Origin of the sequence: uncultured Amaricoccus sp. (assembly GCF_937891315.1) — a bacterium.
Classification (GTDB): Bacteria; Pseudomonadota; Alphaproteobacteria; order Rhodobacterales; family Rhodobacteraceae; genus Amaricoccus.
Genome location: NZ_CALAGI010000015.1, coordinates 1 through 47,105 on the forward strand (window position 1 = coordinate 1; position 47,105 = coordinate 47,105).

The window sequence follows — 47,105 nt, forward strand, 5'->3', positions numbered from 1 at the left end:
CGAGATACATTGGCGTGACTGGAGTTCAGACGTGTGCTCTTCCGATCTGCTGTCGTTGCTTCAACGCGCGCGGGTGCCATCGGTCGCGGCGCCCGGGCGGGGGCGTCACACCGCCCGAAGCCAATATAGGGCTTCACCTCCGCGCCGCAACGGGCCCTTGCGCGACCCGTCCGGCCGTTATGCGGTGGCGGTCGGAGGCCGGGAGCCTTAGTCTGGCGCGTCGCGGCGAGTCAGGAGCCCGCCTTTTCTCCCGTTGTCAGAAGGTACGCAGATGCAGATCAGACTGGGTTGCGAGCTGGACTTCGATTTCCCGAAGCCGACACCGATGATCGTTCTGCTCAACGTCCATTACACGCGGTTCGCGGATCTTCGCAGTCCCGATCACCTGCGGACCGATCCGGCGGTGCCGATCCAGAGCTATCGCGACTCCTTTGGCAACTGGTGCTGCCGTCTGGTGGCGCCGCGAGGGTCTTTCAGGCTCGGCACGGATGCGACCCTGCGCGACAATGGACAGCCCGATCCGGTCGGCCTCGACGCCGAACAGCACGCGGTCGAGGATCTGCCGTCCGATGCGTTGCAGTTCCTGCTCGGCTCCCGCTATTGCGAGACCGACCGGCTGTCGGCCGAAGCCTGGCGGCTGTTCGAGCATACCCCGCCGGGCTGGGCACGGGTGCAGGCGATCTGCGATTTCGTCAATGGCCACATCACTTTCGGCTACGAAAATTCCCGGCCGACGCGCACCGCCTTCGAGGCCTACAACGAGCGGGTCGGGGTATGCCGCGATTTCGCGCATCTGGCGGTGACGTTCTGCCGCTGCATGAATATCCCGACGCGCTACTGCACCGGCTACATCAGCGACATCAATCTGCCGCCGCCCCATGCCGAGATGGATTTCGCCGCCTGGATGGAGGTCTATCTCGGCGGGCGCTGGTGGACCTTCGATCCGCGCAACAACGCGCCGCGTTGGGGGCGGGTGCTGATCGCGCAGGGCCGCGACGCGGCGGATGTTCCCCTGACCCACACCTTCGGCCCCGGCACCCTCACCGGCTTCAAGGTCTGGACGGATGAAGTCGCTCCCGCGTAGGGTCGCCAAGCAATTGATGCTCGCAACGCGGATGCCGCCTATGCGGTCCTAGACGTTGCACGACAAGACCGTGGCGCGAATCGGGCCTCTCAAGTAATATTCTCGACGTTTCATTGTTCACGTTCCGCGTCCGTTTGGCCGCATCGCATTCATTGATCACGGTGTGTGCCATTTTCGGCAAACCCATTGTCATGCCCGCGCGACTCCCTCTTCGCCGCGGGCCGAGGGAGGTTACATATGCCTGTTAGCAGAGCCCTTACGGAGACCGACTACCAGGAGGCCGCGCGTGATCTCGGGGTCGAGGTCGCTGTCCTGCGCGCTGTGACCTCGGTCGAGGCGCGCGGCCGCGGCTTCATCGAGGGCGGCGACCTGCCGATCATCCTGTTCGAAGGCCACCATTTCCACCGGCTGACCGGCGGGCGCTATGACAAGGATTTTCCGAGCATCTCCTATCCCCGCTGGGACCGGAGCAAGTACAAGGGCGGGCGCGGCGAATACGATCGCCTGTGCCAGGCGATCAAGATCCATGACTCGAAACCCGAGCCGGCGCTGATGTCGACGTCATGGGGCCTGTTCCAGATCATGGGCTTCAACCATGCCAAGGTCGGCTACGGTTCGGTCGTCGATTTCGTCAATGCCATGGCCGACAGCGAGCGCGCCCAGCTGCGGGCCTTCGTCGCCTTCATCCGCGCCATTGGCCTCGCCGACGAGTTGCGCAAGCAGGACTGGGCGGCCTTCGCCCACGCCTACAATGGCGCTGGCTACCGCGCCAACAAGTACGACACCAAGCTCGCCGCCGCCTTCGCCCGCGAGCGGTCCCGGCGTCAGGATGACATGGCCGGCCTCGCGCCCGACACCGAACGCGGCGAGGCCGTGGCGCTTCAGGTCGCGCTCAACGCGGCGCTGGGCGACGCCCTGCCCGAGAAGCTCACCACGGATGGCTGGATCGGCGAGAAGACCGCCTTCGCGACCCGCCTGTTCCAGCGGACGAATGGCCTCAACGAGACCGGCGAGGCGGATCCCCTCACCCGTGCCGCCCTCGGTCTCGGTCTCGAGGTTCCGGACATACAGAACGCCGACAGGAAGGATGCAGCCTGACATGCCCGTGCCCCTCTTGATGTCCGCCGCCCTCGCCATCGCCGGCGAGTTCTTTCCTGACCTCGTCGGCGCGCTGCGCCGTCCCGGCGGCCGGGCGCTCGCCGCGACGGTGGTCGAGGCGGCCGCCACGGCGGCCGGCGTCTCGCCGTCCAGCGACCCCGGGCAGATCATCGCCCGGGTCAAGGAGAACCCGAAGGCCGCCGACGATCTGCGGCTGGAGCTGGAGCAGATCAACACCGACAAGGAGATCTATCTCGCCGAGATCGGCGACCGCGACCATGCGCGCGCCAACGAGATCGCCCGCGGCGAGGACGGCCGCCGACGCGGCGACTGGATGATCGCCGCCGTGGCGATCGGCCTCGCCTTCTGCATCTACGCGGCGATCCGGGGCATGACCCCAGGCCCGCAGGGTCAGCAGACGCTCGATGCGGGCGTCCTCGCCCTCATCACCACCGTCGCCGGCGCGCTGCTCAAGATGTTGAGCGACGCTTTCTCCTACGAGTTCGGCAGCTCACGTGGCTCCAAGGACAAGACCGACGACATCCTCGCCATCGGCCGGACGAACCAGCAGGCGACCGCCCGCGCCGTGCAGAGCGCCCAGACTCAGGCGACGGCCGCCGCGGCGCGCGTGTTTCACGCCACGACCAACGCGGTTACGACCGGCGCCGCGGCGGCCACCGTCGCGGCGGAGGCGGTCGCAGCCAAGCCCCGCGATTTCGTCGGTCAACTGGTGCGCGGCGAAATCTGACCGACAACGGCCGGTCCGGGCGTTCCGGGCCGGTCCTATTTCTTGGTGACGTCCATCGTCTGGCGGTCGATGACCCAATGCGCGCTGCCGGTCGGACAGCAGCGCGGATCGTCGGGACGCGGCATGGTGGTGACGAGCTCGATCCGATCGGCGAGGAAGCGCGCCTCGCGCGGCTCGGTTCCGAAGAGGATGGGCTGACCCTCCAGCGTCGTCTTTCCGCCCGAGACGGCGAAAAGCCCGCTCGCGCTGTCGAAATTGCCGGCCGCGCCGGGGATCGGGAAGAACACGACCGCCAGCGCCTCGTCACCCTTCGGGCTCGGCAGCCAGACGAAGTCGAAATAGTCGGTGGCGCCCAATTCCTCCGCGATGCGCGCCTCGGTTTCCGGCGGCAATCCTTCCGCGAGCCCGGCGAGCGGCGCGAGACCCAAGGCCGCGACGAGGGCCGCCGCGCGAACCGACACGCTCACGCGGCGGCCCGGCCGGCGCCGCCGACCAGTGCGACGATGTCGAGCATGATCCGGTTCAGGTCGAAGTCCTTCGGCGTATAGATCCGTGCCACGCCGAAGCCCTTCAACTGCTCGGCGTCGGCGTCGGGAATGATGCCGCCCACCACCACCGGCACGTCGTCCAGGCCGGCGGCGCGCATCCGCTCCAGTACCTCCTCGACCAGCGGCAGGTGGCTGCCCGACAGGATCGACAGACCGATCACATGCGCCGATTCCTCAAGCGCGGCGTTGACGATCTGGGCCGGGGTGAGGCGGATGCCCTCGTAGACCACCTCCATGCCGCAGTCGCGGGCACGGACGGCGATCTGCTCGGCGCCGTTGGAATGGCCGTCGAGGCCGGGCTTGCCGACCAGGAACTTGATGCGCCGCCCGAGGCCGCCGCTCGCGGCTTCGACCGCCGCGCGGATCTCGGCGAGATTGCCGGTGGCGGCGGAGGCGGCCTTGCCGACTCCGGTGGGTGCGCGATATTCGCCGAAGACCTCGCGCATCACTCCGCACCATTCGCCGGTAGTGGCGCCGGCCTTGGCCGCGGCGATGGAGGCCGGCATGATGTTCTCGCCCGCCCGCGCGCTGGCCCGCAATGCGTCGAGCGCGGCGGTGACCTCGGCCGCGCCGCGGCTGTCCCGCCAGGCGCGGAGGCGGCCGATCTGCTCGGCCTCGACCGCCGGATCGACCACCATGATGCCGCCGTCGCCAGCGGTCAGCGGGCTCGCTTCGGCCTCGACATAGCGATTCACGCCGACGACGACCATCTCGCCCGCCTCGATGCGCCGCAGCCGGGCGGAGTTCGCGGTGACGAGCTGTGACTTCATGTAGTCGATGGCGGCGACGGCGCCGCCCATCTCGTCGATGCGCGCGAGCTCGGCCCGGGCGCCGTCCTTCAGCGCCTCGACCTTGGCATCGACCGCCGGGTTGCCGTCGAAGAGATCGTCGAACTCCAGCAGGTCCGTCTCGTAGGCCATGATCTGCTGCATCCTGAGCGACCATTGCTGGTCCCAGGGCCGGGGCAGACCCAGCGCCTCGTTCCAGGCGGGAAGCTGCACCGCGCGGGCACGGGCCTTCTTCGAGAGCGTCACCGCCAGCATCTCGATCAGGATGCGATAGACATTGTTCTCCGGCTGCTGCTCGGTCAGGCCGAGGCTGTTTACCTGAACGCCATACCGGAAGCGGCGGAGTGTCGGGTCGGCGACGCCGTAGCGGTCGCGGGCGATCTCGTCCCAGAGATCGACGAAGGCGCGCATCTTGCACATCTCGGTGACGAAGCGGATGCCGGCGTTGACGAAGAACGAGATCCGGCTGACGACTTCGGGGAAATCCTCGGCCGGAACCTGCGCCCGCACCTGATCGAGGACGGCGCAGGCGGTGGCGAGGGCGAAGGCCAGTTCCTGCTCCGGCGTCGCGCCCGCTTCCTGCAGGTGATAGGAACAGACGTTCATCGGGTTCCATTTCGGAACCGACGCGAAGCAATATTCCGCGACGTCGGCGATCAGCTTCAGGCTGGGGGCCGGCGGGAAGACATAGGTGCCGCGGCTGAGATATTCCTTGATGATGTCGTTCTGCACGGTGCCCTGCAGTTTCGCGACATCGGCGCCCTGTTCCTCGGCGACGGCGACATAGAGCGCCAGCAGCCAGGCGGCGGTGGCATTGATCGTCATGGAGGTGTTCATCGCCTCGAGCGGGATGTCGGCGAACAGGGCGCGCATGTCGCCGATATGGCTGACCGGGACGCCGACCTTGCCGACCTCGCCGCGGGCGAGCACATGGTCGCTGTCATAGCCGGTCTGGGTGGGCAGGTCGAAGGCGACGGAGAGGCCGGTCTGGCCGCGGGCGAGATTCTGGCGATAGAGCGCGTTCGACTTCTCGGCGGTGGAATGCCCGGCATAGGTCCTGAACAGCCATGGCTTGTCGCGTTTCGTCTCGCTCATCGTTTGTCGCCTGTTCGAATCATCCAAAATCGGGGATGAGGGTAGGAGCTTTTGCGCCGCGGCGCAAACGCCCGAAACATTGTTGCGCGTTCCTTTGGCCGCGAGCCTATAAACTTGCGCCAAGACCGGACCTTCCGAGGATTGGGAAACCGGTTGCACGGGCCTGTGGATAATGTAAAGGATCATCCGCGGCGAAAATCGTAATATTGTTGCGCGGCCATTTCGATGGACGCGGTCCAAACGAAAGGAATGCCTCCATGGCCCCTCTGGACGCCCCCGCCACGGCACCGACCTATGACGCGCCGCAAAAGGACCTCTACGAGGTCGGGGAGATCCCGCCCCTCGGCTTCGTGCCACCCAAGATGTACGCTTGGGCGATCCGCCGCGAACGCCACGGTGAGCCGGACCAGTCGTTCAAGATCGAGGTGGTGGACACGCCGAAGATCGACAGCCACGAGGTCCTGGTCTTCGTCATGGCCGCGGGCGTCAACTACAACGGCGTCTGGGCCGGTCTCGGCATTCCGATCTCGCCCTTCGACGTCCACAAGCAACCCTATCACATCGCCGGCTCCGACGCCGCGGGCATCGTCTGGGCGGTCGGCGACAAGGTGAAGCGGTGGAAGGTCGGCGACGAAGTCGTGATCCATTGCAACCAGGACGATGGCGACGACGAGCATTGCAACGGCGGCGATCCGATGTATTCGCCGAGCCAGCGCATCTGGGGCTACGAGACGCCGAACGGCAGCTTCGCGCAGTTCACCAATGTTCAGAGCCAGCAGGTCATGGCGCGACCGCGCCATCTGACCTGGGAAGAGGCCGCCTGCTACACGCTGACGCTGGCGACCGCGTACCGGATGCTGTTCGGCCATGCGCCACACGAGCTGCGGCCGGGGCAGAACGTGCTGGTCTGGGGTGCGTCGGGCGGGCTCGGGTCGTTTGCGATCCAGCTGATCAATACCGCGGGCGCCAATGCGATCGGCGTCATCTCGGAGGAGAACAAGCGGGACTTTGTCCTCAGCCTCGGTGCCAAGGGGGTCATAAACCGCAAGGACTTCAAATGCTGGGGCCAGATGCCCACGGTCAACAGCGCGGAGTACAAGGACTGGCTGAACGAGGCGCGCAAGTTCGGCAAGGCGATCTGGGACATCACCGGCAAGGGCGTCAGCGTCGACATGGTGTTCGAGCATCCGGGGGAATCCACCTTCCCGGTCTCGGTCCTCGTCGTGAAGAAGGGCGGCATGGTGGTGATCTGCGCCGGCACCACGGGCTATAATCTGACCATGGACGCGCGCTATCTCTGGATGAACCAGAAGCGCGTGCAGGGCAGCCATTTCGCCAACCTGCGGCAGGCCAGCGCCGCGAACCAGCTGATGCTGGAGCGCCGGCTCGATCCCTGCATGTCCGAGGTATTCCCCTGGGCCGAGATTCCCGGAGCCCATGTGAAGATGCGGAAGAACGAGCACAAGCCCGGCAACATGGCGGTGCTGGTCAGCGCGCCGCGCACCGGGCTCCGCACTTTCGCCGACACGATCGAGGCGAGCCTCTCCTGAGGTCCGATCTCCCTTGGCGATTCTGGCGGGAATCCTTCTCAACCATAGGAGGATTCCCGCCTAGGTTGCATCAAGTCCAGCATTTTCAATACTTTGAGGATGACGACCCTCACCATTTCTGGGGTATCAATATTAGCGAATTCACCGAGATAGCCTTGCATGCTATTAACCCTGTACGGAATTCATTCGTGCAGAGGGTTATTGAAATGAAGGCCTACTGGGTGATTGATATTCTGAAAGATATCAGGCAGTTTTCCGAGAAGAACGGAATGTTGGAGCTTGCTGAGCAGCTTGACGACGCGATCTTCATCGCGGCGAGTGAGATCGGCACGCACCTCAGGGTTGCGGGATTGACGGAAGGTGTCGCGGGACAATCTGGAACTCGTACTCGAGCGATTGCAGACAGCGACGTCTATTGACGCGCTTCAGGTCTGGGCGCACGAGCTGCGCGACCACCTGAAGGTTTCCCATATCGTCTACCACACGGTGAAGCAGAACGGCGAAAACGTTGGCGCCTTCACCTACGACATCGACTGGGTCCGGCGGTACATCGAGAAGAACTACAAGGCCATCGACCCGGTCGTGCTCGGCGCGGTGCGGCGCTTCCACCCGATCGACTGGAAGACGCTGGATTGGTCGAGCCAGCATGCACGCGCCTTCCTGCGCGAGGCGATCGCCGCCGGGGTCGGAAATCAAGGCTGGTCGATCCCGCTCTGGGGGCCGAACGGCGAATTCGCGATGTTCACGGTGAACCACAGGTGCGACGATACGGAATGGGCGCGGATCACGGCGGAGCGGGCGAAGGACTTCCTGCTGATCTCGCATCTCGTTCATCAGCAGGCGAAGCGGATCATCCAGCGCGAGGTGGCCGAACCGACGGCCGAACTCTCGCCTCGGGAACGCGAGGCGCTGACGCTGCTCAGTATCGGGCTCAGTCGGGCCGAAGTCGCGGATTCGCTGAAGATTTCCGAGAACACGCTGCGGGCCTATGTCGACTCCGCGCGGCACAAGCTCGGGGCGATGAACATCACCCACGCGGTCGCCGTGGCGCTTGCCCGCGGGGTGATCGGCCCTTCCGAGGCGTTGCCTAAATATTAATCGAGCGCACGGTCGGACATCGTTAACTGCGATTCCCTAATAAAGTACTCCTGACATAGAGACAGGAGCACTGAATGATCCGTTTTATTTACGCTGACAACCTTCGGAGCTTCCCCGTCCTTGCAGAAAGCATGTTTCGTGATCGGGCTGAGCAATTCAAGCATCGGCTTGGTTGGGACGTTACTGTAAATGAATACGGTTGGGAACGCGACGAATACGATGCGCTGAACCCGCTCTACGTCATTTGGGAAGGTCCGGACGGGCGCCACATGGGTTCGATGCGCACGCTGCCCACCCTCGGCCGCAACATGGTCGCAGAACATTTCCTGGATCTTACCGACGGCGTGACCATTGCCAGCCCCTTCATCTGGGAATGCACCCGCTTCTGCCTGTCGCCGAATGCCAAGCCTGGCGTGGCCGCCGGCCTGCTGCTCGCCGGCTGCGAAATGGGCCTGCGGTTCGGCCTCGAACAGTCGATCGGCGTGTTCGATGCGCGCATGCCGCGGATCTATGGCCGGATCGGCTGGATGCCCGATGTGATCGGCACGGCCGGCGAGGGCCGCGACGCGATCAGCGTCGGTATCTGGCACATCACCGAGGAAGCCCGCGCCGAGATCTCGGAACGCAGCGGCATCCCGCTCGATGTCGTCGCCGGCTGGTTCGACGCCTCCTTCAACTCGCGGCTGCCCGAGCAGCAGGTCGCCTGACCCCTCCGCCACGCTGGTCTCCGTCGCGCGCAGCCGCTACCAAAGGGCGGCGAGCGCGGGCGACGAAGGGGCCAGATGGAGTTTTCGGCGGATCAGGCGCGGGCGCGGGACAGGATCGCCGCCCTTCTGCGGGCGGCGGGCGTCGATCTCGACGAGGGCACGCTGCTGCCCGAGGGCACGGAGCCACGGGCGACGCTCGCGGTGCTCGGCAAGGCCGGATCGGGCAAGACCATGCTGCTGGCCGCCTTGGTGCGCGGCCTGATCGCCGCCGGGGTCGAGCCGATCTCGGCCGACTACGAAAGCCGGCGGAACCGGTCGCGGCGGACGCTCGCGGTGCTGGCCCCGACCAACAAGGCGGCGAGCGTGCTGCGCCAGCGCGGTGTTCCGGCGACCACGATCCACCGCATCCTCTATACCCCGCTCTACCATCCCGACTACGAGGCGATCGCCGAATGGCTGACCGGCAAGGCCGAGCGGCCGGCGGTCGAGGGCCTGACCGAGGCCGCGCTCGACCGGGCGCTCGCCTTCTATGCCACCCACGCCTCGATTCCGGGCGCGCTGGCGAGCGCGGGCCTGCGGGGCTCGGACTTCATCAAGGGCTGGAAGCGCCGCGACGAGCCGCTCGACATCGGCCTCGTCGATGAAGCCTCGATGCTTGATGCCAAGCAGTTCGCCGATCTTCGCGAGCTGTTCGGCACGCTGGTCATCTTTGGCGATCCGGCGCAGCTCGCACCGGTAGGCGGCTCGGACGGCATGGTGTTCGACGCCATGCCCGAGGAGGCGAAGCTTCATCTCGCGCGGGTGCATCGGCAGGCGGCGGACAATCCGATCCTCGATCTCGCCCACGCGCTCGGCGACCCCGACCTCGACTTTCCCGGCTTCGAGCGCCTGCTGCGCGAGGCGGCGGCGCGCGACGATCGGGTGGTGGTCGCGCAGCGGGCGGACGCGGATGCGATGGCGCGCGCTCCGGCGCTGGTCTGGCGCAACGCGACGCGGGTGCGGTTGATCCAGGGGTTCCGCTCGGTGCATGGCGCGCCGGAGGACGCGCTGCTGCCGGGAGAGCCGCTGGTCTGCGACGGGATCGAGCTGCCGCTGAAGCATCGCAAGAAGCGGATGGATCTGGAGGCGCGCGGGCTCATCAAGGGCACGCAAGCGATCTATCTCGGCCCGGGGCGGCGTCCCGGCTTCAGTCGCCTGCATCTGCCGGGCGCGGAGGATCCCGATCTGAGCGTCGCCAGCATCATCCAGATCGAGGCGCCGGGGCGCGAGGAGCCCTTCATCCCGACGGCGGCCAGCATGGGCGTGGTGTTCCTGCATGGCGCGGCGGTGACGATCCACAAGGCCCAAGGCTCGCAATGGCCGGAGACGCAGGTCTTCGCGCCCGATCTCTACGCGGCGGCGCATTCGGGCCGGGTAGAGTCGGGCGTACCGCTCTGGAAGCGGCTCGCCTACGTCGCGATCACCCGCGCCGAGGAACGGCTGATCTGGGTGACGCGCTACGCGATCTCCCGACCCATCGCCCCGCTCGGCACCGCCGATCTGGAGCGCCCCGCGCCGACGCTGCGGCTGGAGGCCGAGGTCGCCGAATGACGCCCTACCGCTTGGCGAGGCGGAAGGCGGTATTGGCGGTCCAGCCGGCGAAGAGGGCGAGGGCGACGGCGAGCAGACCATAGAGAAACGGCTCATGCCGCGAGAGGTTGAACAGCCAGCGCTCGATCCCGGCCTTGTAGACCCGCACGGTCGTTCCGCCGGTGCTGATCACCGTCCGGTCGCGCACCAGGAAGAACTCGGCGGCGTAGTCGCCCTCGACAAGATTCGACGGCATGTTGAACCGGGCCTGGAACAGCGTCTCCTCGGCGAGATCGACGCCCTCGTCATCCTCGGAATAGAGGCCGCGTTCCTTGCGCAAGCGCACCACCGCCTGGGTAAAGCTGTCCGTATCCGGGATCAGCAGATTGCCCTCGACCCGCCGGACAGCCTGGTCCATGCCGATCCCGTGGCGCAGTTGCTCGGTCTCGGTCAGCAGTTCGTCGATCGGGCCGGTGCTGGCGATGGCGTAGAAGCTCGGCGCGTCGCGGATGCGCACGGTTTCGGTATTGAGCCAGATTCCGAGGCGGCGGTCCTTGCGCCGTACGGTCACCAGCCGCTCCGGCCCTTTCAGCGTGATGACGATGCCGAGCGGCGGCATGTCTTCGGGGATTGGCGCGTCGCGGCGCACGGCGCCGAAGACGAAGATCTCCGACCCGTCGTAGTTCGCGGTCAGCGCGATGCTCTCGGTGCTGATGCCGGTGACGACGCTTTCCTGCGCCCGCGCGAGGGACGCGAGAAACAGCGCGAGAAGCAGGATGAGGACCGGCCGCACCTCAGCCCGCCGCGATGGAATAGAGCTCGGACGGCTCGATCACGAGATCGAGGAACAGCCGCAGGCAGACGAGCAGCACGACGCTTGCGAGCAGGATCCGCAATTGCTCCGCCCGCAGCCGCGCCGCGAAGGCGACACCGATCTGCGCGCCGATCACGCCGCCGATCAGCAGGATGAGCGCCAGCACGATATCGACGGACTTGTTCTCGACCGCCTGCAGGATGGTGGTGAAGCTGGTGACGAACAGGAACTGGAAGACCGAGGTTCCGACGACGACCTTGGTCGGCATGCCGATGATATAGATCATCGCCGGCACCATGACGAAGCCGCCGCCGACCCCCATCACGGCGGCGAGGACGCCGACGATCGCGCCGATGGCGAAGGGCGGGATGGCGCTGACATAGAGGTTCGAGGTGCGGAACCGCATCTTGAGCGGCAATCCGTGCGCCCAGGTATGGCGACGCCGGGGTGCCAGCGCGGCGTTCGGATCCTTGGCCCGGCGCAGGGCGCGCAGGCTCTCGTTGAACATCAGGCTGCCGATCACCCCGAGCATCAGCACATAGAGCAGGCTGATCACCAGTTCGAACTGCCCGGCCTTGCGCAGGGCGGTGAAGACGGCGACCCCGATCCAGGAGCCGATGACGCCGCCGACCAGCAGCACGAAGCCCATCTTGAAATCGACGGTCTTGCGTTTCACATGCGCGAGCAGGGCGGAGAAGGAAGATCCGGCGATCTGGTTCGCCGCCGAAGCCACCGCCACCGCGGGCGGGATGCCGATGAAGAAGAGGAGCGGCGTCAGGATGAAGCCGCCGCCCACGCCGAACATGCCGGACAACACCCCCACCATCGCTCCGATGCCGAGGAGCAGGAACGCGTCCACGGACACCTCGGCGATGGGAAGATAGATCTGCATGATGAACCTGAGCCGGCCTCAGGGTCAGGCTTAGCGGTTCCCGCCGCGGGTTTCACCTGCAAAGTCGGTCAACCGCCCGGTTCGCGGCGCGTTCCCGCGGCGGATCAGGTCGCGGCCGACCCGAGCGCGCGCAGATAGCCGCGCAGCACCCGCTCGAGCTTGGCCGCGCCGAGCGGGGCCATGGCCTTGGTATGTTCGTGGCTCAGCACCTCGGCGCTCATGCCGGCGGCCATGTTGGTGATCGTCGAGATCGCGGCGCAGCGCATCCCGAGGAAGCGGGCGAGGATCACCTCCGGTACCGTCGACATGCCGACCGCGTCGGAGCCGAGCAGATGGAGCGCCCGGATCTCGGCCGGCGTCTCGAAGCTGGGCCCCGAGTACCAGGCATAGACCCCGTCGAGGAGCGGAACACCCGCCGCCGCCGCCGCCGCGCCCAGCGCGACGCGCATCGCGGGATCGTAGGCATCGACCATATTCACGAATCGCGCGTCCGTCGGCTCGCCGATCAGCGGATTGCGCCCCGAGAAATTGATATGGTCGCGGATCAGCATCAGCTCGCCCGGCGGGATGTCGGGCCGGAAGGATCCCGCCGCGTTGGTCAGGATCAGCTCTTTCGCCCCGAGATCGCGCAGCGCCTCCAATGGCGCGCGCATCACCCCGGCGTCGCCCTTCTCGTAGTAGTGCGCGCGGCCGCCGAGCACGGCGACGCGCACGCCTTCGAGATCGCCGACCACGAGCTTCGGATTGTGGCCCGAGACGCCCGCGTGCGGAAAGCCGGGCAGGTCGGCATAGTCGATGGCGACGCCGTCCACCGCCTCGGCGAGATGGCCGAGGCCGGAGCCGAGGATCAGGCCGATCCTGACCGGCGCGTCGCCCACCCGGGCGCGGATGCTCTCGGCCAATCCCATTTCAGCGTTCCTTGACATAGGGTCGGCCTCCGGCCTTCGGCGGGATCGCCTTGCCGACAAAGCCGGCGAGGATGACCACGGTCAGGATATAGGGCAGGGCCTGCATGAACTGCACCGGGACGGTAAAGTCGCCGATGGATATGCCCTGGTAGCGGATGCCCACGGCCTCGAGCAGGCCGAACAGCAGGCAGGCGCCGAGCGCCGGCCAGGGGCGCCATTTGGCGAAGATGAGCGCGGCCAGCGCGATGAAGCCCTTGCCGGCCGTCATGTCGCGGACAAAGCCGGCCGACATGCCGGTCGAGAGATAGGCGCCGGCGATGCCGCAGAGCACGCCGCAGATGATCACGGCGGCGTAGCGCTGGCGCGTCACCGAGACGCCGGCGGTATCGACCGCGCCCGGATTTTCGCCCACCGCGCGCAGGCGCAGGCCGAAGCGGGTGCGGAACAGCACCCACCAGGTCAGCGGCACCGTGAGGAGCGCGACATAGACGAGGATATTGTTGCCGGAAATCAGGTGCTGATAGATCGGGCCGATCACCGGCACGCGGCCGATGCTTTCGGCGAAGGGCAGGGTGACTGGATTGAACCGCTGCGCTCCGGAGAGCTGCGGGGTCTGGCCGCCCATCTTGAACCAGTTCTGGCCGACGAGCGCGGTGAGGCCGGAGGCGAGGAAATTGATCGCGACGCCCGAGATGAGCTGGTTGCCCTTCAGCGTGATCGAGGCGAGGCCATGGATCGCCGCCAGCGCCAGTGAGGCGCCGATCCCGGCGACGAGCCCGATCCAGGCCGAGCCGCTGACCGCCGATACCGCCCCGGCGAGGAAGGCCGCGGCCAGCATCTTGCCCTCGAGCCCGATGTCGAATACGCCCGCCCGCTCGGAATAGAGCCCGGCGAGGCAGGCGAGCAGTAGCGGCGTCGCCAGGCGCAGGCTCGATCCCGCGATCTGAAGGATTGTGGCGAAATCCATCAGCCGCCTCCGCCCAGCCGCGCGAACATCCGCTCCACCGGCACCCGCGTCAGGTTTTCCAGCGCGCCGGTGAACAGGATGACCAGTGCCTGGATCACCACGATCATCTCGCGGCTGATGCTCGGCATCTCGAAGGCTAGCTCGGCGCCGCCCTGGTAGAGGATGCCGAACAGGATCGCGGCGAGCACGACCCCCACCGGATGCGACCGTCCCATCAGCGCGACGGCGATGCCGACGAAACCGGCGCCGCCCACATAGTCGAGCACCAGCCGGTGCTGGTAGCCCATCACCACGTTCAGGGCCATCATCCCCGACATGGCGCCGGAGATCAGCATGACGACGATGGTGATCCGCACCGGGTCGATGCCGGCATAGACCGCCGCCGGCTCGGAAAAGCCGAAGGCGCGCAACTCGTAGCCGAGCCGGGTCCGCCAGATCAGCGCCCAGGTCAGGAACGCCGCCAGCAGAGCGAGCAGCGAGGTCAGGTTCATTGGCGTGCGCGATACCTTGATCCCGACCGCCGCCAGCATTTCATGCACGAAGGGCAGATGCGCGCCCGCCGCGAAGTTGCGGGATTCGGGCGCCATCGACCCCGGCACCTTCAGCACATTGACCAGCAGATAGACGACCAGCGCCGAGGCGATGAAATTGAACATGATCGTGGTGATGACCACGTGGCTGCCGCGTTTCGCCTGCAGATAGCCGGGAACGAAGGCCCAGGCGGCGCCGAACAGGCCGGCGCCGAGGATCGCCAGCGGCAGCGTCAGCAGCCAGTGCGTGTGGTCGAGCGTCAGGCAGACCAGCGTCACGCCGATGCCGCCGAGCGCGGCCTGCCCCTCGCCGCCGATATTGAACAGGCTCGCGTGAAAGGCGATGGCGACCGCCAGTCCGGTGAAGACGAAGGTGGTCGCGTAATAGAGCGTGAAGCCGATGCCGTAGGATGAGCCGAGCGAACCGGTGATCAGGATTCGCACCGCCCGGATCGGATCCTCGCCGATGAACAGCACGACCAGCCCGGCGAAGAAGAAGGCGAGCAGCAGGTTGATCGCCGGGATCAGCGCGAGGTCGGCCCAGCGGGGCAGCGTCGCCTTCACGCCGCGCCCCGCGCCGTCGGGTCGATGCCGGCCATCAGCAGTCCAAGCTCCCGTTCGTCCGTGGTGCCGGCCGCGCGCTCGCCCGAGATGCGGCCGTCGAACATGACGAGGATCCGGTCGCTGAGCGCCTGAATCTCGTCGAGTTCCACCGAAACGAGGATCAGCGCCTTGCGCCGGTCGCGCAGCGCGACGAGCTGCTGGTGGATGAACTCGATCGCACCGATATCGACGCCCCGGGTCGGCTGGCCGACGAGCAGCACATGCGGGTCACGCTCGATCTCGCGTGCCAGCACGATCTTCTGCTGGTTGCCGCCGGAGAAATTCGCGGTCTTCAGATCGCAGCTCGGCGGACGGATGTCGAACCGCTCGATCCCTTCGCGGGCGAGGTCGCGGATCGCGGCGCGGTTGAGCGTGGTCAACGGCCCGCCGAACCGCGCCTCGTACTGATAGCCGAAGAAGGAATTTTCCCATTGCGCGAACGGCATGACGAGGCCGCGGCGATGGCGGTCCTCCGGCACATGGGCGATGCCCAGCACGCGGCGGTCGTCGGCATTGGTCGTGTGGCGGAGGTCGAGCGGCCTGCCCTTGAACAGCACTTCGCCGCTTGTCGCGGCGCGCATGCCGGCCAGAATTTCCAGCAGCTCGGACTGGCCGTTGCCGGCCACGCCGGCGATGCCGAGGATCTCGCCCTCGCGCACCGAGAAGCTGACCGAGCGCAGCCGCTCCACGCCCTGCGCGTCGACGAGGCGCAGGTTCCGCACGTCGAGCGTCACCGGCCCGGGAGTCGCCGCCGCCTTTTCCACGCGCAGCAGAACGCGCCGGCCGACCATGAGTTCGGCGAGCTCGGCCGGGCTGGTCTCGGCGGTGGTCAGCGTGCGGACCATCTCGCCCCGGCGCATGACGCTGACCGCGTCGGTGATCGCCATGATCTCGCGGAGCTTGTGGGTGATGAGGATGATCGTCTTGCCCTGCTCGCGCAGGAAGCCGAGGATCCGGAACAGATGATCCGCCTCGGCCGGGGTCAGCACGCCGGTCGGCTCGTCGAGGATCAGGATATCGGCCTGGCGATAGAGCGCCTTCAGGATCTCCACCCGCTGCTGCAATCCGACCGACAGATCGCCGACCACCGCGTCGGGATCGACCTCGAGCTCGTATTCGGTTTCGAGCCGCGTCAGTTCGGCCCGCGCCTTGCTGATCGAAGGGCCGAGCAGCGGTCCGTCCTCGGTGCCGAGGATGATGTTCTCGAGCACGGTGAAGGGTTCGACCAGCATGAAATGCTGGTGGACCATGCCGATACCGGCGCGGATCGCCGCCTGGCTGTCGGTGATCGACGCCGGCGCGCCATTCACGCGGATCTCGCCGGCGTCGGCCGTGTAGAAGCCGTAGAGGATCGACATCAGTGTCGATTTGCCGGCGCCGTTCTCGCCGACGATGCCGTGGATCGTGCCCCGCTGGACGGTGAGGTGAATGTCCCTGTTGGCCTGAACGGGGCCGAAGCTCTTGGAAATGCCGATCAGTTCGATCGCGGGGGCGGCGTCCGTCCGTTCCTCCGCGGCAAGGCTCGCGGCGCTTGCCACGCCTATTTGACCGGGCAGGCGCCGTCGGAGGTATAGTCGTGGACGACGATCTCGCCCGACATGATCTTGGCCTTGGCCACGTCCGTGGCCGCCGTCATCTCCGGGGTGATCAACGCCTTGTTGTTGTCATCGACCGCGAAGCCAACGCCGTCCTCCGCGAGGCCCATCACCTGGATGCCCGGGGTGAAGGCGCCCTTGTTGACATCCATCATCGTCGCGTAGGTCGCGAGATCGACCCGCTTCAGCATCGAGGTGAGTATCTGGCCGGGATGCAGGTAGTTCTGGTTCGAATCGACGCCGATGCCCAGCGCGCCCGCGTCCACCGTCGCCTGCAGCACGCCGATGCCGGTGCCGCCGGCGGCGTGGTAGATGACGTCGGCGCCGCGGTCGATCTGGCTCTTGGCCAACTCGCCGCCGCGTACCGGGTCGTTCCAGGCGGCGCCGGTGGTGCCGGTCATGTTCTGGAACACCTCGGCGTTCGGATTGGCCGCCTTCACGCCCTGCACGTAGCCGCAGGCGAATTTCTGGATCAGCGGGATATCCATGCCGCCGACGAAGCCGACCTTGCCGGTTTTCGAGGCCATCGCCGCCAGCATGCCGACGAGATAGCTGCCCTCGTGCTCGTTGAAGACGATCGAGCGGACGTTCGGCTGTTCGACCACCATGTCGATGATGGCGAAGTCCGTGTCGGGGAAGTCCGGCGCCACCGCCTCCAGCGCCGAGGCGCTGGCGAAGCCGACGGAGATCACCGGATTGTAGCCTTGCTCGGCGAAGCGCCGGATCGCCTGTTCGCGCTGGGCGTCCGACTGCAATTCGAACTCATGATAGGCGATGCCGGTCTCGGCCTTGAACCGCTCTGCGCCCTCGAAGGCGGCCTGGTTGAAGGACCGGTCGAACTTGCCACCGAGATCGAAGATCACCGCCGGGTCCGCGGTCTGGGCCAGCAGGCCGGACGTCGACATCAGGAGGGCGGCCGCCGCCGCGAAGGGTCTAGCCAGATACATCGTGATCTCCCGCAGGATATACTTTGACAGCCGTCGTGGTGCCGAGCCGCCCCGGCCGGCACCCGCCAGCGAAACCAGTGATATCAGGCAGTAAGTCTCATGGGGCGAGGCTGGTCAATCGGCTTTTCCCGATCAGGGCCGACCGCGCCGGGCCGAGATTCTTGCGCAGCACCAGCGCGTCGATGGGGGGGAGGGGCGCGCGGAAATAGTAGCGCGGACGCACGCCCGCCCGCCGATAGTCGAGCCCGGCATAGAGCGCCAGCGCGGCCGCGTTGTTCGCCGCGACTTCGAGGAACATCTCCTCGGCGCCCTTGTCCCGCGCCCGGTCCTCAAGTTCGCGCAGCAGCGCCCGCCCCAGTCCCCGACGCCGCCGCTCCGGATGCACGGCGAGCGTCAGAAGCGTCGCCTCCGGTCCGGCGAACTGGCCGAGCGCGAATCCGGCTGGGGCCGCGGCGACGAGCTGGGTCGAGGGCAGGGCGAGGAGGTCGGCGAATTCCCCCGCCGTCCAGGGCCGCGGCGTATCGATGAACACGCGGGCGTGGAGATCGGCCAGCGCCTCAGGCGTCATCGAGAATCATCGTCTCCGGCTCGCTCGCCGGCGCGGCGTCGGCCCGCCGCAGATAAAGCGGCGCCGGCCGGGTGTCGTCGCCGATCCGCGTCGCGGCTACCCGGGCGATCGGGATCGGATCGACGCCGGTATCCTCCGGGCCGGCGATCGCCCCGGCCGCCCGGGCAAGCTCGCCGGCCTGAAACCCGAGACAAAGGACGCCCGGGCCGGGGGTCAGCTCACGCGCCGCGCCATCCTCAAAGCCCTGGGTAAAGAGACCGCCGCGCGGATCCTCCAGCGTCACCAGCACGGCGCCGGGATGGCCGAAGGCCAGCGCCTCGAACCGGTTCACGCCGATGGCCGGCACCCCGAGGGCGAGGGCGAGGCCGCGCGCCGCCGCGACCGCGATGCGCAGTCCGGTGAAGTTGCCGGGGCCGACCCCGACCGCGAGCGCGTCGAGGTCCGCCCAGGACGCGCCGCCTTCGGCGAGCACTTCCTCCAGCATGGTCAGCAGGCGTTCGGCCTGGCCGCGGGCCATCGCCTCGCGGCGCGTCGCGCGGATCCGGTCGCCCTGAACCAAAGCGGCCGCGCAATGCGCGGCCGATGTATCGAAGGCGAGAAGCAGTAGCGGGTCAGATCGCAACCGGCCGTACCTCGGTCACCTCGGGGATATAGTGGCGCAGCAGGTTCTCGATCCCCATCTTCAGCGTCATGGTCGAGGACGGGCAGCCGGCGCAGGCGCCCTGCATGTGCAGATAGACGACGCCGCGATCGAAGCCGTGAAACGTGATGTCGCCGCCGTCCTGCGCCACGGCCGGGCGGACGCGGGTGTCGAGCAACTCCTTGATCTGGATGACGATCTCCTCGTCCGGGCCGGAATGGGTCGCGTGATCGACCGCGCCGTCGGCGCCGCTCATCACCGGCTGGTCGGACTGGAAATGCTCCATGATCGCACCGAGGATACCCGGCTTGATATGCGCCCAGTCGGCGTCGTCGGATTTGGTGACGGTCACGAAATCCGGCCCGAAGAACACGCCGGAGACCCCACCCGCGCCAAAGATGCGGCGGGCGAGCGGCGAGGTCACCGCCGCCTCCTCGGACGGGAAGTCGGCGGTGCCGGCCGCGAGCACCGCGAGCCCGGGCAGGAACTTCAGGGTCGCCGGATTGGGCGTGGATTCGGTCTGGATGAACATGGAGAGCCTCCGTTCGCTGTCCGCTAGATGCGCCTGTTGAGCGAATAAGTCAAGATAACTGGAACGTTTCTAAACTGTTTCCATTCCGCCGCGGCCGCCAGAGCGGGACGCGATTTGCCGCTGACACCGCCCGCGGGCTTGGGTAGTCTGCCGAGCCAAGGCGCCCGGACGGCGCGGATCGGGAAACGAGGAGACGCGAGCATGGCCGAACATACCGGCGCGGGGGACTACAAGCACGGCGAAATGGATATCGCGGCGCATCAGAAGACCTTCGCCGGCTTCATCCGCTTCTGGATCTTCGTGTTCGGGGGCGCCATCTGCATCCTGATCTTCCTCGCCTTGTTCAATTCCTGATCCGCGCGCGACAAACCGTCCCATGCGCAGGATTCCGCGGTCGCTGCTGGCCGTTCTCGCACTCGTGATGCTGGCGGGCTGCGAGATGTATACGCCCGCCGCGCCCGAGGAGATCGCGCGGGCGCGCTATGTCAGCGACGAGCCGCCATCGATCACGCTGATCTCGATGGTGAATGCCGCGAGTGGTCGCTCGGCGCATTCGGGGCTGCTGATCAACGGCTCGCAACAGGTGCTCTATGATCCGGCCGGCACCTTCACCCATCCCGACCTGCCTCGCGCGGGGGATATCCACTACGGCATGACGCCGCGTTTCGTGGACTATTACGAGCGCTACCATGCCCGCTTCGACTATTTCGTCGAGATCCAGCGGGTGCCGGTGACGCGCGAGCAGGCCGATCAGGTCTATGCCAACGCCGTCGCCCGCGGCCAGAGCTTCAAGATGGAATGCGCCCTGACCACGGCCAGCGTCCTGCAACCGGTCGCGCCCTTCGCGCAGGTTGGCACCACGGTCTTTCCGGAATCGCTGCGTCAGGACTTCGCCGCCATGCCCGGCGTCGTCACCAGCCACGTCTATGATTCAGACGTCGGCCAGAACAAGGTCTGGGAGGAGGGCGGCGGCGCCTGATCTCCACCGCCCTTCGCGGCGGGCTCATACGTACCCGAAGTATGCCAGCATTTGTCGGGCCTCGTCCTCATCGAAGAGCGCGAGGTCCTCAGGGCCGAGCAGATCGCGCCATGAGCCTCGACCATCGAAGATCGGCTGATTGATCTGCCAGTTGCGCAGCAGCGCGTGCTGGACACCGTCCTCGCCGGTGCCGCGCCGCAGTTCCGGCACGCCGAACCAAAGCCGCTCGGTCTCATGGAAACGCAGCATCTCGGACGCGAAATCGAACCCGGTGAATTCGCAGATCCCGCGAAGCGCGCCTTCCGGATCGGCGATCAGATCCTCGTAGCGCAAGACGAACACGTCCGGCGCCCCCTCCTCGGCCCGCACCAGGCGATTGTCGGCCAGCCACCGTCTCGCTCCGATCTCAGCCGATCCCTTGCGGCGAATGAAGGAAGCGGCCACGTCTCGGCCATCGCGGACCATCAGGATGAATCGCGCATCGGGCACCAGCCGCCGGATGAGGGAAATCCGCCTGACGTGGCGCGGGGTCTTCTCGGCGAAATGCTTGAGCTTGCTGGCGCGCGCCTCGGCGCGGAGCGCCTTCCACCTCGATCGCGCCTCGGCGCGGACGAGGAAACAATTCGTTTCGATCAGCGGGATGTAGAGCGCCGGGTGGCTTGCGAACATGTTTGCAAGCAGGGACGTGCCGCTGTGACCGCAACCGCAGATGAAGGAATAGCTGCGCATCGATCCTTGGCTCACCTTTCAGGCTGGACGAAATCGGGTCACGAGGCGAGATGGTGGCGGTCGGAATGACGGCGGTCGGAATGGCGGCGGCCGGACGCGAGAACGCCCAACAAAAAATCCCGAAGCCGGGCTCCGGGATTTTCGTTGCGCGGAACCCACGCGGGACTTGGTCGACAACGGTCGAAAGCTCAGAGACCGCCTTCGCGCTGCAATTTCTTGCGCGCCAGCTTGCGCGCGCGGCGCACGGCCTCGGCCTTTTCACGGGCCTTCTTGACGGACGGCTTCTCGAAATGCTGCTTCAGCTTCATCTCGCGAAACACGCCTTCGCGCTGCAGCTTTTTCTTGAGCGCTCGCAATGCCTGATCGACATTGTTGTCACGAACCATCACCTGCACGGGTAGTCACCACCTTCCAGTCAAGAGTTTCGAAATTCGGCAGGAGGGCGCTATATACGCAAAGACCGCCAGCCTGTCCACCGGCGGAGCCAAAAAAACTGACAGCCAGCAGCGGGCCGAGACAAGGCCGAACAGCGGAGCGAAATGTGATGACCGACGCGACCGACGGCCCCGAGGACAGCACCGACCTCGCCGCGACGGCCAAGGCGGTCATCGCCGCGGCGCTGCCGCATGTCGCCTTCGACGGCTGGAGCGACAAGACCCTCGCCTACGCGGTCGAGGACGCGGGCGTCGATCCCGGCGTCTCGCGCCTCGCCTTTCCGCGCGGCGGCGTCGATCTGGCACTGGCCTATCACCACGACCGCGACGCCGCGCTGGCCGCGCGTCTCGCCGAGGCGAACCTCCTCGACCTGCGGTTCCGCGACCGCGTCGCCCTTGCCATCGTGACGAGGCTGGAGCTCGTCGCCGATGAGCGCGAGGCGGTGCGCCGGGGCGTCGCGTTCTTCGCCCTGCCGGTCCACGCGGCCGATGGCGCGCACGCGATCTGGCACACCGCGGACACGATCTGGTCCGCGCTCGGCGATACCAGCCGGGATTTCAACTGGTACACCAAGCGCACCACCCTCTCGGCGGTCTATTCCTCGGCGCTGCTCTATTGGCTCGGCGACACCACGCCCGACTTCCAGGCGACGCGCGACTTCGTCCAACGTCGCATCGACAATGTGATGCGGTTCGAGGAAGTGAAGGCGCGGGTCGCCCGCAATCCGATCGCAGCCGCGATGATGAAGGGCCCCCAGCGTCTGCTTGACCATGTCAAGGCGCCCGGGGATACTCCGCCCCCGGATCTGCCCGGCTCGTGGCGGCGCAAGACCTGACGCGACGGGCCTTGGGAGGGGCGGCATGGCGCTCGACAAGACGATCTCGACCTGGTTCAGGCGCGCCTGGCACAAGGACAACCGGCCGATCCTCGGCGCCGCCGGCCACGGCGGCCGGCAGGACAGCCATTCCGGCGTCACCCGCGCCCCGGCGGCGTCTCATCGCCAAAGACGCAATGAAAAGGGGTAAGGCCGCGTGAGCTTGCCGGCCGAGATGACCGCGATCGAGATCGCCGAGCCCGGCGGTCCGGAGGTGCTGCGCCCGACGCGGCGCAAGACGCCGCGGCCGCTGGCGGGGGAAATCCTGATCGAGGTTCGCGTCGCCGGGGTGAACCGCCCCGACGCGCTGCAACGTGCCGGCGCCTACGCGCCGCCGCCCGGCGCGTCCGACCTGCCCGGCCTCGAATGCGCGGGCGTGGTGGTCGAGGTCGGCCCCGGCGGCTCGAAATGGGCGATCGGCGACGAGGTCTGCGCGCTGCTGCCCGGCGGGGGCTATGCCGAATACGCCGTGACGCATCAGGACCATGCGCTGCCGATCCCGAAGGGCCTCGGCATGATCGAGGCGGCGGCGCTGTGCGAGACCTTCTTCACGGTCTGGAGCAATGTCTTCATGCGCGGCGCCCTGCGCGCGGGTGAGAGCTTTCTGGTGCATGGCGGCTCCTCCGGCATCGGGACCACCGCGATCCAGCTGGCCGCGGCGCGCGGCGCGCGGGTCTTCGCCACCGCCGGCTCCGAGGAGAAGTGCCAGGCCTGCCGCGACCTCGGCGCCGAACTCGCGATCAACTACCGGTCGGAGGATTTCGTGAAACTGGCGCGCGCGGCGACCGGCGGCGCGGGTGTCGATCTCATCCTCGACATGGTCGGCGGCGACTATCTCGCGCGCGATGTCCGGGCGCTGGCACCGGACGGGCGGCTGGTGATGATCGCCTTTCTCGGCGGCGCCACGGCCGAGCTCAATTTCGCCCAGGTGATGACCAAGCGCCTGACGATCACCGGCTCCACCCTGCGGCCGCGATCCGTCGAGGCCAAGGCCGCGATCGCCGCCGATCTCGCCCGCGAGGTCTGGCCGCTGCTCGCCGCCGGGCGGATCGCGCCGGTGATGGACCGGACCTTCCCGCTCTCCGAGGCCGCCGCCGCCCATGCGCGCATGGAAAGCTCGGCCCATATCGGCAAGATCGTGCTCCGCGTTTCCTGATCGGCCGTCGGACCGGCTCGCGTCCGGTCGCCGCCGCCGTCGAACGCCGGGAGGGCGAGATTCGCCCGTTCCTCCAGACCTGGGCTCCGACCTGTCGTGAACGCCGATCGGGCCGGCGATGCCGACCTCATGCGAAAAGACTCTTCCTATTTCTATATTTGAATGGATACATCGGTCGCGCTCCGGACGGCGCCGTCGGGCCGGAAAACAACTACTTTTCTGGGGGATCGACATGTTCAATCGAAGCATTCGCGCGGCGCGGGCGACGCTCGCCGGTCTCGCGCTGGCGGCGATCGTCGCCGCGCCGGCGGCGATGGCGGCCGACGTCACCGTCTTCGCGGCGGCCAGCCTCAAGAACGCGCTCGACGAGATCGGCGCCGCCTGGAAGGTCGAGGCGGGCAAGGAAGCGACCATCTCCTACGCGGCGAGTTCGGCTTTGGCGAAGCAGATCGAGGAGGGGGCGCCGGCCGACGTCTTCATCTCCGCCGACGTGCCGTGGATGACCTACCTGTCGGAGCGCGACCTCGTGAAGAAGGACACGATCGTCGAACTGCTCGGCAACCGGCTGGTGCTGGTCGCGCCGGCGGAGTCGGACGCGGCCATCGAGATTGGGCCGGGGTTCGATCTCCCTGGCGTGCTCGGTGATGGACGCCTTGCCATGGGTCAGGTCGATTCGGTGCCGGCGGGCAAGTACGGCAAGCAGGCGCTGACCTCGCTCGGCGTCTGGGACCAGGTTTCGGGCCATGTGGCGCAGGCCGAGAACGTGCGCGCCGCGCTGGCGCTCGTCGCCGCCGGCGAGGCGCCGTTCGGCATCGTCTATGCCACGGACGCCAATGCCGAGAAGGCGGTGAAGGTCGTCGCCACCTTCCCCGAGGACAGCCATTCGCCTATCGTCTATCCCGCCGCGGTGACCGCCGAGGCGAAGAGCGCGGACGCCGGGCCGTTCCTGGAGTTCCTGCGGACGGAAGCGGCGGCGAAGCTCTTCGAGGCACAGGGCTTCACGGTTCTGGCGCCGGTCATGGCGCACTGAACGGAGAGAGGGGAACCGGATGGAGTGGCTGCGTCTCAGTCCGGACGAATGGACCGCGGTCCGCCTCTCCCTCAGGGTCTCGACCTGGGCGACGCTGGTCAGCCTGCCGTTCGGCATCCTCGTCGCCTGGGTGCTCGCGCGCCGGGACTTCCCGGGCAAGGCGTTGCTGAATGGCCTCGTCCACCTGCCGCTGATCCTGCCGCCGGTGGTGACCGGCTACATTCTCCTGCTGACCATGGGCCGGCGCGGACCGATAGGCGGCTTTCTCGACCAGCATTTCGGCATCGTCTTCGCCTTCCGCTGGACCGGCGCGGCGCTCGCCTGCGGGATCATGGCCTTTCCGCTCCTCGTCCGGGCCATCCGCCTGTCGATCGAGGCGGTTGACCGCCGGCTCGAGGCGGCGGCGGAGACGCTCGGGGCGAGCCCGCCGCTGGTGTTCCTGACCGTGACCCTGCCCCTGATCCTGCCTGGCATCATCGCCGGAATGATCCTGACCTTCGCCAAGGCGATGGGCGAATTCGGCGCGACGATAACCTTCGTCTCGAACATCCCGGGCGAGACCCAGACCCTGCCCTCGGCGATCTATACCTTCACCCAGATCCCCGGCGGCGGTCAGGGCGCGCTTCGGTTGACCCTCGTCTCGATCGCCATTGCCATGACCGCGCTGATCGCGTCCGAGATCTTCGCGCGCCGGATCTCCCGCGCCATGGATCTCGGGTGACCCTCGTCGTCGATGTCCGCGACCGGCTCGGCGCCTTCACCCTCGAAGCCGCCTTCGAGAGTGGCGGCCGGCTGACCGCGCTCTTCGGTCATTCCGGTTCAGGCAAGACCACGCTCGTCAACCTGATCAGCGGCCTCGGGCGGCCCGAGCAAGGCCGCGTCGCCATCGACGGCCGCGTACTCGTCGATACCGCCGCGCGCCAGTTCGTTCCGGCGCACCGGCGGCGTATCGGCTATGTCTTCCAGGATGCGCGGCTGTTCACCCACCTGACCGTGCGCCAGAACCTCGCCTATGGTCGACTGTTCGCGCCGCGCGCCGAACGCTGGGCCGACGTGCCGCGCATCGTCGAGATGCTCGGGATCGGCCCGCTGCTCGACCGCCGTCCCGCGCGCCTTTCGGGGGGCGAGAAAAGCCGCGTCGCCATCGGTCGCGCGCTGGCCGCCAGTCCGCGCCTGATGCTGATGGACGAGCCGCTCGCCTCGCTCGACGAGGCGCGCAAGGCCGAGATCCTGCCCTATATCGAACGCCTGCGCGACGAGGCGGGTATCCCCATCGTCTATGTCAGCCATGCGATCGCCGAAGTGGCGCGCCTCGCAACCGACGTCGTGGTCCTCGCCGCCGGCCGGGTCGTGGCCAGCGGACCGGCGGCCGAGGTGCTGGCCAGACTCGATCTCGCCGCGCCGGGGGAGCGGGACGAGACGGCGGCGCTGGTCGAGGCCGTGCTGGAAAGCCAGGACGAGACCTTCGCGCTCAGCGTGCTGCGTTCCGCCGCCGGCGTCTGGCGGGTGCCGCGGATCGAGGCGCCGATCGGCCGGCGCCTGCGCGCGCGGATCCGGGCGCGCGACGTGATGCTGGCGCTCGACCGGCCGGAGCGGATCAGCGCGCTCAACGTCCTGCCGGCGGTGGTGCGGTCGATCAACGAGGCGCCCGGCGCCACCGACGTGCTCGTGCAACTCGACGCCGGGGGCGACGGCCTGCTCGCCCGCGTCACACGGCGCACCGTCGTCTCGCTGTCGCTCGCACCGGGTACGCCGCTGTGGGCCGTGGTGAAGGCGGTCAGCTTCGACCGCGCCAACCCGCCGGAACGGACGCCGGCGCCGGGCGCCGCGCCGTCGGGCATTGCATCGACGGGGTGGGACGCGCGATCCTGAGCCAGAGCGGACAGCCGGAGGGGAAGGTTCTGCCATGAGTGCGATCAGCCTTCGCATCGATCTCGAAGCCGGCGTCCGCATCGGACCGGGAAAGGTCGAGTTGCTGGAGCTGATCGCCGCGCACGGTTCGATCTCGGCCGGGGCGCGGCTGATGAACATGTCCTACCGCCGCGCCTGGATGCTGATCGAGGAGATGAATCAGCTGTTCCGCAAGCCCGTCGTCCTCGCCAGAAAGGGCGGCCAGCGCGGTGGCGGTGCCGAACTCACGCCGGTCGGGCTCGCCATCGTCGCCCGCTACCGCGCCATCGAGCGCGCCGCCGAAGCGGCCGCGGCCCCGCATGTCGCCGCGCTCCGCCGGGAGATCGGGAGCGACTGACCGGCGGGCGGGTCAGGGCGCGCGCGCGAGATCCGCGAGATGCCGATAGACCGTCGTTCGCGACAGGTCGAGCTGGCGGGCGGTCGCGGCGACGTTTCCCGAAGTGGCGCGATAGACCGCGCGGATGCGCGCGCAGCGCGCGCTGGCGAGCGGGTTCGGGCGGCAGAGCTCGCAGCAGTCGGCATCGTGCGATTCCGCATCCTCCGGCTCGCCGAGGATAGCCAGCCTTTGCAGTTCCGAGCGCAACTCGCGCATGTTTCCCGGCCAGCCGCGCACCGCCAGCCTCGCGACGAGCGCGTCCGGGATCGCCAGGTCGGGCGCGACCCGCGCGGCCAGGTGGTGGACGATCGCCGCGAAGTCGCTCCTCTCGCGCAGCGGCGGCAGGGTCACGGTCAGCACGCCGAGGCGATAGCGCAGATCGGCGCGGAACTTCCGATCCGGGGCGTCGAGGGCCTGGTTGGTCGCCGCGACGAGTTGGACATTGACGCGCGCGCCGCGCGTGGCGCCGATCGGGCGGACTTCGCCATCGTCGAGAAAGCGTAGCAGCGCCGCCTGGGCGGCGGGCGGGATCTCCGCCACCTCGTCGAGAAAGAGGGTGCCGCCATCCGCCGCCCGCGCCAGCCCGGCCGCCCGTTCGCGCGCATCGGTAAAGGCGCCGCGCTCGTGGCCGAAGAGCTCGGCCGCGAACAGGGCCTCGGGCACCGCCCCGCAGTTCAGCGGGACGAAGGCGCCGCGCCGGCCGCTGATCGCGTGAACGTGGCGCGCCATCAGTTCCTTGCCGGTGCCGGTCTCGCCGAGGATCAGGATCGGCATCCGCCGCGCCGTCGCGCGGGCGATCCCCTCCATCTGTCGGGCGAGCGGCGGATGCTCGCACACGAATTCGGCAACCGGGCGGGCGGGCTCGGCCGCCGCGCGGGCCGGCCGCGGCGGTGCGCCATGCTGGCGACAGGCCATGAAGAAGCCGCCCCCGGCGCGATCGCGCACCTGCGCGACATCGGCGGCGAGCACGGATCGGATGGCGGCGAGGCCCTTCTCGAACAAGGCGTCCAGGGCCGCGCCGGGCCGCGCCGGCAGTCCCGAGAGCAACGCCGCCGCCGGCCGGTTCAGCGCCAGCACCTCGCCTTCCGGCGAAACCGCGACCAGCCCGGCGGACAGGGTGCGAAGATATTCGGCCCGGGGATGGAAGGCGAGCACGATCGCCGCCGGAAAGCGCTGGTAGATGAGCCCGTTCTCGACCTGCGCCGCCGCCATGCGGACGAGGGCGTGGGTATGCTGCTGGCGCGCCTCGTTGGCGCAGGAGGCGTCGATGAGGCCGAGTACGGCGCCGTCCGGCCCGAGGATCGGCGCGGCCATGCAACTCAGCCGCCCGTGGGAGGCGAAGAAATGCTCACGGCCATGGATGGCCACCGGCGCGCGCTCGATCGTGGCGAGGCCGAGGGCGTTGGTGCCGCGGTTTTCCTCCCGCCAACGGCTGCCGGGGATGATTTCGCGGCCCGCCGCGCTGCCGGCGAAGGTCTGGTCGCTGATGGTGTCGAGCACCACCCCGTCGGCGTCGCCGAGCGCGATCATGAATTCGGAACCGGCGATCTGGCCGTGCAGCAGATGCATCTCGGCGAGCGCCAGCCGGCGCATGGCCGCGACGGCCTCGCGGCGGCGCGCGACCTCGGCGAACGGCAGCACCTCGACCTCGGGCGGATGGCGCGGATCGAGGCCGAGAGCGCGGCAACGCTCCCAGCTCGCCGCGACCGGAGCCGGCAGCGCCCCGGCGGGAAAGCGGCGGCCGGCCTCGAGCGCGGCGCGCGCGCGGTCCAGTCCCGAGATCTGGGCCATTCTCATCTCCCTCGCTGACTGTTCCGGAACTGGACGCTATCGCGCGGCGACTGTCCCGTGACGGGACGCCGCGCGGCGGGCAGCGGCGACCAAGCCGTTGAAAACGCGCCAATGGAGATATTGGCACAAGCATTGCTAGGGACCTGCACAACAACCAGACCATGGAGGAAACGCGGATGAAGGCGCAGGTTCTGAACCGCTACGACGACCAACTGACGGCGAGCCAATGGGTCTCGCTGCAGGAGGTACCGGATCCGAAGATCAACAGATCGACGGATGTCATCGTCCGGATCGGCGGCGCCGGGGTTTGCCGCACCGATCTGCATATCATCGAAGGCGTCTGGCGGCCGCATATGGACCCGAACGGCGATCATCTCCTGCCGCTGATCATGGGCCACGAGAACGCCGGCTGGGTCGAGGAGATCGGCAAGGAGGTCGAGGGTCTGAAGGTCGGCGATCCGGTCATCGTGCATCCGAAGATCTCGGGCGGCACCTGCCTCGCCTGCCGCCGCGGCCACGACATGCACGGGCCGGGCACCTTCCCGGGGCTCGATTGCAACGGCGGCTATGCCGAGTATCTGTCGACCTCCGAGCGCAATATCGTCGCGCTGCCGAAGACGCTGGCGCCGAAGGAGGTGGCGCCCTACGCCGACGCCGGGTTGACCGCGTACCGCGCCGTGAAGAAGGCGACGCGGCACCTGCTGCCGGGGGAGAGCGTGGTGGTCATCGGCGCCGGCGGGCTCGGGCATATCGCGGTCCAGTGCCTGAAGGCGATGTGCGCGGCGGATGTCATCGTCGTCGACAAGTCCGACGACAGCCTGAGGCTCGCCGGCAAGATCGGCGCCGACAAGCTCGTCAAGGCCGACGGCAACGAGGTCGAGGCCGTCCTCGCCCTCACCGCCGGCGCCGGCGCCGAGGCGGTGATCGACTTCGTCGGCGAGAAGGGCATGACCTCGAAGGGCCTCGCCATGACCCGGGCGATGGGCAGCTACTACGTTGTCGGCTATGGCGAGAACATCACCGTGCCGACCGTCGACATGGTGATCACCGAGAAGAACATCATCGGCAATCTGGTCGGTACCTGGGCCGAGCTGGTCGAGCTGATGGCGCTGGCCGACCGCGGGCTCGTCGAGCTGACCACGGTCGAATATTCGCTGGCGGATGCGAACCGGGCGCTGCGGGATCTGAACGCCGGCAAGATCCATGGGCGCGCCGTGCTGATCCCCTGAACGAGCGACGGGGGCGGGGCGTCGCGCCGTCCCCTCGATGCCAGGGTGGGGAGGAACGTCGTGTGCGGCGTGGTTGCGAAATCCGGGCCTCGGGCGTTCCGGCGCGTCAGCCGCTCGGTCCGTATAGATGGGCACGCCACGAGCATCCAGCTCGAGACGGCCTTCTGGGATGTGCTCGACGCCATGGCGGAGCGCGAGGGCGTGACGGTGCCAAAGCTCCTCGCGGCGCTGCACGAGGAGTCGGCGGAGTTGCGGGGCGGCATGACGAACTTCGCCTCCATGCTCCGCACGATCTGCCTGCTCTACCAGGGCGCCGCGCCGGAGTGAGGGCGCGGCGCGGGTCGGCATCAGTGTGGCTTCGTCTTGCCGAGCCGGTCCTCGGCGATCCAGCGCGCGGCGAGCACCAGCGCCCCCATGGCGAATTCGCGGCCATGGATCTCGGTCATCTCCTGCGCCAGCGTGCCGAGGCGGGTGAAAAAGGCGTCCTTGCTGACCTCCTCGGCGGTCAGGGTGGCGGGGGTCTCTGTCTGCTGAGTAGTCAATCCGGTTTCTCCCTACTTGAACATTCCTGGCGGAAAGGTGGCGATCGCGGCGGCGCCGTCGGCGTCGCCGATCGCGAGATGGTGGCCGTCGGCCGAGAAGCCGAGGCAGGTGACAGCGCCGCCGCCCTGGCGGAGCAGCAGCTCGTCCCGCCCGCCGATCTGGGCGATCACCACCTGGCCATTGGCATAGCCGGCGGCGATCAGCGGGCGGGTGGGATGCGCGGCGACGGCCTCGACGGCGCAAAGACCGGGCTGGCCGGTGACGAGGGCGCGGTCGGTCGCGGGCAACGCGCCAGCGTCCCAGGCGGCGACGCGATAGGCGCCGGCCGCCAGGAAGGCGCCGGCTGGTCCGCTCCAGGCGAGGCTTCGGACCGGCGCGGGGAAGCCGCGCAGGCGGGCCGGTTCCGGCGTCCCCGGCGCGAGAAGGGCGACGCCCTCCGCGCCGAGCGCGGCCGCGAGCCAGGCGCCATCGACGCGCCAGGCAAGGCGGGACGCGCCCGGCACCGGCGCGACCTCTTGGTCATGGCCGCCGATCACCCGGATCTCCCGCGCGTCGGCGATTGCGAGGCGTGCGCCGTCGGGGCTGAGCGCGACGGCGGCGACCTCCGCGGCCGGCCAGCGCCGCGTATCGCCCGCGTCGGCGCGGATCAGGGAAGCACCGCCGGCCGCGGCGGTCACGCCGGCGGCGTGGTCGAGGGCGGTGACCGGGCCGTCGAGGGCAAGGATCGGCGTCACGCCGCCATCGAGTCCCACACGGAGGACGCGGCCTTCGCCGTCGCCGACGAGAAAGCCGGAACCCGCCGCCGCGAGGGGCGGCGTCCTTTCGGTGAGCCCCGCGATGATGACGAGAGGTGCCGGATCCTTGGCGCGGGGGCGGATCGTGGTCTGGCCGAGATCGCCGGTGACGCGGATTCGCGTCTCCGGCGGCTCGGCGTCCGGCGCGGCGGCGAGGAGGATGGCGCCATCCGCGCCGGCGAAGGCGGCGGCGCCACCATCTGCGGTGAAGCGGACGTCGGTGATCGCCGCCGGTGCCTGCCAGCGGCGCGCCAGCAGATCGAAAAGCGTGAGCGTCCGGGCGCTCTGCAGATTCATCAATGGTCCTCCCCGCCTTTATCCAGAGACAAAGCAAATCCCGGGCCAAGTGGTCAAAAGGGCAAAAGGCATGTTCGACAACGCGGGTAGGGTGATGTTCACGGCGCTGCGCGAAGCGGCGGTGGCGCGATTTGGGGCCACGCATCCATGCTGCGCGGCCCTCGGCCTGGCAGCCGAGGCGCCGAGCGGCGAGGTGCTGGCCATGGCCGAGGATGCGCTGCGTGCCTTGCCCGAGGTGGATCGGCTCGCGCTGTTCAGCGCCGCGCACGCAGCGTTGCGGAGCGATCCCCGCGCCTGGCTCGCGCTCTGGCCCGGCGGGCCGGCGCGACAGTAGCCGCTTGTCAACGTCGGGTATTGTTCAAGACATGGTCGAATTATTGTCTTCGCAACCGCAACAATTCATGCCGCGTTCGCGAAATACCTGTCAATTGCGACAAGTGTAAATTACATCCGTAACGAAACATTACGCCCGCGCCCGCGCTGGGCCGATCCGCGCGGTCTCGGCCCGGAACCACGGGATATTTTCCACCCCCATCAATTGGCATGGCTCTTGCTTTGTGGGGGGTACAAGAAGCCCATCGGGTCGGGAGGCCCGGTGCCACAAGAACGAAGGGGAGGCCGAGGGAAAGGACAGCGGCGATGCGCCGTGCCCGATCCTTCCACCGACACCTTTGCCGGATCCACCGAACGGATGGTCGCGAGAAGCCACCTCCGCTCGAACCACGACTGGCGGCGAACGCCGCGATGGCCGGGCCCGGAGGGGGTCGCGGCGTAACAGGTGGAGGCTTTCCGACGATGACGTCCCTGACGTTGAACAAGATCACCTCGCAGCGGGGCATCTCCGTGGGCGAGGCGACGAAGAAGATTTCCGATCTCGGGTGGAACCCCACCTACGTCCAGGAAGCGAACACGTTTCCCACGGACTACAAGATCGCCAAGGCGCCGCGCGACCCGATGAAGCAGGTCCTGCGGTCCTACTTCCCGATGCAGGAGGAGAAGGACAACCGCGTCTACGGCGCGCTCGACGCGGCGCTGCGGGGCGACATGTTCCGCAATGTCGAGCCGCGCTGGGTCGAGTGGATGAAGCTCTTCCTCGCGATCATCCCCTTCCCGGAGATCTCGGCCGCGCGCTCGATGGCGATGGTCGCGCGGCTGGCGCCGGGCGAGGATCTGCGCACCGGCTTCACCATGCAGATGGTCGACGAGTTCCGCCATTCCACGATTCAGATGAACCTGAAGAAGTGGTACATGGAGAACTACATCGACCCGGCCGGCTTCGACATCACCGAGGAAGCCTTCGGCAAGTGCTACGCCACCACCATCGGCCGGCAGTTCGGCGAGGGCTTCATCACCGGCGACACCATGACCGCCGCCTGCATGTACCTGACCGTCGTGGCCGAGACCGCGTTCACCAACACGCTTTTCGTCGCCATGCCGTCCGAGGCCGCCCGTAACGGCGACTACGCCCTGCCGACGGTGTTCCTCTCCGTCCAGTCCGACGAGAGCCGGCACATCGGCAACGGCCACTCGCTGCTGATGGCCGCGCTGAAGGAGCCGGAGAACCACCTCCTGCTGGAGCGCGACCTGCGCTACGCCTTCTGGCAGAACCACGCCATCGTCGACGCGGCGGTCGGCACGTTCATCGAGTACGGCACCACCAACCGCGACAAGAACAAGGACTCCTACGCGGAGATGTGGCACCGGTGGATCTTCGAGGACTACTACCGGACCTACATGCTGCCGCTCGAGAAATACGGCGTGAAGGTCCATCACGACGACGTCCACGAGGCCTGGAACCGCATCACCAAGAAGCACTATGTCCACAAGGTGGCGCAGTTCTTCGCGGTCGGCTGGCCGGTGAACTTCTGGCGGATCGAGGCGCAGCGCGACGCCGACTTCGAGTGGTTCGAGGCGAAGTACCCGGGCTGGTACAACGAGTTCGGCGAGTTCTGGAAGTGGTATGACAAGCTGTCGAAGCCGGGCCAGAAGATCGTCACCTTCAACGAGGAAGTCGGCTACGTCTATCCGCACCGCTGCTGGTCGTGCCTCGTCCCCTGCCTGATCCGCGAGGACATGGTGGTCGACGAGATCGACGGGCAACTCCACACCTTCGCCCATGAGCTCGACCGCTGGACCGCCGTCGAGGCCTTCTCGAACGAGTACAAGGGCCGACCGACGCCGGCGATGGGCAAGTTCTCCGGCAAGCGCGAGTGGGAGACGCTCTATCACGGCTGGGATCTCGCGGACGCGATCAAGGACCTCAACTTCGTCCGGCAGGACGGCAAGACCCTGGTGCCGCAGCCACACCTGCGGTTCGACGACAAGGACATGTGGACGCTCGACGACGTGCGTGGCCACACGCTGATGTCGCCGCTCACGCTGCTCCGGGAGATGACCCCGGAGGCGCGCGAGAAGCACCTGGCGGAGTATCGGGCCGGCTTCACGATCAATCCGTGCAACTGACCCCGGCCGCGACACCTGCCCGCTGACGGCGGGCGGTCCAAGGCAAAATGCGAATGCCAAGCCAACCTTCCCCGCGCAAACGCGGGGAAGGACCAGGAAAGCAGTGGAAGCGAGGCAAAGGGAATGAGCCATACGGTCCGCCTGGAACCCGTCGGTGTCGAATTCGAGGTCGAGGATGGCGAGACGGTCCTCAACGCCGCCTTCCGTCAGGGCATCGCCCTGCCGCATGGCTGCAAGGAGGGCCAGTGCTCGGCCTGCAAATGCATCCTGAACGAGGGCGAGGTCGATCTGCTCAAATACTCGACCTTCGCGCTCAACGACATGGAGCGCGAGAGTGGGCACATCCTGCTCTGCCGGTCGATCGCCTATTCGGACATGGAAGTGGAACTCCTCAACTACGACGAGGAGATCCTGGCCAAGGCGATCGCGGTGAAAACCTTCCAGGGTCATGTCACCGAGATCGAGAAGCTGACCCATGATATCCGGGGCATCTCCATCGAGATCAACGCACCGATCAAGTTCTGGGCCGGGCAATATGTCGATATCACCGTCACAACCGAAGAAGGGGAGACGATTACGCGCTCGTTTTCCATGGCAAATACGCCGGAGCAAGCCGAAACCCTGCGCTTCATCATCAAGAAATACCCCGAAGGACGCTTCTCCGGAGAGCTCGATTCCGGAGGCATCCGGGTCGGCGCCGCTGTCAGCGTCACCGGACCCTACGGCACCTGCTTCCGGCGGGAGAACCGAGAGGGACCGGTCGTGATGGTGGCGGCGGGCTCGGGCCTCTCGCCGGTCTGGTCGATCCTGCACGACCATGTCGCCAGCGGCGAGGAGCGCGAGGTCTTCTTCTTCTACGGCGCGCGGACGCGGAACGATCTTTTCCATCTCGACCGGATCGCCGCGCTGACGGAGGCGAACCCCCTGGTCCATTTCATCCCGGTGCTCTCGCATGCCGACGAGGACGCGGAATGGACGGGCGCGCGGGGCTTTGTCCACGAGCGCGTCGCCGACAAGCTCCGGGAGCTCGATCTCGACGGCGAAGGCGACGTCTATGCCTGCGGGCCGCCGCCGATGATCGACGCGCTGGAACCGGTCCTGTTCATGGCCGGCTTCGAACACGAGCGCATCCATTTCGACCGCTTCACGACTTCGACCAGCACCGCCTCGGGTCAGCTCGCGCCGGCCCGCTAGTCACAAGAATCCAGACAACGGAACCAAGGAGCGAAACGTCATGCCAGCCATCTCCAGTTCGGTCGGGTCGGGCGCGGCCGGAGCCGCCGTCTTCGCCGACAGCGACAGCCGCAAGTACCGCTACTTCCAGCCGCGCGGCCAGCGCGCCACCCACTACGAGGACGTCACCGTCGATGTGCAGCCCGATCCCGAACGCTACCTGATCCAGAACTGGATCATCGAGTTCGCCGACGGCAACGGCGCCTACGTGAAGGACAACACCCGGGCGCTGTCGTCCAACTGGCACGCCTTCCGCGCCCCCGACCAGGAGTGGGAGCGCACCCACTACCAGCGCCAGTCGAAGATCGAGACGATGGTGCAGTCGGTCATCCAGAACGCCCGCCGTTCCGGCGCCCACACCACCTTCGACAAGGCGTGGGTCAAGACGCTGCAGAACCATCTGGGCGCGTGGAAGCATGCCGAGTTCGGCCTCGGCACCTCGCTGATGCAGGCGCAGCGCTACGGCTACACCCAGATGATCAACAACGCGACGCTGACCAACAGCTCGTACAAGCTGCGCCTCGCCCAGGACATCACCCTCTACCTCGCCGAGATCGGCATGGACATTCCCGGTTGGGACGACGGCGCCGGCAAGGAGCGCTGGCTCACCGACGAGAAGTGGCAGGGCACCCGTGAGGCGATCGAGACGATCATGGGGACCACCGACTATCTGGAGCAGTATTTCGCCACCAACATCGTCTTCGAGCCGCTCGTCGGCGAACTCTTCCGCTCCGGCTTCCTGATGCGGGTCGCGGCGGCCAACAACGACTTCGTGACCCCACCGGTGATCTCGGCCGCCGAGGCCGACTACGAGCGCAACCTCGCGAACACGATCGACCTCGTCTACCTGCTCGCCAACGACGAACAGCATGGCGAGCACAACCGCGCCCTCTTCAGGGCGTGGCTGAAAATCCACCGCCCGCTCGCCGAGAAGGCGGCGCGGGGGCTCCAGCCGATCTGGTCGGAGCCGCACTCCAAGCCCGTCTCGTTCGAGGACGTGCGGGCACAGTCCGAGGAACGGATCGGCCAGATCCTCGGCGAACTCGGGCTCAATTGAGGAGACGGACAGATGTCGACTGAGACTGCGAAGCGCGACTCCGGCCACCACGACAACATCTTCAAGTCGATGAAGGACATCACCTTCGAGCAGACCATCTCGCATCAGTGCGGGGTGACCATGAGCGACTCCGTCGAGGCCCGCGCCATTGCCGAGTTCATGGGTTCGAAGGAAGGCGTGACCGTCACCTACCAGCCGGCGCTGATCCGCATCGACGGCGACGGCAAGCTGATCTTCAAGATGGACGAGATCAGTGACTTTCTCGGCCGCGAAATGACGGCTGAGATCTTCGAGGTCAACACCTCGACCCACTACGGCCGCATGGTCCGCGTCGACGACAACACCGTCATCCTGTTCGGCAACATGGACGAGGTGATGGAGTTCATCTGACCAGGATCGCGACGGGGCGGCGGGGCAGGGTTCCCGCCGCCGGCATCACCGCGTCAGGCGGACCAGACAAGCCAAACCCGGGTATGGGAGGAAAGCCATGTATATCACACCGGAAGGCAAGGAAATCTTCGTCGTCGATGGCCACATCCATTTCTGGGACGGCAGCCCGGAGAACCAGCGGAACATCCACGGCAAGCAGTTCATCGAATGCTTCTACGGCTATCACACCGCGCTCAGCCCCAAGGAGGAGCTGTGGGAACTGTCGCATTTCGAGAAGCAGACGCCCGACGATCTCTACCGGGATCTGTTCATCGACGGTCCGGATGACATGGCGATCATTCAGACCACGGTGCTGAAGGACTTCTTCACGAACGGCTTCGGCTGCATCGAACGCTCGACCGAGATGGCCCAGCGCGCGAAGGACCGGTTCATCATCAATGGCTCCTTCGATCCGCGCGATGGCGAGGCGGCGCTCGAATACATCCACTACATGAAGGAGACCTACGACATTCAGGGCGTGAAGATGTACACGGCCGAATGGAAGGGTGACAGCAAGGGCTGGAAGCTGAACGACCCGGCGGCCTATCGCTGCTTCGAGCTCTGCGACAAGCTCGGGATCCGAAATGTCCATGTCCACAAGGGGCCGACGATCATCCCGCTCAACAAGGACGCCTTCGACGTCCATGACGTGGATTATGTCGCGACCGATTTCCAGGGCCTCAACTTCATCGTCGAACACTGCGGGCTGCCGCGGCTCGACGATTTCTGCTGGATCGCGGTGCAGGAAACCAACGTCTATGGCGGGCTCGCCGTGGCACTGCCCTTCATTCATTCGCGGCCGCGATATTTCGGCGAAGTCATGGCCGAGCTTCTGTTCTGGCTCGGGCCGGACAAGCTGCTCTTCGCGTCCGACTATGCGATCTGGACGCCGAAATGGCTGGTCGAGAAGTTCTGGAACTACCAGATCCCCGAGGATATCGCCGCTGAGCGCGGGGTGCAGCTGACCGACGAGATCAAGGAAAAGATCCTCGGACTGAACGCGGCGCGGCTCTACGGCGTCGATGTCGAGGCGAAGAAGGCGAAGCTGCGCGCCGATCCGGTGCGGATCGCGGCGGAGTGATGGCGATGCGCGATGCCTTCGAGGCCGAGGTCTGGCGGGTACTGGAAAGGGTCGCCGACCCGGAGCTCGACGAGCCGATCACCGAGATGGGCTTCGTCGAGGCGGTCGGGATCGAGGGCGGCGAGGTAGCCGTCACCTTCCGGCTGCCGACCTACTGGTGCTCTCCGAACTTCGCCTTCCTGATGGCCGAGGGCATCGTGCGCGAATTGGCGTCGCTGCCCTGGGTCACGCAAGGCCGGGTTCGGCTTGAGGATCACATGTACGCCGATGAGGTGAACGCGGCCGTCAATGGCGGCCGCGGCTTCGACGAGACCTTCGCCGCGCTTTGCGACGGGGCCGATCTCGCGGAACTGCGCGAGACCTTCGAAGTGAAGGCCTTCCAGCGGCGGCAGGAGGCTGTCCTGCTGCGGTTGCGCGCGCTCGGCTATTCGGACGCGGCGATCGTGACGATGACGCTGCGCCAGCTCGAGGCGATCAATATGGGCGACGGCGAGGCGGTGGCGTGGCGGTCGCGCTATCGCGAGCTTCTGGTGCGGCGGGGCCTCGCCCGCTGGCCCGGGGATCTCGCGTTCCGCGCCGCCCGGGGCGAGACGCTGACGGCGGACGGGCTCGGCGCGCATCTCGCCGAGGCGCGGCGGGTGCGGCTCAACATGGAGTTCAACGGCGCGCTCTGCCGGGGGCTCAAATCCACGCGCTACAAGGAAGTGGCGGCCGTCGATGGCGAGCCGACGCTGGTTGATTTCATTCAGGGGCGGGTGCCGGCGCGGGCGGAGGCTCGCTAGCCCGCCGCGCCGCCGGGATCCTGACAACAAGGCAAGACGCCGCCCGGAGGTGGCGCACGGAGGAAGCATGTCCAAGATCATGATCCACAATTCCGAGGCGCGGCGGGCGCTCGCCCGCGGCGTCTCGAAGCTCGCGGCGGCGGTCGAGCCGACGCTGGGGCCGAAGGGGATGAATACGATGATCGACCGTCCCATCGGCACGCCGATGGTGACGCGCGACGGCGTGTCGATCGCCAGCGAGATCGAACTTTTCGACCGGTTCGAGAACATGGGCGCCCAGGTGGTGCGCGAGGTCTCGATGCAGACAAACGAGGTGGCGGGCGACGGGACGACGACCGCCATCGTGCTGGCGAACGCGCTGGTCCAGGGCGGGGTCGCCGCCAGCGAGCGGGGGGCGAAGACCGTCGATCTCTGCCGCGGCATCGATCTCGCGGTCGGTCGGGTGGTCGCGGCCCTGCGGGCGTCGGCGAAGCCGGCCAGGGCGAACGGCGCGCTGACGGCGGTCGCGACGATCGCGGCGACGGAGCCGAAGCTCGGCGCGCTGGTCGCCCAGGCTTTCGAGCGGGTCGGCGCCGACGGGGTGATCACCACCGACTTCAGCGTGACGACCGAGACCCTGCTCGACGTGGTCGAGGGGATGAGCTTCGACCGGGGCTATCTCTCTCACCACATGGTCACCGACCAGGAGAAGATGGAGGCGGTGCTCGACCGGCCGCTGATCCTGATGACCGATCTCAAGATCAAGGATCCGGCGTCGCTCGACGGCGTACGCGGGATCGCGGAGGCTGAAGGGCGACCGCTGCTGATCATCGCCGAGGAAGTCTCGCCCGAGGTGGTGGTGACGCTGCTCGGCAAGTCGGGCGTCGGCAAGTATCTGGTGGTGCATCCGCCGGAATACGGCCATTGGCGCAAGGCGCTGATGGAAGATCTCGCCATCCTGACCGGCGGGCGCGTGGTGGCGCGTGATCTTGGCGGGCGGATCGAGGACGTGACGCGCGAGGATCTCGGCGCCGCCGAGCGGGCGCGGACCAGCGCCTCGCATACCTCGATCGTACGCGGCGAGGGCGATCCCGCCGCGATCGTCGCCCGCCGGGCGCAGGTGCAGCGGCAGTACGAGGCGGCGCCGCCGAACATCGAGCAGGACAAGCTGCGCGAGCGGGTGGCCAAGCTGTCGGGTGGGACGGCGGTGCTCTATGCCGGCGGCGTGACGCCGGTCGAGCAGAAGCGCACGATCCAGCTCATCGAGGATTCGCTCGCCGCGGTTCGCGCCGCGATCGAGGAGGGCGTGGTCGCCGGCGGCGGCGTGGCGCTGGCCCAGATCGGACCGGTGGTCGATCAGGCGATCGCGGACTCCTCCGGCGACGTCGCCGAGGGTGCGCGGCTGGTGCGATCGGTGCTGACCCGGCCGCTCTGGCGCATCGTGACGAACTCGGGTGGCGACGCGGAAAGTGTCGTCGCACAGGTTTCGCGGGTGAATGGCGGCTTCGGCTACGACGCCGCGATCGGCGACTTCGGCAATATGTACGAGGCCGGGATCATCGACCCGGTGCGTGTGACCTGCGCGGCGCTGGAGAACGCCGCCTCGGTGGCGAAGCTGATCCTCACCACCGAGACGCTGGTCGGCGACGTGGCCGAGGGCGAGGATCCGACCGCCGGCCCCGCCCTCGGCGGCGGCGCGGAGCTGCTCGGCCGGCCCTGAGCGACACGCCTCTGGCCGCGGCTCCGCGCCGCGGCCAGAGTGGCGACCTACTGGAAGGTGCGGCGGATGCCGTGGTGGTCGAGCTTGCGATAGAGCGTGGGGCGCGAGATGCCGAGGCGCTGGGCGACGCGGGTCAGGTTGCCGTGCTCGGCGTCAAGGGCGTCGCGCAGCGCGGCGAGTTCGGCCGCCTCCAGGCTCGCGATCGAACGCGCGGCCGTCTGTTCGGCGGGCGGCCGAGCGGAGGGGGCGGCCGAGCGCGGACGATCGGGTGTCGCCCCGAGGCGCAGCAGGTCCGGCGGCAGGTCCCCGAGAGCGACGCGCCCGCCCTGGACCAGCACATGCAGCCGCTCGACCAGGTTCTTCATCTCCCGCGCATTGCCGGGCCAGTCGTAGGCGCGGAGGGCGTCGAGCACGGCCGGCGCGAAGGCGAGGCGCTCACGGCCCGCGCGCGCCGCGATCATTGCGTTGAAATGCTCGAGCAGCAGGATCGCGTCGTCGCCCCGTTCGCGCAGCGGAGGGATCCGGATCGAGACGGCGCCGATACGGTAGTAGAGGTCGCGACGGAACCGTCCGGCCTCGACCTCCGCCCGCAGGTCGCGGTTGGTCGAGGCGACGAGGCGCACATCGACGGGGCGCGGTCGGCTGTCGCCGATGCGCTGGACGACGCGATCCTCCAGCACGCGGAGCAGGAAGGGCTGGATGTCGAGCGGCAACTCGCCGATCTCGTCGAGGGTCAGCACGCCGCCATGGGCGAGTTCGAACACCCCGGCCTTGCCCTCGCGCGAGGCGCCGGTGAAGGCGCCGGCGACATGGCCGAACAGCTCGCTGCCGATCAGTTCGCGGGTGATGCCGCCGCAATTCACCGCGATGAAACGATCGGCGGGTCGGGCGCTGCCGACCAGGCGGGCGAAGAGTTCCTTGCCGACGCCGGTCTCGCCCTCGATCAGCAACGAGGCGATCTCGCCGCCGCGGGCGACGCGGCAGGCGATATCGACGACCTCGCGCAGAGCCGGGCTGTCCCCGACGATGGCGGCGGCGGCCTCCTCGACCGGGTCGCGACGCGCGCCGGCGCGCGGACGTGGCGCGGGCGACGGCAGGACGACCGCCGCGCCGCGCAACGCCCCGTCGAGCTTCAGCGGCGTCAGGTGGCAGCCGCGCATGTCGGGCGGCAGCGCGCGGGTCACATCGTCGAGAAATACCGTGGCGTCGGTCGGTAGCGGAACTGGCGCGGCGCAGGTCCTGAGCGGAAAGCGCGCGGTCACGTCACTGGGGACGTTGGTGCAATAGACCGGCCGCCTGCGACGGTCGAGGATCATCAGGCCGTCGCCCCGACGATAGTGCGGCGCCGAGGAAATGAAGGCTTCGAGCAGGCGTGAGCGCTCCTCGCTCTGCTGGTCGGCCAGCGCCTTCTCGATCTCGCGCGCGGCGGCGGCGACGAGCGCGGTGTTGTGCGGACGGAAGATGCCGGGATGCCCCGAGAGATCGACGACGCCGACCACGCGACCGTCGAGCGGATCGTGGATCGGGGCGCCGGCGCAGGTCCAGCCCTTGATCCCTGCGCAGAAATGCTCGGCGGCATGCACGAAGACCGGCTCTCCGGCATAGAGCGCGGTGCCGATGCCGTTGGTGCCAACCGCCTCCTCGGTCCATTTGCCGCCGATGCCGAGATGGATATCCATGCCGTCGAACAGCGTGCGCTTGTCGCCGATCGCGTCGATCAGCACACCATCCTGATCGGCGAGCACCAGCATCGCGCCCGTGCCTTCGAGCAGGCTGCCGATGCTGGCAAAGGAGCGGCGGGCGGCGGCGAGCAGGTCGGTGCTCGAGCGGGCCGCCTCGGCGATGGCGTCGCCCTGGGTCGCCATCGGCGCCTCGCCCCGGATCGCGTCGATGCCGCCGCTGGCGCAGCGCTGCCACGAATCGCCGATCAATGAGCGCACCTGACAGGATGGGGAACAGTCGCCGGACAGCAGTTGCTCCCAGGCGACCATTGTCTCGCGCTCGTCATAGTCGAGCATGCGGCGCGCCGAGGCGAGCGCCGCGGGTGGGGTGCGCCTGCCTGCCTTTGAGGGGACTGGGTTGGGCTTCTGGTTCATCACGCGCGCGGTTGATCCGTCCTGTGGGTTTCTGCCTCCGGGAAGCGTTCAGAGCTGCAGGCGGGCGCCGATCGCCTCGATCAGCCCGCGCTCGGCCTCGGGCCCGTCGAGCGGTTGGCCGTCGAGGTCGGCGAGCGCGGCGGCGATCTCGGGTTCGACCGGCGAGAAAAAGCCGTTGTCACGCGTCGCGAGCCGAAAGCTCTCGGCCCCGTCCCGGCGGCGGATATCGCCGAGATGACTGAGCTGTCGCCCGGTATTGGCATCGACCATGCTGACCCGGCCGTTGATGGCGACCCGCAGAAACGGCCGCGCCGGCTCGGTCGGGGTCGAGGCGCGGGCGGTGTGGATGATAAGCCCCTCGGCCCGCGGCGCCGGCTTCGGCTGGTTGCGCGCCGACCAGGCACCATTGCTCAGCTGGTTCGCAAGCCGGTCGATCGTCGGCCGGTTGGCGTCGATCAATCGGCGAACGCGCTCATCCTCGGCGCGTGGGCCGCTCTGTTTCGAGACAATGTCAATCATCGATCCTCCCCAGCCGCCCGGTCTTCGCCGTGGTCAGCTATTTTCGCATGATAGCCCAGCCCGGTCGCAAGCGCCAGACATCGACGCTACCTTCTCGAGCGCTCCGCCGGGTAGTAGCGGCTTACTGCCGGCGGACATTTTTCCGTCAAATGCTCCCGGTCCGACGCGCGGGCCCGGGCCGCGGTGCGCGTTGACAATCGACGCGGCGCTGGCGAATGGTGGCCGCCCCCGGGAGGAAACAAGAAGATGGCAACGACCGCGTTCGACCCTGCTCCGCCCGCGGCGCGGACCGCGTACGCCGTGCTGTTCGCGCTCAGCCTCTGCCATCTGCTGAACGACACGATCCAGTCGCTCCTGCCGGCGCTTTATCCGGTGCTGCAACGGAACTACGCGCTGACCTTCACGCAGATCGGCTTTCTCCATCTCGCCTTTCAGGTGACCGCCTCGCTGCTGCAGCCCGCGGTCGGGCTCTATACCGACAAGCGGCCGACCTTCCGGTTGTTGCCGATGGGCATGGCCTGCAGCATGCTCGGCCTGCTCCTGCTCGCCGGGGCGCGGAGCTACTGGCTGCTGGTGGTCGCGGCGATGTGCGTCGGGCTCGGTTCCTCGATCTTCCACCCTGACGCGTCGCGCCATGCCCGCACGGCCTCCGGCGGGCGCTTCGGCTTCGCGCAGTCGGTGTTCCAGGTGGGTGGCAATACCGGAACGGCGATTGGTCCGCTGCTCGCCGCCTTCGTCGTGCTGCCGTTCGGCCAGCCGGCGGTCGCCTGGTTCTCGGTGCTGGCGCTGATCGGCATGGGGCTGCTCTGGGCCGTCGGGACCTGGGCCAAGGCGCGGGCGCGAGCGCGGGCCGCCGCTCCGGCGCCGGCGCCGGGCATCGCACTGCCGGCGCGGCATGTCGGCTTCGTGCTGACCATCCTCGCCGTGCTCGTCTTCTCGAAATATGTCTATGTCACCAGCCTCTCGAGCTTCTATACATTCTATCTGATCGAGACCTTCGGGGTGACGGTGCGCCAGTCGCAGCTGCTGCTGTTCCTGTTCCTCGGGGCGGGCGCGCTCGGCACCTATCTCGGCGGACCTATCGGCGATCGGTTCGGGCGCAAGGCGGTGATCTGGGGGTCGATCCTGGGCGCGCTGCCCTTCACACTCATGCTGCCCCACGCCAACCTGTTCTGGACGGCCGTGCTGTCGGTGATCATCGGCGTGGTGATTTCCTCGGCCTTCTCGGCGATCCTGGTCTATGGCCAGGCGCTGGTGCCGGGCCGGGTCGGGCTGATCTCGGGCCTGTTCTTCGGCTTCGCCTTCGGGGTCGCCGGCATCGGCGCGGCGATGCTCGGCATGCTGGCCGACTGGAAGGGAATCGGGTTCGTCTTCCAGGTCTGCGCCTTCCTTCCGGCGATCGGGTTGTTGACCGTCCTGCTGCCGGACGAACGCGACCTGACGCGAAAGGCGTTATGAAGGCGCCGTCCGGAGGAAGTCTCTCCCCCATCGTCGGCGCTGGCTTCGCCGGCCTCGAACTCACCCACGATCCGAAGCAGGCACCGGTTCGAAGGGTTTCCCGGCGACCCTCGCCTCGTGCCGGCTCACCACGCCGGGGCGCGTTTCTCGATAAAGGCCGCGATGCCCTCCGCCGTGTCTCCGCGCATCATGTTCAGCGCCATCACCTCGGCGGCATGGGCATAGGCTTCCGCCATCGGCAGCTCGGCCTGTTCGTAGAAGGCGCGCTTGCCGATCGCCAGCACCGGGCCGAGCTTCGCCGCGATGGTCTCGGCCATCGCCCGGCTCTCGGCGCCGAGAGCCTCCGGCGCGGCCACGCGATTGACGAGGCCGATCCCCCGCGCTTCCTCCGCTTCGAGAAATCCGCCCGTGGTCAGGAGTTCGAAGGCGCGCTTGCGCGGGATCACCCGGGTCAGGGCGACCATCGGCGTCGCGCAGAAGAGACCGATATTGACGCCGTTGACCCCGAAACGCGTGCCCTCCGCCGCGACCGCGAGGTCGCAAGTGGCGACCAGCTGGCATCCCGCGGCGGTGGCGATGCCGTGCACTTCGGCGATCACCGGCTGCGGCAGACGGGTGATCGCCAGCATCAGCTCGGCGCAACGGGCGAAAAGCGCGCGGAAATAGCCGAGCCCACCGTCGGCGGCCCGCCGACCCGCCGTCATCTCGCGCAGATCGTGTCCGGCGCAGAAGGCGCGGCCGGCACCGCGCAGAATGACGACGCGAATCTCCGGGCTGGCCGCCAGTCGGTCGAACTCGGCGCGAAGCGCGTCGAGCATCGCCTCCGACAGCGCATTGAGCGACGCCGGCGCGTTCAGCGTAAGGGTCGCGATCGCGCCGTCGTCCGCGCGGAGCAGGAGTGGGTCGGTCATGGCAGTTCCCTTGCGGTTCAGCGCGGCGCTTGGCAGTTTGCGCGAAACCATGGCGGGGCGGAAGGGTGCGGATGGAGCTGAAACTCGGGATCCCGGAAATCCGCGCCTATATGGAAGCGGAGTTTCCCCAGATCCGTGGGCGGTTCGAGCTGCTCGACCTCGCTCCGGGCTTTCTCAAGGCGCGGATGGCGGTGACCGAGGCCGACCTGCGCCCCGGCGGCACCATATCCGGCCCCTCGATTTTCGCGCTGGTCGATTGCGCCTTCTACATGGCGACGCTCGCCGTGGTCGGGCGCGAGGCGCTGGCCGTGACGACGAGCTGCGCCATCGACTTCATGCGCAAGCCGGCGCCGGGCGATCTCGTCGCCGAGGCGCGCGTGTTGAAACTCGGCCGCGCGCTGTCGGTTGGCGACGTGCTGGTCTTCTCGCCGGGGGTTGACGGACCGGTGGCGCGCGCCGGGGTCACCTTCTCGATCCCGCCGAAGCGGGGTGCCGCGTGAAGTTCCTGATCGCGCTCATCGCGGCGGTGTTTCTGGTGACGCTGGTGACCCGTTCGCCGAAGGTCCTGCGCCTTCTGCGGATCATCCTCGCGCTGCTGGCGGTCTACGCGGTGCTGAAAATGACGGGCGTCATCGAGCTCATCGCGCCGAGCAGACATGGGGTATGATGATACCATAATTATATCGCATTGATTTTAAATGATAAATCGACGCGACTGGCGATTGACGTCGCGCGCGATCTCGGTAAAACAACGGCCTGCCACAAGGGCGGCGCGGCCGCCACGAGACGGGACCGTTGGAAAAATGAAAACCTATTCCGCCAAGCCGGCCGATATCGACAAGAAGTGGGTGCTGATCGACGCCGAAGGCGTCGTGCTCGGGCGCCTCGCCTCCTATGTCGCCAAGGTCCTGCGCGGCAAGCACAAGGCCACCTTCACACCGCACATGGACATGGGCGACAATGTGATCGTGATCAACGCGGACAAGATCCAGTTGACCGGCAACAAGCGCGCCGACAAGCGCTACTACTGGCACACCGGCTATCCGGGCGGCATCAAGCATCGCACCGCCGGCCAGATCCTCGAAGGCAAGCATCCCGAGCGGGTGATCTCCAAGGCGGTCGAACGCATGCTGCCGGGCGGTCCGCTCAGCCGCCAGCAGATGACCCACCTGAAGATCTACGCGGGCGGCGAACATCCGCACGCGGCGCAGAACCCCGAAACGCTGGATCTCGCCGGCATGAACTCCAAGAACACCCGGAGCGCGTAAGATGGCCGAATTCTCCTCTCTCGAACAGCTGAAGGACGCCGTCGCCGCCGCCGCGCCCATCGCCGACGCCGCGCCCGCGCGCGAGCCGAAGCGGGACGATCTCGGTCGGTCCTATGCCACCGGCAAGCGCAAGGACGCGGTCGCCCGTGTCTGGATCAAGCCGGGCAGCGGCAAGGTCACGGTCAATGGCAAGGAAATGAACGTCTATTTCGCGCGCCCGGTGCTGCAGATGGTGATCGGCCAGGCCTTCAGCGTGGCCGGCGTGACGGGCCAGTTCGACGTGCTGGCGACGGTGAAGGGCGGCGGTCTCTCGGGCCAGGCCGGCGCGGTGAAGCATGGCATCAGCCAGGCGCTGCAGCTCTACGAGCCGTCGCTCCGCCCCGCGCTCAAGGCCGCCGGCTTCCTGACCCGTGACAGCCGCGTCGTCGAGCGCAAGAAGTACGGCAAGCGCAAGGCGCGCCGCAGCTTCCAGTTCTCCAAGCGCTGATCGCGTTTCAAGCGGCATATCCGGGGGCGTCGGTGCGATCCGGCGCCCCTGTTTTTTTGCCCTGACAGAGATGCGATCCCGCGCGGGGCCCGCTCCGGCCAACTCCGCCGAGGGTCCAATTCCATCGTAAGCGAAGCTCTGACCCCACCTTCCTCTGCGCAGTGTGACCGGCGATTGTTGGAGCTTTGGAGGGCTCC

Annotated in this window: 52 protein-coding genes; 32 read left to right on the forward strand and 20 right to left on the reverse strand. The window is 67.7% G+C overall.

The window, feature by feature from the left end; genetic code table 11:
- Positions 1–271 precede the first annotated feature (271 nt).
- From Q0480_RS00935 to Q0480_RS00945, 3 genes are all read left to right on the forward strand, one after another.
- Positions 272–1,084 carry a transglutaminase family protein gene (locus Q0480_RS00935; protein WP_299129762.1) on the forward strand — a complete coding sequence of 271 codons (813 nt, stop codon included), beginning with the start codon at positions 272–274 and terminating at the stop codon, positions 1,082–1,084.
- A gap of 237 nt (positions 1,085–1,321) precedes the next feature.
- Positions 1,322–2,182, forward strand: coding sequence for an N-acetylmuramidase domain-containing protein (locus Q0480_RS00940; RefSeq protein ID WP_299129764.1), 861 nt, complete (start codon positions 1,322–1,324; stop codon positions 2,180–2,182).
- Between the two features lies 1 nt (position 2,183).
- Positions 2,184–2,930: a hypothetical protein gene (locus Q0480_RS00945; RefSeq protein ID WP_299129765.1), complete on the forward strand. Its 747-nt coding sequence runs from the start codon at positions 2,184–2,186 to the stop codon at positions 2,928–2,930.
- 35 nt (positions 2,931–2,965) lie between these two features.
- On the opposite strand, the gene Q0480_RS00950 is transcribed toward Q0480_RS00945, so the two are convergent.
- Positions 2,966–3,397, reverse strand: a complete 432-nt coding sequence (locus Q0480_RS00950; RefSeq protein WP_299129767.1) for a hypothetical protein — start codon at positions 3,395–3,397, stop codon at positions 2,966–2,968.
- The gene (locus Q0480_RS00955) at positions 3,394–5,361 is read right to left on the reverse strand and encodes a protein meaA (protein WP_299129768.1); all 1,968 of its coding nucleotides are present in this window, start codon (positions 5,359–5,361) and stop codon (positions 3,394–3,396) included. Before Q0480_RS00955 ends, Q0480_RS00950 begins: the two co-directional genes overlap by 4 nt.
- A gap of 257 nt (positions 5,362–5,618) precedes the next feature.
- On the opposite strand from Q0480_RS00955, the gene ccrA reads away from it, so the two are divergent.
- From ccrA to Q0480_RS00980, 5 genes are all read left to right on the forward strand, one after another.
- Positions 5,619–6,911, forward strand: coding sequence for a crotonyl-CoA carboxylase/reductase (gene ccrA, locus Q0480_RS00960; protein WP_299129770.1), 1,293 nt, complete (start codon positions 5,619–5,621; stop codon positions 6,909–6,911).
- Positions 6,912–7,117: 206 nt separating this feature from the next.
- A complete protein-coding gene (locus Q0480_RS00965) occupies positions 7,118–7,330 on the forward strand; it encodes a hypothetical protein (RefSeq protein WP_299129771.1) in 213 nt (70 codons plus the stop codon).
- Positions 7,272–8,009, forward strand: a complete 738-nt coding sequence (locus tag Q0480_RS00970; RefSeq protein WP_299129773.1) for a LuxR family transcriptional regulator — start codon at positions 7,272–7,274, stop codon at positions 8,007–8,009. The genes Q0480_RS00965 and Q0480_RS00970 overlap by 59 nt, the downstream gene beginning before the upstream one ends.
- Before the next feature lie 74 nt (positions 8,010–8,083).
- Complete coding sequence (locus tag Q0480_RS00975) at positions 8,084–8,716, forward strand: acyl-homoserine-lactone synthase (protein WP_299129775.1); 633 nt, start codon at positions 8,084–8,086, stop codon at positions 8,714–8,716.
- Between the two features lie 75 nt (positions 8,717–8,791).
- Positions 8,792–10,306, forward strand: a complete 1,515-nt coding sequence (locus tag Q0480_RS00980; protein ID WP_299129776.1) for an AAA family ATPase — start codon at positions 8,792–8,794, stop codon at positions 10,304–10,306.
- A 4-nt stretch (positions 10,307–10,310) separates the two neighbouring features.
- On the opposite strand, the gene Q0480_RS00985 is transcribed toward Q0480_RS00980, so the two are convergent.
- The 10 genes from Q0480_RS00985 to Q0480_RS01030 all read right to left on the reverse strand — a co-directional run bounded on the left by Q0480_RS00985 (position 10,311) and on the right by Q0480_RS01030 (position 19,281).
- Positions 10,311–11,078, reverse strand: coding sequence for a TIGR02186 family protein (locus Q0480_RS00985; protein ID WP_299129778.1), 768 nt, complete (start codon positions 11,076–11,078; stop codon positions 10,311–10,313).
- Between the two features lies 1 nt (position 11,079).
- Positions 11,080–11,991: a sulfite exporter TauE/SafE family protein gene (locus Q0480_RS00990; protein ID WP_299129780.1), complete on the reverse strand. Its 912-nt coding sequence runs from the start codon at positions 11,989–11,991 to the stop codon at positions 11,080–11,082.
- 104 nt (positions 11,992–12,095) lie between these two features.
- The gene (locus Q0480_RS00995) at positions 12,096–12,917 is read right to left on the reverse strand and encodes a purine-nucleoside phosphorylase (protein WP_299129782.1); all 822 of its coding nucleotides are present in this window, start codon (positions 12,915–12,917) and stop codon (positions 12,096–12,098) included.
- A complete protein-coding gene (locus Q0480_RS01000) occupies positions 12,901–13,866 on the reverse strand; it encodes an ABC transporter permease (RefSeq protein WP_299129785.1) in 966 nt (321 codons plus the stop codon). Before Q0480_RS01000 ends, Q0480_RS00995 begins: the two co-directional genes overlap by 17 nt.
- Positions 13,866–14,960 (reverse strand): ABC transporter permease, encoded by a 1,095-nt coding sequence (locus Q0480_RS01005; RefSeq protein ID WP_299129788.1) that lies wholly within the window; start codon positions 14,958–14,960, stop codon positions 13,866–13,868. The genes Q0480_RS01000 and Q0480_RS01005 overlap by 1 nt, the downstream gene beginning before the upstream one ends.
- Positions 14,957–16,537 carry an ABC transporter ATP-binding protein gene (locus tag Q0480_RS01010; protein WP_299129790.1) on the reverse strand — a complete coding sequence of 527 codons (1,581 nt, stop codon included), beginning with the start codon at positions 16,535–16,537 and terminating at the stop codon, positions 14,957–14,959. Before Q0480_RS01010 ends, Q0480_RS01005 begins: the two co-directional genes overlap by 4 nt.
- A 2-nt stretch (positions 16,538–16,539) precedes the next feature.
- Positions 16,540–17,541: a BMP family ABC transporter substrate-binding protein gene (locus Q0480_RS01015; protein WP_299129792.1), complete on the reverse strand. Its 1,002-nt coding sequence runs from the start codon at positions 17,539–17,541 to the stop codon at positions 16,540–16,542.
- 97 nt (positions 17,542–17,638) lie between these two features.
- Complete coding sequence (locus Q0480_RS01020; protein WP_299129794.1) at positions 17,639–18,109, reverse strand: GNAT family N-acetyltransferase; 471 nt, start codon at positions 18,107–18,109, stop codon at positions 17,639–17,641.
- Positions 18,099–18,731: a tRNA (adenosine(37)-N6)-threonylcarbamoyltransferase complex dimerization subunit type 1 TsaB gene (tsaB, locus tag Q0480_RS01025; protein WP_299129796.1), complete on the reverse strand. Its 633-nt coding sequence runs from the start codon at positions 18,729–18,731 to the stop codon at positions 18,099–18,101. Before tsaB ends, Q0480_RS01020 begins: the two co-directional genes overlap by 11 nt.
- The gene (locus Q0480_RS01030; RefSeq protein ID WP_299129797.1) at positions 18,721–19,281 is read right to left on the reverse strand and encodes a NifU family protein; all 561 of its coding nucleotides are present in this window, start codon (positions 19,279–19,281) and stop codon (positions 18,721–18,723) included. The genes tsaB and Q0480_RS01030 overlap by 11 nt, the downstream gene beginning before the upstream one ends.
- A 201-nt stretch (positions 19,282–19,482) precedes the next feature.
- Between Q0480_RS01030 and Q0480_RS01035 the strand changes: the two genes are divergently transcribed.
- Positions 19,483–19,635 carry an aa3-type cytochrome c oxidase subunit IV gene (locus Q0480_RS01035; RefSeq protein ID WP_299129799.1) on the forward strand — a complete coding sequence of 51 codons (153 nt, stop codon included), beginning with the start codon at positions 19,483–19,485 and terminating at the stop codon, positions 19,633–19,635.
- A 22-nt stretch (positions 19,636–19,657) separates the two neighbouring features.
- Entirely contained in the window at positions 19,658–20,260 is a 603-nt protein-coding gene (locus Q0480_RS01040) for a hypothetical protein (protein ID WP_299129801.1), read from the forward strand.
- Between the two features lie 24 nt (positions 20,261–20,284).
- Here Q0480_RS01040 and Q0480_RS01045 read toward each other — a convergent pair whose 3' ends face one another.
- Together Q0480_RS01045 and rpsU are read right to left on the reverse strand one after the other, a co-directional pair.
- On the reverse strand, positions 20,285–20,989 hold the full coding sequence (locus Q0480_RS01045; protein ID WP_299129802.1) for a sulfotransferase: 705 nt from the start codon (positions 20,987–20,989) through the stop codon (positions 20,285–20,287).
- Positions 20,990–21,177: 188 nt separating this feature from the next.
- Positions 21,178–21,384 (reverse strand): 30S ribosomal protein S21, encoded by a 207-nt coding sequence (gene rpsU / locus Q0480_RS01050; RefSeq protein ID WP_299129804.1) that lies wholly within the window; start codon positions 21,382–21,384, stop codon positions 21,178–21,180.
- A gap of 149 nt (positions 21,385–21,533) precedes the next feature.
- On the opposite strand from rpsU, the gene Q0480_RS01055 reads away from it, so the two are divergent.
- The 7 genes from Q0480_RS01055 (at position 21,534) to Q0480_RS01085 (ending at position 26,732) form a co-directional block, all read left to right on the forward strand.
- The gene (locus Q0480_RS01055) at positions 21,534–22,259 is read left to right on the forward strand and encodes a COQ9 family protein (RefSeq protein WP_299129805.1); all 726 of its coding nucleotides are present in this window, start codon (positions 21,534–21,536) and stop codon (positions 22,257–22,259) included.
- A 25-nt stretch (positions 22,260–22,284) separates the two neighbouring features.
- Entirely contained in the window at positions 22,285–22,449 is a 165-nt protein-coding gene (locus Q0480_RS01060; RefSeq protein ID WP_299129807.1) for a hypothetical protein, read from the forward strand.
- 6 nt (positions 22,450–22,455) lie between these two features.
- The gene (locus Q0480_RS01065; RefSeq protein WP_299129808.1) at positions 22,456–23,454 is read left to right on the forward strand and encodes an NAD(P)H-quinone oxidoreductase; all 999 of its coding nucleotides are present in this window, start codon (positions 22,456–22,458) and stop codon (positions 23,452–23,454) included.
- A 232-nt stretch (positions 23,455–23,686) separates the two neighbouring features.
- Positions 23,687–24,484 carry a molybdate ABC transporter substrate-binding protein gene (gene modA / locus Q0480_RS01070; protein WP_299129810.1) on the forward strand — a complete coding sequence of 266 codons (798 nt, stop codon included), beginning with the start codon at positions 23,687–23,689 and terminating at the stop codon, positions 24,482–24,484.
- Positions 24,485–24,503: 19 nt separating this feature from the next.
- Positions 24,504–25,205 carry a molybdate ABC transporter permease subunit gene (gene modB, locus Q0480_RS01075; RefSeq protein WP_299129811.1) on the forward strand — a complete coding sequence of 234 codons (702 nt, stop codon included), beginning with the start codon at positions 24,504–24,506 and terminating at the stop codon, positions 25,203–25,205.
- A complete protein-coding gene (modC, locus tag Q0480_RS01080) occupies positions 25,202–26,356 on the forward strand; it encodes a molybdenum ABC transporter ATP-binding protein (RefSeq protein WP_299129813.1) in 1,155 nt (384 codons plus the stop codon). Before modB ends, modC begins: the two co-directional genes overlap by 4 nt.
- 34 nt (positions 26,357–26,390) lie before the next feature.
- A complete protein-coding gene (locus Q0480_RS01085; RefSeq protein WP_299129815.1) occupies positions 26,391–26,732 on the forward strand; it encodes a LysR family transcriptional regulator in 342 nt (113 codons plus the stop codon).
- A gap of 12 nt (positions 26,733–26,744) precedes the next feature.
- Here Q0480_RS01085 and Q0480_RS01090 read toward each other — a convergent pair whose 3' ends face one another.
- Positions 26,745–28,562: a sigma 54-interacting transcriptional regulator gene (locus tag Q0480_RS01090; protein ID WP_299129817.1), complete on the reverse strand. Its 1,818-nt coding sequence runs from the start codon at positions 28,560–28,562 to the stop codon at positions 26,745–26,747.
- A gap of 176 nt (positions 28,563–28,738) precedes the next feature.
- Between Q0480_RS01090 and Q0480_RS01095 the strand changes: the two genes are divergently transcribed.
- On the forward strand, positions 28,739–29,791 hold the full coding sequence (locus Q0480_RS01095) for an NAD(P)-dependent alcohol dehydrogenase (protein WP_299129819.1): 1,053 nt from the start codon (positions 28,739–28,741) through the stop codon (positions 29,789–29,791).
- Between the two features lie 60 nt (positions 29,792–29,851).
- On the forward strand, positions 29,852–30,118 hold the full coding sequence (locus Q0480_RS01100; RefSeq protein WP_299129821.1) for a ribbon-helix-helix domain-containing protein: 267 nt from the start codon (positions 29,852–29,854) through the stop codon (positions 30,116–30,118).
- 20 nt (positions 30,119–30,138) lie between these two features.
- Here the strand turns inward: Q0480_RS01100 and Q0480_RS01105 are convergent, their stop codons facing one another.
- Both Q0480_RS01105 and Q0480_RS01110 read right to left on the reverse strand, forming a co-directional pair.
- Positions 30,139–30,333, reverse strand: a complete 195-nt coding sequence (locus tag Q0480_RS01105) for a hypothetical protein (protein WP_299129822.1) — start codon at positions 30,331–30,333, stop codon at positions 30,139–30,141.
- 12 nt (positions 30,334–30,345) lie between these two features.
- Complete coding sequence (locus Q0480_RS01110) at positions 30,346–31,425, reverse strand: hypothetical protein (protein WP_299129824.1); 1,080 nt, start codon at positions 31,423–31,425, stop codon at positions 30,346–30,348.
- 70 nt (positions 31,426–31,495) lie between these two features.
- Between Q0480_RS01110 and Q0480_RS01115 the strand changes: the two genes are divergently transcribed.
- The 8 genes from Q0480_RS01115 (at position 31,496) to Q0480_RS01150 (ending at position 40,169) form a co-directional block, all read left to right on the forward strand.
- Entirely contained in the window at positions 31,496–31,759 is a 264-nt protein-coding gene (locus Q0480_RS01115) for a hypothetical protein (protein ID WP_299129825.1), read from the forward strand.
- Between the two features lie 461 nt (positions 31,760–32,220).
- A complete protein-coding gene (locus tag Q0480_RS01120) occupies positions 32,221–33,888 on the forward strand; it encodes an aromatic/alkene/methane monooxygenase hydroxylase/oxygenase subunit alpha (protein WP_299129826.1) in 1,668 nt (555 codons plus the stop codon).
- Between the two features lie 123 nt (positions 33,889–34,011).
- The gene (locus tag Q0480_RS01125) at positions 34,012–35,082 is read left to right on the forward strand and encodes an NADH:ubiquinone reductase (Na(+)-transporting) subunit F (RefSeq protein ID WP_299129828.1); all 1,071 of its coding nucleotides are present in this window, start codon (positions 34,012–34,014) and stop codon (positions 35,080–35,082) included.
- Between the two features lie 40 nt (positions 35,083–35,122).
- Positions 35,123–36,178, forward strand: coding sequence for an aromatic/alkene monooxygenase hydroxylase subunit beta (locus Q0480_RS01130; protein WP_299129829.1), 1,056 nt, complete (start codon positions 35,123–35,125; stop codon positions 36,176–36,178).
- A gap of 12 nt (positions 36,179–36,190) precedes the next feature.
- Entirely contained in the window at positions 36,191–36,568 is a 378-nt protein-coding gene (locus Q0480_RS01135; protein ID WP_299129830.1) for an MmoB/DmpM family protein, read from the forward strand.
- A gap of 97 nt (positions 36,569–36,665) precedes the next feature.
- Positions 36,666–37,688, forward strand: coding sequence for an amidohydrolase family protein (locus Q0480_RS01140; protein ID WP_299129832.1), 1,023 nt, complete (start codon positions 36,666–36,668; stop codon positions 37,686–37,688).
- A gap of 5 nt (positions 37,689–37,693) precedes the next feature.
- Positions 37,694–38,470, forward strand: a complete 777-nt coding sequence (locus Q0480_RS01145; RefSeq protein ID WP_299129833.1) for an iron-sulfur cluster assembly protein — start codon at positions 37,694–37,696, stop codon at positions 38,468–38,470.
- Positions 38,471–38,537: 67 nt separating this feature from the next.
- Positions 38,538–40,169, forward strand: a complete 1,632-nt coding sequence (locus Q0480_RS01150; RefSeq protein ID WP_299129834.1) for a molecular chaperone GroEL — start codon at positions 38,538–38,540, stop codon at positions 40,167–40,169.
- Between the two features lie 47 nt (positions 40,170–40,216).
- Here Q0480_RS01150 and Q0480_RS01155 read toward each other — a convergent pair whose 3' ends face one another.
- Positions 40,217–42,187 (reverse strand): sigma-54-dependent Fis family transcriptional regulator, encoded by a 1,971-nt coding sequence (locus Q0480_RS01155; RefSeq protein ID WP_299129836.1) that lies wholly within the window; start codon positions 42,185–42,187, stop codon positions 40,217–40,219.
- A gap of 126 nt (positions 42,188–42,313) precedes the next feature.
- Positions 42,314–42,784, reverse strand: a complete 471-nt coding sequence (locus Q0480_RS01160) for a hypothetical protein (RefSeq protein WP_299129837.1) — start codon at positions 42,782–42,784, stop codon at positions 42,314–42,316.
- Between the two features lie 246 nt (positions 42,785–43,030).
- On the opposite strand from Q0480_RS01160, the gene Q0480_RS01165 reads away from it, so the two are divergent.
- Positions 43,031–44,242 carry an MFS transporter gene (locus tag Q0480_RS01165; protein ID WP_299129839.1) on the forward strand — a complete coding sequence of 404 codons (1,212 nt, stop codon included), beginning with the start codon at positions 43,031–43,033 and terminating at the stop codon, positions 44,240–44,242.
- Between the two features lie 125 nt (positions 44,243–44,367).
- Here Q0480_RS01165 and Q0480_RS01170 read toward each other — a convergent pair whose 3' ends face one another.
- Complete coding sequence (locus Q0480_RS01170) at positions 44,368–45,153, reverse strand: enoyl-CoA hydratase (RefSeq protein WP_299129840.1); 786 nt, start codon at positions 45,151–45,153, stop codon at positions 44,368–44,370.
- Between the two features lie 71 nt (positions 45,154–45,224).
- Here Q0480_RS01170 and Q0480_RS01175 point away from each other — a divergent pair, with 71 nt between their 5' ends.
- From Q0480_RS01175 to rpsI, 4 genes are all read left to right on the forward strand, one after another.
- Entirely contained in the window at positions 45,225–45,653 is a 429-nt protein-coding gene (locus tag Q0480_RS01175) for a PaaI family thioesterase (RefSeq protein WP_299129842.1), read from the forward strand.
- Positions 45,650–45,820: a hypothetical protein gene (locus tag Q0480_RS01180; RefSeq protein ID WP_299129843.1), complete on the forward strand. Its 171-nt coding sequence runs from the start codon at positions 45,650–45,652 to the stop codon at positions 45,818–45,820. Before Q0480_RS01175 ends, Q0480_RS01180 begins: the two co-directional genes overlap by 4 nt.
- 136 nt (positions 45,821–45,956) lie before the next feature.
- Positions 45,957–46,421 carry a 50S ribosomal protein L13 gene (gene rplM, locus Q0480_RS01185; protein WP_299129845.1) on the forward strand — a complete coding sequence of 155 codons (465 nt, stop codon included), beginning with the start codon at positions 45,957–45,959 and terminating at the stop codon, positions 46,419–46,421.
- A 1-nt stretch (position 46,422) separates the two neighbouring features.
- Positions 46,423–46,908 carry a 30S ribosomal protein S9 gene (rpsI, locus tag Q0480_RS01190; RefSeq protein WP_299129846.1) on the forward strand — a complete coding sequence of 162 codons (486 nt, stop codon included), beginning with the start codon at positions 46,423–46,425 and terminating at the stop codon, positions 46,906–46,908.
- Positions 46,909–47,105: the final 197 nt, after the last annotated feature.

Excerpts from the sequence above, each read along its gene's own strand:
- Q0480_RS01020 (WP_299129794.1), bottom strand. The coding sequence starts at position 18,109 with ATGACGCCTGAGGCGCTGGCCGATCTCCACGCCCGCGTGTTCATCGAT.
- rpsI (WP_299129846.1), top strand. The coding sequence starts at position 46,423 with ATGGCCGAATTCTCCTCTCTCGAACAGCTGAAGGACGCCGTCGCCGCC.
- Q0480_RS00940 (WP_299129764.1), top strand. The coding sequence starts at position 1,322 with ATGCCTGTTAGCAGAGCCCTTACGGAGACCGACTACCAGGAGGCCGCG.
- Q0480_RS00980 (WP_299129776.1), top strand. The coding sequence starts at position 8,792 with ATGGAGTTTTCGGCGGATCAGGCGCGGGCGCGGGACAGGATCGCCGCC.
- Q0480_RS00995 (WP_299129782.1), bottom strand. The coding sequence starts at position 12,917 with ATGTCAAGGAACGCTGAAATGGGATTGGCCGAGAGCATCCGCGCCCGG.
- modB (WP_299129811.1), top strand. The coding sequence starts at position 24,504 with ATGGAGTGGCTGCGTCTCAGTCCGGACGAATGGACCGCGGTCCGCCTC.
- Q0480_RS01175 (WP_299129842.1), top strand. The coding sequence starts at position 45,225 with ATGGAGCTGAAACTCGGGATCCCGGAAATCCGCGCCTATATGGAAGCG.
- Q0480_RS01085 (WP_299129815.1), top strand. The coding sequence starts at position 26,391 with ATGAGTGCGATCAGCCTTCGCATCGATCTCGAAGCCGGCGTCCGCATC.
- Q0480_RS01115 (WP_299129825.1), top strand. The coding sequence starts at position 31,496 with ATGTTCGACAACGCGGGTAGGGTGATGTTCACGGCGCTGCGCGAAGCG.
- Q0480_RS01110 (WP_299129824.1), bottom strand. The coding sequence starts at position 31,425 with ATGAATCTGCAGAGCGCCCGGACGCTCACGCTTTTCGATCTGCTGGCG.
- Q0480_RS01130 (WP_299129829.1), top strand. The coding sequence starts at position 35,123 with ATGCCAGCCATCTCCAGTTCGGTCGGGTCGGGCGCGGCCGGAGCCGCC.
- Q0480_RS01135 (WP_299129830.1), top strand. The coding sequence starts at position 36,191 with ATGTCGACTGAGACTGCGAAGCGCGACTCCGGCCACCACGACAACATC.
- ccrA (WP_299129770.1), top strand. The coding sequence starts at position 5,619 with ATGGCCCCTCTGGACGCCCCCGCCACGGCACCGACCTATGACGCGCCG.
- Q0480_RS01095 (WP_299129819.1), top strand. The coding sequence starts at position 28,739 with ATGAAGGCGCAGGTTCTGAACCGCTACGACGACCAACTGACGGCGAGC.
- Q0480_RS01125 (WP_299129828.1), top strand. The coding sequence starts at position 34,012 with ATGAGCCATACGGTCCGCCTGGAACCCGTCGGTGTCGAATTCGAGGTC.
- rplM (WP_299129845.1), top strand. The coding sequence starts at position 45,957 with ATGAAAACCTATTCCGCCAAGCCGGCCGATATCGACAAGAAGTGGGTG.
- Q0480_RS01140 (WP_299129832.1), top strand. The coding sequence starts at position 36,666 with ATGTATATCACACCGGAAGGCAAGGAAATCTTCGTCGTCGATGGCCAC.
- Q0480_RS01145 (WP_299129833.1), top strand. The coding sequence starts at position 37,694 with ATGCGCGATGCCTTCGAGGCCGAGGTCTGGCGGGTACTGGAAAGGGTC.
- Q0480_RS00955 (WP_299129768.1), bottom strand. The coding sequence starts at position 5,361 with ATGAGCGAGACGAAACGCGACAAGCCATGGCTGTTCAGGACCTATGCC.
- Q0480_RS01035 (WP_299129799.1), top strand. The coding sequence starts at position 19,483 with ATGGCCGAACATACCGGCGCGGGGGACTACAAGCACGGCGAAATGGAT.
- Q0480_RS01150 (WP_299129834.1), top strand. The coding sequence starts at position 38,538 with ATGTCCAAGATCATGATCCACAATTCCGAGGCGCGGCGGGCGCTCGCC.
- Q0480_RS01000 (WP_299129785.1), bottom strand. The coding sequence starts at position 13,866 with ATGGATTTCGCCACAATCCTTCAGATCGCGGGATCGAGCCTGCGCCTG.
- Q0480_RS01015 (WP_299129792.1), bottom strand. The coding sequence starts at position 17,541 with ATGTATCTGGCTAGACCCTTCGCGGCGGCGGCCGCCCTCCTGATGTCG.
- Q0480_RS01040 (WP_299129801.1), top strand. The coding sequence starts at position 19,658 with ATGCGCAGGATTCCGCGGTCGCTGCTGGCCGTTCTCGCACTCGTGATG.
- Q0480_RS01030 (WP_299129797.1), bottom strand. The coding sequence starts at position 19,281 with ATGTTCATCCAGACCGAATCCACGCCCAATCCGGCGACCCTGAAGTTC.
- Q0480_RS01165 (WP_299129839.1), top strand. The coding sequence starts at position 43,031 with ATGGCAACGACCGCGTTCGACCCTGCTCCGCCCGCGGCGCGGACCGCG.
- Q0480_RS01160 (WP_299129837.1), bottom strand. The coding sequence starts at position 42,784 with ATGATTGACATTGTCTCGAAACAGAGCGGCCCACGCGCCGAGGATGAG.
- modA (WP_299129810.1), top strand. The coding sequence starts at position 23,687 with ATGTTCAATCGAAGCATTCGCGCGGCGCGGGCGACGCTCGCCGGTCTC.
- Q0480_RS01090 (WP_299129817.1), bottom strand. The coding sequence starts at position 28,562 with ATGGCCCAGATCTCGGGACTGGACCGCGCGCGCGCCGCGCTCGAGGCC.
- Q0480_RS00965 (WP_299129771.1), top strand. The coding sequence starts at position 7,118 with ATGAAGGCCTACTGGGTGATTGATATTCTGAAAGATATCAGGCAGTTT.
- Q0480_RS01170 (WP_299129840.1), bottom strand. The coding sequence starts at position 45,153 with ATGACCGACCCACTCCTGCTCCGCGCGGACGACGGCGCGATCGCGACC.
- Q0480_RS01155 (WP_299129836.1), bottom strand. The coding sequence starts at position 42,187 with ATGCTCGACTATGACGAGCGCGAGACAATGGTCGCCTGGGAGCAACTG.
- Q0480_RS00975 (WP_299129775.1), top strand. The coding sequence starts at position 8,084 with ATGATCCGTTTTATTTACGCTGACAACCTTCGGAGCTTCCCCGTCCTT.
- Q0480_RS00990 (WP_299129780.1), bottom strand. The coding sequence starts at position 11,991 with ATGCAGATCTATCTTCCCATCGCCGAGGTGTCCGTGGACGCGTTCCTG.
- Q0480_RS00945 (WP_299129765.1), top strand. The coding sequence starts at position 2,184 with ATGCCCGTGCCCCTCTTGATGTCCGCCGCCCTCGCCATCGCCGGCGAG.
- Q0480_RS00935 (WP_299129762.1), top strand. The coding sequence starts at position 272 with ATGCAGATCAGACTGGGTTGCGAGCTGGACTTCGATTTCCCGAAGCCG.
- Q0480_RS01060 (WP_299129807.1), top strand. The coding sequence starts at position 22,285 with ATGGCGCTCGACAAGACGATCTCGACCTGGTTCAGGCGCGCCTGGCAC.
- Q0480_RS01120 (WP_299129826.1), top strand. The coding sequence starts at position 32,221 with ATGACGTCCCTGACGTTGAACAAGATCACCTCGCAGCGGGGCATCTCC.
- Q0480_RS01055 (WP_299129805.1), top strand. The coding sequence starts at position 21,534 with ATGACCGACGCGACCGACGGCCCCGAGGACAGCACCGACCTCGCCGCG.
- Q0480_RS01045 (WP_299129802.1), bottom strand. The coding sequence starts at position 20,989 with ATGCGCAGCTATTCCTTCATCTGCGGTTGCGGTCACAGCGGCACGTCC.